A 53,131-nucleotide genomic window follows, 5' to 3' on the forward strand; every position below is an offset into this window, starting at 1 on the left:
CTGATACTCTCACATCATTCGGTGCTGATACCAGTCCGAGCTGAACTGTTGGGCCCGTCGAAGGGGTTCCCATGTCCGCCTCACCACCACCGGCCTGGCCGGATGAACGGCTCTGCGCCGGGGTCGCGCGCCTCGCCGCCAGCCACCGGGGCCACTTCTCCGTGGAGACCGTGCAGCAGCTACTGGCCGACTCCTACCGGCTGCTTGCTGAGCACGCCCGGGTGCGTACGCATCTGGTGGTACTGGCCGAGCGGCTGACCGCCGAGCGCCTCGACGCGCTCGCGCACACACAAACGCCAGGCCCCGGTGGCCGGGTGCGGGTGCTGTTCGTGTGCGGGCACAACGCCGGCCGTTCGCAGATGGCCGCAGCCCTCCTGGCCCACCGGGCGGGCGAGCGCGTGATCGTCTCCTCCGCCGGGACCGACCCGGCCGCGGCAGTCGAGCCGCATGTCGCGCAGGCCCTTCTGGAAGCGGGCGTGTCCGTCGCGGATCACTACCCCAAACCGCTGACCAGCGAGGTCGTCGAGGCCGCCGACTTCGTCATCACGATGGGCTGCGGCGATGCCTGCCCCGTGGTCCCGGGCCGGCACTACCTGGACTGGTCCGTCGCCGACCCCGACGGCGCTCCGATCGGCGTCGTCCGCACGATCCGCGACGACATCGACGCTCGTATCACCGATCTGCTGGCCGCCCTCCCGGGCGACTGACCCTCCGGCTTTCCGCCCCTCCTGCTGATCCACTTCACCAAGGGAACAACGATGTCCGACAAGCCCTCCGTCCTGTTCGTCTGCGTCCACAATGCCGGCCGCTCGCAGATGGCCGCCGCCTGGCTGACCCACCTGGCCGGGGACCGCGTCGAGGTCCGCTCCGCAGGTTCCAACCCGGGCGACGCCGTCAACCCGGCAGCCGTGGCGGCCATGGCCGAGGTCGGCATCGACATCTCCGCCGAGACCCCGAAGATCCTCACGATCGATGCCGTCCGCGAATCTGACGTGTGCATCACGATGGGCTGCGGCGACACCTGCCCCGTCTTCCCCGGCAAGCGATACCTGGACTGGGACCTCGATGACCCGGCCGGACAGGGCGTCGAAGCCGTCCGCCCGATCCGCGACGAGATCAAGATCCTCATCGAGGGCCTGATCAAGGAGATCGCCCCGGAGGCCACGGCGTGAGCGAGATACGTGACGTCGTCATCATCGGCTCCGGCCCGGCCGGATACACCGCTGCCCTTTATACGGCCCGTGCCCAGCTCAAGCCCGTGCTGTTCGGCAGCAGCATCTTCGTCGGCGGCTCCCTGACCACCACCACCGAGGTCGAGAACTTCCCTGGCTTCCCCGAGGGCGTCGACGGCCCCGACCTGATGGCCAAGATGCGGGCCCAGGCCGAGAAGTTCGGTGCCGAGATGATTGACGACGACATCGCAGACGTCGACCTCACCGGCCCCGTCAAGCTCCTCACCGATTCGACCGGCACCGTCCACCGCGCGAGAACAGTGATCGTCGCGACCGGCTCCGGCTACCGCAAACTTGGCATCCCCGGCGAGGAAGAACTCTCCGGACGCGGGGTGTCCTGGTGCGCCACCTGCGACGGCTTCTTCTTCCGTGACCGTGACATCGTCGTGGTCGGTGGCGGCGACACCGCAATGGAAGAAGCCACCTTCCTCACCCGCTTCGCCAAGTCCGTGACCGTCGTCCACCGCCGCTCCGCCCTGCGTGCCTCCAAGGTGATGCAGAACCGGGCCTTCGCCGACGACAAGATCTCCTTCGCATTCGACACCGAGGTCGCCGGGCTCAAGCAGGACGGTCCCATGCTCAGCGGCGTCGTACTGCGGGATGTTTTCACCGGCGCCACGCACGAACTCGCGGCCACCGGCCTGTTCATCGCGATCGGCCACGACCCGCGCACCGAGCTCTTCCGCGGCCAGCTTGACCTGGACGAATCCGGGTACCTAAAGGTCGCCTCACCCACCACCCGGACGAACATCCCCGGCGTCTTCGGCGCGGGCGACGTCGTCGACCATATCTACCGGCAGGCCGTCACGGCCGCTGGCAGCGGCGCCTCGGCAGGGCTTGACGCCGAGCGGTACCTCGCAGCACTCAACGCCGGTCAGCCGGCAGATGAGCCGGAAGCTGCTGTCGCGGTCTGAACCCGCAGATCACCCCTGTGGGGCTCGTCGCGACAGACGAGCCCCACACTGCGTTCCGGCCGCCGTGTGGCGGTCTGTGCCAGCGCAGAGGACGGACCATGCCGCCAGGCGACGGCTGTCTGGTAGGACTCAACGGCCTTGGGTTGGCGTTCCCGCGGTTACGACGAAGCCGAGCGGCCAGCCGATGGCGTTGCAAGCCGGTCTTGCTGATCAGGGTCCGGCTCACCGCTCACCCCCCTGCCACCCGAGGTGTGCGCTACCGAACGAGCGAGAGACGTGGTCGTTCGCGGTCTGCGGGGTCCGCGCTGGTTTGGCTGGTGCCGGTGCGCGCGGTGACGATGAGGCCGAAGACCCAGCTGCTGAGCTCTTCAGGGGAGACGTGCAGGTCGCGGGCGATGTCGTGGAGCCTGATGTCCTTGGCCTTCATTGCAGTGAAGACCTTGTCAAGCAACTGGGAGCTCTCACGGCTGGGCATGCCGGATGGTTCTGATCGGCGATAGCCCAGCTTGCCCAGGTCGATGCAGGCGCGGCGGTAGTGCCAGTCCGACAGCATGTCCAGGTCGTGAAGTCGGTAGGTGAGCGCGAGGGCGGCGACCTTCCAGATCTTCTTGCCGCGAAGGATCTGCTGGACCAGAGGTGCATTGGGCATGTGTTCCATGACGCTGCTTCGCGGCATGAGGAACGCGCTGGCGAAGGCGTTCGCTTCTTGCTCTGCCTGGGGGCCAGCCAGGGAGCGATCTTCCCCGTGCAGGACGAGGTGACCTAGCTCGTGGGCGGCATCGAAGCGGCCTCGCTCCGGCGTCTTCAGCGTGTTGAGGAAGACGAAGGGGGTGCCGTCGCGCCACATGGCGAAGGCGTCGACGTCCGCGTACTCGGGAGGCAGGGAGAAGACGCGTACGCCGTGAGATTCCAGGAGATGCACCATGTTGCTGATGGGCGCGGTGCCCAGGCCCCAGCGGGCGCGGACCATTTCGGCCGCGGTTTCTGGGTCCGGCCGACCCAGGGTGGGGATTCCGTTGGGGGGCAGACGGAAGCGGTCATCGATCCAGGTATGAAGTTCCAGCGCGAGGCGGCTGGCCCAGAGAGCGGCGTCGCGAGGGCCCGCTGCCAGCTTGCTGCGGGCGCGGAAGGACACCGCCTCCAGCGGAACTGGCTCCAGGTCGGGCTGGAAGAAGAAGGACTCGGGGAAGTCCAGGGCGGCAGCGAGCCGGGCGAGGGTGTCAGGGGTGGGCTCGGTGCGCCCTCGCTCGTAGTTCGAAAGGCTCTGGACGCTCACCCCGACGCGCGTGGAAAGCTCGGCGAGCGTGAGACCGCGTCGCTTCCGGGCAGTGGTGATGCGCGAGGATGTGATCATGTCTCCTCGTCATCCTTGATGTCTGGTGGGTCTTTCCGTCTACCGCTCTTCGACGGAAACGACGTGGTCACCGGTGGTTTCGACAGCGTAGTCCTTCACGCTCGGGAACTCGATGGCGGGCAAGAGGATCCGACGCTGGTAGCTGTCGACCCTCCCTCCTGGGCCTACCCGGTCGGGGAGAGACAACTCGCTGCGAACGGTTACGACTCCGGTTTTGCGAGCCTCGTGCCGGTGGGTCAACAGGTACCAGGTCACCATCTGCGCGTAGTCGTCGGCGTCCGGGTGTGACCCGTCCGGCGCAAGAAATTCAGGCTCCTCGAACGGGAGCTGGAGGTCCTGGTTGCGGGCGACGGCCCGTTCCTTGGTTACGCCGGCCGGTCGCTTACTGCGAGGGTGAGGGGAGCCGGGAAGGCCGGTGCGGTGGTCTCCGAGGAGGACGCCGATACCCACGGTCTTGTCCTTGTTGACGATGAGCGGCGCCTGCAGGGGATTGTGAGGGTGCCAGCGCAGCTGGGTGCGGAGGGCGTGCCGGAGCTCGCGGACGCGCGTGAAGTAGTCCTGAGAGCCGGGCGCGTTCTTGGCGTCGTCTTTGGTCGTGCCGTCCCGCCGCGACTGCTCGCTCATGCGGAGGATCTGGTCGAAGTACTTGAACTCCAGGCCCAGGGTTGCGAGCTGGGCCTCGTATCCCTCGGGCTCCCCAGCCGGCTGGAGGAGGATGTTGCTGATCATGGAACCTCCGCGCTCTTATAGGTTTCCCCCCTCAAACGAGGGAGGATTTCTTAAAGAGTAGCGGTAGGGACTGACATCGAGGGCCCACGCAGCGGTAGTTGACGAAGCGACCAGGTCAAGTGGCTCCTCTACACTGGTTGTCGGCGCGGGGGCGCTGCTGCTGGAGGACGACACCGTTATGGCCCGCCCGCTGCCCGACCCGCACACCCTCATCGGTCACCGCCGCGACGGCCGCCCGATCTTCCCGATCCTGGGCGCGGACCCGACCGACCCGTCCAACGACCTGCTCGGCGACCCCGTACAGCCGCCCGCCCAGACGGGGCAGACGCTGGACCAGGAGACGCTGACCAGGCTGCTGGCCCGCGAGAAGCAGCAGGGCGAACGTGCTGCGGTACGCAAGCTCGTGGAGCAGCTGGGGTTCGCCAAGACCGACGACCTGGCCGCGTTCGTCAAGGCCCAACAGGACGCGCAGGACGCGCAGCTGACAGAGGTGCAGCGCCGGGAGAAGGCCGCCGACGACGCTGCTGCCGCCGCTGCCGCCCGTGAGGCTTCTGCTGCCGCCCGCGAGAGGGCCGCGGTGCGCCGTGCCGCCCTCGTCGCACTCGGGGCCACGGGTGTGGACCTTGCCGACGCCGAACGTCTGCTGAGCGTTGATGACGACGCCGACGAGCAGGCCGTCACCGGTGCGGCCACCGCACTGAAGGAGCGCCGCCCGGAGTTGTTCGGCAAGACACTCACCCCGGCGGTCGCGCCCGGTGGTTCACCTGCAGGTGGGCCCCCGCAGCGCGGGAGCAACGTCCCCAAGCGGGGCGCGGCCGGTGCGGAGATGGCCCGCCGACGCGGCTACACCAGCAAGACCTGAGCTTCCCACCGGCGGGACAAGGCCGGACTGTGGGGACCACGCCCCTTTTCCGTGGACGACGCCACCACCTGGTGAGCGGACGATCATCCGCCTGATCGCGTCCACGGAGGACACATGACCGTACAGCCGGTCACCACGACTCAGAACCTGACCGCCGACCGGTCCTGGCTGGCGTCTCTGCACGGCACCGGACAGATCGACTCCATCACCCTCGACATGACGACGTTCGCTGCTGGCACGCACTTCTTCGCGTCGACGGACAGCACCGTGCCGTTCAGCCGGTTCCTGTCCGGCATCCCCGTCGGCAAGATCACCGCGAGCGGCCTCTACGGCCTGTACGCGACCGGTGCCTCCGACGGCCGGCAGAACCTTGCCGGGTTCGTCTTCGCCGAGGTGCTGTTCAGCCCCACCCAGACCAAGGTTCCGGCCGCGCTGCTGTGGCACGGCTCGGTGAAGACCGCGAAGCTCCCCGTCGTCGTCGCCCCGGTCGTGCCGTCCGCCACCTGCCAGATCCGCTTCGTGTAAGGAAGGAGGCCCAACCATGACTGTCTCGGACCTCATCAAGGGCGTCACCGTTCAGGACCTGACGACGTTCGCCCGCGAGATCCCCACCCCGGCCGACTTCCTGCTCACGCAGTCGATCTTCCCGAAGGTGGAGATCCATGACGTGATGTGGCGGATCAAGAACCAGGGCCGGTACGTCAACGCCGCGAAGTACCGCAGCTACGACTCCAGCGTCGTTCTGGCCGACCGCCAGGCGTGGACGACCAGCACCCAGGGCATGCTGCCCGCCCTGGGCCAGAAGCTCCTGGTCGGCGAAATCGAGATCCTGCTGCAGGAGGCGTCCCGTGGCGCGGACCAGGACCGCCTGATCGAGCTGCTGTACGACGACGTCGAGCGGCACGTGGAGGCCGTCAACTCGCGCCTGGAGCTCGCTGCCGGTGACGTTCTCACCGACGGGAAGTTCTCCCTGGCGGCGGAGAACGGCCTCACCACGGACGTCGACTTCGTGGTGCCGGCGGCGAACATGCCGACCGCACCCGTCCTGTGGTCCGACCCGACGTCGGATCCGATCAAGGACGAGCTGGGGTGGCTGGACTACCTCGACTCCATCGGCGCCCCGTTCCCCGAGCTCGTCGTCACCAGCCGCCGCGCCTTCTCCTACCTGGGGAGGAACAACGCCTACCGGGCCGCGTACTACGGGTCGGTGAACCCGTCGACCACGCCTACGGCGACCCTGACACCGCAGCAGGTCAACGTGGTGCGCGGCAACTACAGCCTGCCGCCGATCGAGCTGTACAAGGGGCAGGTCCGCGTGGATGGTGCCACGGTGCGCCCGCTGCCGGACGACCGGTGGGTGATGGTGCCGCCGGACCGCACCAAGTGGGGCCAGACCATGTACGGCACCACGGCGGAGTCCCTCGTCCTGTCCCGCGGCTCCAACCCGGAGATCATCCGTGAGGACGCTCCGGGCCTGATCATCACCAAGGGCTCGCAGGACGACCCGCCGCAGGTGTGGACCAAGGGCGCGGCCGTCGCCATGCCGGTGCTCCTTGCGCCGGACTGCCACATCGTCGCGAAGGTGCTCTGACATGGGGCGGCGACTGGCAACAGCGGTGCACCTGGAGCACCCCAAGACGCACGAGCTCCTGATCCTGCAGCCCGGTGACGAGCCGGACGAGGACGTGGCCGAGGCCATCACCAACCCCGACGCGTGGGAAGACGACGCGGAAGAGGACGGCGGCGACCAGGACCCGGACGCCGGCCGGACCCCCGACCCGGTACCGGACCCGGAGCCCGCACCTGAGCCCGAGCCGGAGCCCGAGGTCGAGCCGGAGGCCCCGGCCAAGCCGGCCGTCAAGGCCCGGGTCCGCAAGGCCACCGGAGAGCAGTAACCCAAAGCCAGGCCCGGCCCGGCACCCGCTGCGGGGTGCCGGGCCGGGTCTGCTACCCGGAAGGACACCACCCGTGGACCCCGCAGTCCTCGCCTGGCTCCAAGCGCAGCTCGGCACAGCCACCGACGCGGCCGACCTGCAGGCCCGGTACACCCGGCTCGGTGCGGCGAAGGCCGTCGCCCTGGAGGTGCTGGGCGAGCGGCGTGCCAGGCTGCTCGCCGACCCGCTGCAGCTGACCGTCAACGGCGTCGTCACCCTCGACCAGAGCAACAACCTCACCGGCCTGGAACGGCAGATCGCATCCGTTGAGGCAGCTACCGCCCCGGACGACACCACCGACGGCACCGAACTGGTCATCGCACCGCTGCGCCGCGCCCACCGCTGGCACCGGTAAGCCGTGGCCTACGAGTTCCCGCCACTGACACCCGGCGACGCGAAGACCGTCGCGGCCCGGGTCGCCGCCGTCCTGCAGGACGCCTGGCAGCGCCTCACCGACCAGCAGACCGCCGTCCTTGCCGCCCTGTCGGAGTCGGGCCGCGCCCCGCACATGGTCGCCCGCCTCGCGGAGTTCCAGGCTGCTATCGCCGACTTTCAGCAGCGCGTGGACGCTGAAGCCCGCGCGTTCGTCACCCGCCAGCTGCCGCTGCTGTACGAGCAGGGGGCGCAGCAGGCCGCGAAGACGGTGGGGGGCCGGTTCACGTGGACGCTGATCCACACCGAGGCCCTGCAGTCGCTCGCCGCCGACTCCTACGCCGACTTCCTGCGCCGCTCCCAGGAGGAGCAACGCATGGCGGCCGCGTTCTACCGGGCGGTGCGCGAGGCGGCACGCCGTGAGGTGCCGTTGCTGGCGGCAGGGAACACCACGGCGCTGCAGGCCGCCAGGGCGCTGGCAGACCGGCTCGCCGCCGAGCACCAGCTGCTGTACGTCATCTACCGGGGCGGCGCCCGGATGCCGGTGCAGGCGTGGGCGGAGTCGGCGGTCCTCGCCAAGTCGGCGGGGGCCTACAACGCGGGCACCCTGAACAGGGCGCGGGAGGCCGGCGTGCAGTACATGGAGGTCTTCGACGGCATCGGTTGCGGCTGGACCAGCCACAAGGACCCCGACAAGGCCACAGGGACGCTCAGGACGGTCGAGGATGCGGCCGCGTGGCCGATCTCCCACCCGCGGTGCGGGCGGGCGTTCGGGCCCAGACCCGACGCCACACGGGCAGGGTGAACGACGCGCAGTACGTCGGGCCGTGGCGCGACCTCGACAACTGCCCCCGGAACGACGGCGGCCCCCGGCCGTGATGGTCGGGGCCCGTTGTCGGTGCAGGCGTTATGCGGCTGGCTCGGGGTGGTGCCACGGGGCCGGGCCGGTCCGCGACGCCCAGCCGGCGAGTTCCTGCTCGCCGTACAGGCGGATCCCCTGCGCGGCCGCGTAGCCGGCGGCCTGCCGGGTGAAGGTGCTGGTGGTGACCATGACGGGGATGTGGGCGCGGTGCACGGAGTAGCAGGTGCCGCCGAACCGCTGCATATCCGGGGAGTTCACCTTGTTGGTGGGCCCGTACCGCTTGCACTGGATGACGATCCGCCGGCCGTCCGGGGCGGTCGCGGTGACGTCGGCGCCGAGGTCGCCGGCGCCGCCACTCACCACAACGTTGGTGCAGCCGTCGCGCTGGCACAGGTAGGCGATGGCGTGCTCGAACTCGGTGGGCCCGAGGGCGTGGTAGCGGGCGATCTCGCGTGACTGCACGTCGCGCAGCTGGGCCAGGCGGGCGGCCTCGAGGCGTCGCTGCTCGGCCTTGCGGACGCGGCGCACTACGTAGACGGCGACGCCGGCGAGCATGGCCAGGAGCAGCGGGATACCGAGGGCCGGGGCGTGCCTGACGAGAGCGGAGAGCACGGCGAGCGGGACGCCCACGCCCCATATGGCGACGAAGACGACGTACATGCAGGACGAACCGCGTCTGGTGCGGCGTGGTGGCATCGATGTCCCCCCAGGGGCTTCATTTGTGGCGGAAGCGTAGTCGTACTGCGGTGAAACGGTGGACAGTCAGAGATCGGCCCCCGGGATGACGACGGGCCCCGCCCGCGCGTCTTGCGCTCTGTCACCTGATCCGGCTTCTGCATGCTGGAGTTGAGGCAGCGGCCATGCTCGGCTGACATGCTGGGGGTCGATCACAGGGCGCGAGAGGGGCAGCATCATGCAGTGGCAGGTCCACGGTGAACGGCCGATCTACGAGAACCCGTGGGTCAGCCTCTGGCTGACGGATGTGCAGCAGCCGGATGGCCGCCGCTGGGAGCACCACGTTGTCAAGCTTCGGCACCTGGCTGTCGCCGTCGTGGTTGACGACCAAAAGCGGGTGCTGATGATGTGGCGGCACCGGTTCATTACCGACACGTGGGCATGGGAACTGCCCATGGGCCTGATCGAGGACGGGGCCGGGGAGACACCGGAGCAGGCCGCGATCCGCGAGGTGGAAGAGGAGACTGGCTGGCGGGTCAAGGCCGTGGAGCCACTGATCTACGGGCAGCCGGCGAACGGCATCACGGACTCCGAGCACTACGTGTTCCGCGCCGAGGCAGGCATTTATGGGGGCCCGCCGACGGAGGTCAATGAGACCGACCGGATCGAGTGGATCCCGATGGCGGAGATCCGGGGCATGATCGACCGGCGCGAGATCGTGTCCAGCGGCTCCCTGATCGGCCTGTTGTACTTCCTGCTGGACGAGGCGACCAGGGCCTAGGGGAACGCCTCACGCATCTTCGCTTCGAAGGCGATCACTGGGGCTTCCTGAGCGTGCGCGGCCAGGTGGGTGTGGAACTCCCGCACGTGACCGACGATGCGCGGGGAGTCCACGTTTGTCGCCAGGTCCAGGGCCAGCGAGGCAGTGGAACACGCCTGGTCCAAGGCGCCGTTGCGCAGCTGTGTGGAGGCCAGCCAGAAGGCGTGAAAGGCGCGGCCGCGCTGCTGGTCGCGGTGTTCGCGGCGCAGGCCCTCGGCGATCAACGGCTCGGCCTGCCGGTGCTCGCCGAGCTGCGCGAGAGCGATGCCGGTGTCCACGATCAGCTTGGTCTCGTCGAAGTACCGCACCCACTGCGGGGCGCTGGCGTGGTCGGCCCGTTCGAAGTGCGTGCGTGCTTTGGCGATGGATCGGTGGCAGTCGTTGCCGGCGTGCAGCGTGGCGTGGGCGAACGCCTCCCGCATGTGCAGCATGGCCATCACCAGGTCCGGGCTGTCGGTGCCGCGGGCGGTGTCCTGTGCCGCGCACGCCAGCGCGGCGGCGTCAGTGGCATCGCCCTCGTAGGTGGCCTGCAGGCTCATGCAGGAAAGGACGTTGGCGATGAACTGTCGGTCGCCGACGCTTTGGGCCATCGTCAGCGCCTGGGTGAAGTAGGTGCGAGCGGTGCTGAACTGGCGTGCGTCGAAGTACGCCCATCCGGCGAGCCGGGCAAGCTCGGCGGCGAGCGTGAGCAGGCCGTGCCGTAGTGGGCTTTCACGGGTGTGGTCGATCAGCTGTTGGGTGTGGCGCAGCTGGCCGACGACTGCGGGCCGCAGAGCGGCGGGCCCGTGCTGCTCGTCGCGGCGCCAGTAGTCCTGGATCGATGACTGGATGGCGGCGAGGGTCGAGCGGGTCACTTGAGCGGCGTCGACCAGGTTCAGGATGCTGTCCAGATCGGCGACCGGTGTGGCCGGTGGTGGCGGCGCCGGTTGCGGCTCGGGTTCGGTGAGCGTGGCTTGGGCCGGGATCTCCCAGGGGCGGTGCGCGAGGCCGAGCATGGCGCCAGGGATGCGCAGCCCGTCTGCCACGCGCTCGATGACGTCGATGTGTGCGAGCTTGCGTCGCCCGGCCGCGATCTCCCCGACACGGCTTGGGGTCATGCCGCATAAGGCGGCGATGCGCGAGGGGTAGATCCCGGCGCGGCGCCGCACAAGGGTGAAGACCGTGGCGAAGTCCCGTGTCCGGCAGGCCCGGATCATCTCGGGATCGGCAAGAAGCGCGGGTGGCAGCTCTCGTGGCCCTTCCGCCGCCGGCATCGGCGCCTCCTCGCCCGAGTCGCACACAGTGAGGGGAATCTAACGCCCCGCAAGCTTACCCACGTTGGGTAACCACATGGGCCTTCACGCAGATCCAACTGCAGCGGGACGCTCTCGGCACGCACCGCTTCGGCGGTGTGACCTCTTGGAAACCTCGACGGGGGCGACGCCCCCCACGTAGGGGGAGCACTGTGCCCACAATCACCACGCATGACGAGCCCACGGGCGACGGGTTGACCACGCTGAAATGGGGACTGTGGCTGACGCCGTTCCCGAAGACGGTGGGTGAGGCCCGCCGGCAGCTCCGCTCCATCCTGGCCTGCTGGCTGGTGCCCGAGGAGGCGGTGGACACCGCCGTCCTTATTGCCAGTGAGCTGGTCACCAACGCAATCCGGCACTGCAGCAACGACCACCTGGTGCACCTGCAGGTCTGTGACGACGGCGCGCAGCTGCTGTTGGAGGTGTCTGACCCGAGCCGCAACCCGCCGCGACCGGTGGTCGCGCCGCACCTCGCGGAGAGCGGGCGTGGGCTGTTCCTCGTACGTGCGGCCGCGTCCGGCTTCGGGGCCCGGCACCGGGACCCGGTCGGCAAGACCGTATGGGCGACCGTTCCCCGGTCAGCCGCGCTCCTATAAGCCCCGGCCCGGCAGCGTTGCTCCCCCGTGCGCCCTGCCGGGCCGGTTTCAACCCCCGCCCGTACCGCCGAGGCCGAGCGTCGGGGATCAGGCGTCGGGCGTGGGGAGCTTGGCCACGAAAGTGCCGATTCCCGGCTCCATGTACGCAAGCCCCGCCGTACGGAGCTCTTGCAGCACCCGGCGTGCCGTCACCGGGCTGATGCCAGTCTCCGCCTGCAGATCAAGCGCAGACGGAAGCCGCGTCCCTGGCGGGTACACCCCACTGTCGATGCGCTCCTCCAGCAGTGCGTACACCTGCCGCCACCGCGGGATCTCCGGCTGCCAGTCCATGATCCTGACGGTAGGTGCGCAAGGTCCGCTCGGCGAGACAGGAGGAATCAGATGGCCTATCGCACCTATCGCACCTATCGCACTGGGCATATGGTGTTCCGCACAGATAAGCCCCGCAACCGTGCCACCGGTCCGGGGAGTGGACGACGCACTGGAGGCGCGACGCCATGAAGAAGCCTATCCAGGCCCCAGACGCTCGCACAGAGCCCGGCCACGGCTGGTGCCACTGGCACAAAGGCCCGTCGGGGACAGCGGTCCTCGTCAACGTGATCCCGTCGTCCTCCGGCCCCGACTTTGGGCAGTACGCCTGCCAGCCGTGCCGTGAGCAGCACAACCTCGTACCGTTCGGGCAGGCGTGATGAGCCGGTTCGCGGGGCAGCGGGCGTATGTCGACGCCAGGGTGCAGGACGCCTACCGGGCGTACATCGGCCACCTCATGGCCTGCCCCGACTGCAAGCAACGTGTCAGCTGCGCCAACGGCGTCCGGGTCAAGAAGGAATACCGGGCCGAACGCGACGCCGCCGGCGCCCACTGAACTCCTGCCCGTATCCCCTGGCTGGCCGGTTGGACCAGCCCCTACGCCGCCCCGCTTCCCGGCCCCCCGTCCGGGAGGCGGGGCTCTTTCGCGGCTCCGGCCGATTGTCGGTGCCGCCGTTTACGATCCGGCCGTGGCCATCGACATCCCTGAAGAGCTCATCTCGCTGGAACGCACCGCCGTCGCCGAGCAGCGCAAGGCCCTCGCCGAGCCGTACACGCAGGAGGCGTGGGCTCCCTGGCGTGAGGCTGCTGCAGCGTTCCAGGCCGCGGTGACCGCGCATGCCGAGGCGGGCGGGGTGTCTCGGTACGAGCTGGAGATGGCCGTTAAGCGGGCCGTCCTGCATGCGGAGCCGGGGGGCGGCTGACGCAGCTCCGCCTCGCCCTTTGGCGCTGTCCTCGGGGCGAGGCGGGAAGCAATCACCCTATTTCGCGGGCAACTTGGCCCTGGGGATTGATGTAATGAGTCTACGAGGCCGGTATGACAACCCGGCCGGGCTCAGGCGGCGTTCCGTGGCGGCGGCTGGTCACGGCTGCCCCCCATAGAGCCGGTTCAGCTTGTCGTCCAGGACTTCGATGTCGGGGTGCATGGCGAGCATCACTGCGGTGTGGAACCTTTCGATGGCCGCCCAGAAGCTGGACGTATCCACGCTGTCCTCGGCCGTCAGCCGCTTCATCGGCTCCTGCGCGCTCTCGTCCATGCGCTCAAGCTAGTCGAACTGCAACCCAGTGCATCTACCCCGGAACGCACTAGTCCGGCGGCCCCTCTTGGAGTGGCGGGGGCGGTTTGCCACCAGGTCGCAGCCCCACTGGCCGAGGAAGCTGCGCCCGGGTGGCAGCAGAAGCTAAGCAGCTCGGACAGCGCCCGCCAAAACCCCTATCGGCCAGATGGGTGGACGAGCCCCGGACGCGCGAAACCGCCCCCTGTTCAGGTCGTGGCCGTGGCCAGGAACAGGGGGCGGAGTGTGCTCGGGGGCGAGTTCGAGTAGTGCTTGAGTCCGCCCCCCTCTGCCGAGTGTGGGGGGATTCGCCGTCCGACCGCAGCTGGTGTGGATTCGCGGACCGGACGACTCATCCACTCAACCAGCCCACATTCCCTGCCTCAACCCCAGTGGGCCATCCGGCGGTACGGCGAGGTGCGTGACCCCATCGGTGGCGGCCCAAGCCGCCGCCGGGAGACATCGGGACCACCACCAATATTCATCTTCCTCCCTGGCCGGGTCTTCCGCAGCTTGGCTGGCCTGCGCCGGACGTCACTCTGGGCCACTCTGGATGGATGAGTGCCCCGATAGTGGTTCACGGCCTTTCCCGCACCAGCGGTCGGGCGGTCACGATCAATAGTGAGATCGTCGGTCTCGTCTACGTCGACCACGGCCTGGTCGAACTTCTCCGGCGGGCCGGCGTCTACGACGCTGAGCAGTGCCTTGACGACCCGCGCTGGATCGAGTAGCGCGACGGCCGACCGCATCGATACGAACCAGCATGAGGAAGCCCCGTCGACGGGGGAGACGACGGGGCCGACGCAAGTGTGACAGAACAGCAGGGCGAGTTGCCGCCCGGCCAAGGGGGGAGCGGATGACAACGCGTCGACCGGACGGCAACGACAGCTAACCAGCGTGGACAGTCCACGCAAAAGCCGCTATCGGCTGGATGGGCGTACAACCCAGGACGCACGAAAGGACCCCCAGCCCCGGCCGTAGCCGGGGCGCGGTGCTGTGGGTCAGCGGTCCTGGTCAGGCCAGGCTTTGAGCACCCGCCCGCAGTCCGCTTCGTCGATGAGCGTGATCCGGGCGCCCTCCCTGCCGCCGCGCTCCCCGATCCATCTCAAGTACTTCCGTTCAGCCGTCGCCTGATCGGCCCACCACCCGCGCATGACGGGCCGGGCTCCGATCGACAGCGTCAGGTGATAGCGGTCCACGACGGCAGACTAGGACTTCCTCCATTCGGCCCGTAGTGGTTGCTGCGGTGTGGAGGCGGGGGTGAGCTGTCAGTGCGCCCAGCGATAGTCCCGGGCGCAAGGAGGGGCGCCCCCCGAACGAGCGGGGCCAGCCTCCCACCCGACTCACAGCGACTTGGAGAGCTCATGCCGTACAAGCAGGGACAGCGCGTGGAGTACCGGAATCAAGAAGGCCAGCAGGCGCAGGGCACGATCCAGGCGGCCGAGGGCAGCGGGCAGCAGACTCGCTACACCGTCAAGAACGAGAAGAACATGCAACAAGAGCAGGTCCCGGAATCCAAGATCGAGCGGCAGCTGTAGTAGCGCCCCTGCCGACGCGGCCGCCGTTGCACCGAACGAAGGTGCACCGGCGGTCGCTCGTGTTTCGCGCAGCTGGATCAGGGCCGCTACGGCTCGTCGGTCCTGACGGTCACGGTGGCGCCTGCTTCTCGGGCTGCCTCCCGCAGAACGGCCAGCGTGTCCGTGAGCGGTGCGCGGGGACCACCGCGTGGGGTGGTGGCGATGAGGCAGGGCATGCACCGGTCCAACCAGCGGCGGCCGGATCCGGGCACGGTGACGACCCCGGTTGCTCTCGCGGGCTGGCCGCAGCCCACGCACGGATGGTTGCCGTCGAGCCGCGCGGCTCCGGCGCTCAGGCATGGGGCCCATGGTGGGGCGGGGTCCAGCTGTGACGGGTCGACGCCGAGGGATCGCAGCAGGTCAGCGTCGGTCATGCGGGTCCCTTCTGTCGGCGTCTGCGACGATACGCCGCCGATGGTGGGTGGCGGACATGGCAGGCGCATCCGCCCTCTCGCTGTCTCTCACGCAACGCGACATGCCCTGAGGTGTCCTAGCTTGAGAGGGCAAGGATTCGCGCACGTGAGGAGCCGTTATGACGCGGCGGGGTGGCAAGGACAAATTCCCAGGCAAGGCGGGGGAAGCGACAGGAAAGGTGAGAGGCGACCGGCAGAAGGAAGCCGAGGGGACGGCCAAGCGGCTCGAGGATGAGATCAAGAAGCGGCGCAGCACCGAAGATCGACCCCTGCCGGATGAGCCGCCCGACTAGCCAAGAATGAGCGCATTGCGTCCCGGAGCCCCTGCCCGAGCGGCGGGGGCTCGACCATGCCGACAGCCCTACAATCGAATGCATGTACGACCTCCCGTCCGATCTGCCTCGGCTCCGTACCCTGCGGACCTGGTATGCGATGTGGGTGGACCGCATCGACGAGGCGATCGCGGCGGCCGAGCAGCGAGAGAGGGAGCGGCAGCAGAGCGAGCGGCGGCGGCCGCCGACGCCGGACTGGGTGGTCGAGCTCAGCATCGGTGCGGGCGCACGATCCATCGAGGTCCACGTGGGCGGGTGCCGCGCGGCGGGGAAACGCCAGCGAGCCGTCACCCGGGAGCAAACTCTCGCCGCGCTCGCCGACGGGATGCGGGCCTGCATCCACTGCCGACCTGACATTGAGCTTGGGGTGCTCGGGTAGGTCCGGCGGCGGTCCAGTCGAAGGGACATCTGAGCCACCACCGGTACAAGGATCCTCACGCCGGGCCGAGACCTGTGCACCTGGGTCAGCCCTACGGGTCCGCTGTTTCGTCGAGCCGGGGAGCTGTCCGTGCACCGTCCTACGCTCGAACATATGAGCACTCCTCCGCCCTCTGAGGGGCTTTCGCTTGCCGCCGTCGCCCCCATCGTCGAGACGCGCATCCTCGTGGACACTGTCGAGATCTTCCGTGCCGGGGAGCCGGTCCTTGACCCGGATTCCGGCGAGTACCACCCCGGCCCGGATCAGATCCTCTACACGGGGGCCGGTGCGATCTTCTCCGCCGGAGGTCCCGGCCTGGTCCTGTCTCTGGAAGGACAGGCGTACGCCGACGACACCCGCAACCGCTACCGCCTCCTGACTCCCCTGGACGTCCCGCTCGCGTCGCGCGAGGACCGCGTGCGCGTCACCGTGGCCACGCAGGACCCGGGCCTGATCAACAGGGTGTGGCGGGTCCTGGACATCTCCGATGCCAACTCGCTCGCCGTGGTCCGCACCACGTGGCTGGACGAGTCCACCCAGACCACCGGGGCGTGAGCCGGTGCCGCTGGATCTTTCGCAGGCCAGGGCTGACCTGGAGGCGCAGCTGACCGACACGGTGCGGATCTCCCGTACCGCCGGCCAGCCTGTCCTGGACCCGGTGACCGGGGAGCCCGGCCAGACCCCGACCACCGTGGTGTACGACGGTCCGGGGGCGGTGCTGTCCACGCACGGGCAGATCGTCCTGGGCCAGGTCCTCGGCCAGGACTGGCTGTCCGAGGGCTCCGCCTGGTACCGGCTGGTGACGCCCGTGTCGGCGCCGGTGGCGCTGATCGGCGACCTGGTGGAGGTCGTCACCGAGACGGGCGGCCTGGCCGGCCGCATCTGGCTTGCCGATGACGTCACCGAGGCGTCCACGGTGGAGATCTGCCGCTCCACCAGGTTGATGGAACGCATCACTACGGCGTCCAGCGCCATCTGACCCCTTGGCCTCTTGGCGGCCTCGCGCACCGTGCGCGGGGCCGTAGTGCTGTCCGCGCCCCTTCGTAGGCTGAGCAGCATGGATGATCAGGCGCACTGGGTGCGGATAACCGCCAACCACACCATGGGATCCGTGGCACTCGACGGCCGCGACATCTCCTCGAAGGTCTCCGGGTACGAGCTCCGCCAGAGCGCGGGTCAGCCGGCGCAGCTGGTGCTGTTCCTGTCGCCGAAGGTGACGGACGAGTTCGACGGTCTGGCGCGTGTGGCCGTCGGTGTCGACCCGGACCCGGGACCGGCCGCCGCGGCGTTCTTGTCGGCGATCGATGCGGGCGAGCTGGAGCGCAACGCCCTGGCCCGGTACGACCTTTTGGACGGCCAGCCGCACGAGATGACCCGGGCGATGCTGGCGCTGCTGCAGGACTGGGCGTCCGGACGGTGGCAGCCGGAGGTGAGCGGATAGTGGCTATCCCTGGCCCCCGCCCTGGCGGCGGCGCGTTCAGCAACGCGCCCGAGATCGCCGCCCAGCTGCAGGCCCGCGCCGCACGGATGCTGCCGTCGGCGGTGTCCGTCGTACGGCACTACGCGATGCTGCTGGAGACGCAGATCAAGGCCAACGCGTCGGGCAGGCCCGGCCCGAACGCGCCGACCGGCGACTACCGGCGGTCCTGGACGCACGAGGTGCACGTCAGTGGCGAAGCGGCGACGGCGATCGTCGGCACCGCCAAACCGCAAGGGCGGCGCCTGGAGTACGGGTACGTCGGCCCCGACAGCCTCGGCCGCGTCTTCGACCAGCCGCCGTACGCCCACGTCGGCCCGGCTGTGGAGACGATCAGTCCCCTGTTCACGGCTGCCATCGGGCGGATCGCCGACGGGAACCCGGAGTGAGCACCCCGATGGAGGAGCTGCACAAGGCTGTCGCCGATGTGATGGCGGCGCACGGCTACGGCATGGTGTCGCGGCTGGCGTTCGTCGTCGAGCTCGTCGACGAGGAGACCGGCGACCTGGGGCTGCTGCGGGGGACGAGCCCGTCCGACATGCCGGTGTGGTCCGAACTCGGGCTGCACACCTTCGCTATCGCGGACATTCAAGCCGTCGTCACCGCAGACCGGATGACGAACACCGACGAGGAGGACTAGATGAGTGTGTCGGGGCGCCAAGTGGCGCTCGCAGTGCAGACCATGCTGCAGACGGCGACAGGCCGCTCCTGCGGGTACGGGACCGCGCCCACGGCGGCATCCGTGCCGACGGGCAACACGATCCCGTACTGCGTGCTGTACGAGCTGGGGCAAGTTGCCGGCCTGGGACCGGTCTTCGGGGACAGTGACGCCGATGCCCGGGTGCTGCTGCAGGTGTCGTCGGTGGGCCAGACCGCCGAGCAGGCGTCCTTGCAGGCCGACAAGGCCCGGCAGGCGTTCCTGGCCCGGGTGCTGGGCAGCGCCCAGTACCTCAACGCGATCACCGTGACCGGGGCGACCGTGATCGGCCGGGAGCTGGACCGGGAGGAAGGGACCGGTGTCGTGAGCTCCACCTACACTTACGTGCAGCGATTCGTCCTGACGGTTTCAACCCCGAACAGCTGACGCCTGATCGCACCTCACCGCGGAGGCCCCCGCGCGGACGCCCGGCCACACCGGTACGGGCTGCACCCCTGGTTCGCAGTCCTGCGACCTGTTGGGGACGGGCCTCCATTGCCGGAGGCCGGGGTCCCCGGAGAGTGAGCACCCCCCTTGGGTACCACCCAGCAGCGGTTCATGCGCCGCGGCGTCACCAAGATCTACTTCCTGCCGGAGATCGCCGCGGCGACGAACGTCCCGACCCGCGCGGAGCTGACCGGCGGCACCGAGCTGTCCGGCGCGATCTCCGACATCGCGGGCTGGTCGCTCGGCAACAGCCCGATCGACACCCCCGACATGGGCTCGACGCTCACCACGTCGATCCCCGGTGAGGACAAGGCCGACGCCTCGACCCTGACCTTCTACGAGGACAAGGCCGGCGACACCATCGAAACCCTCCTCAGCAAGGGCGAGGAAGGGTACGTCGTCATCCTGCGCAAGGGCGACGTTCCGGCGTCGAAGTCCATGGACATCTTCCCCACCCGTGTCGCCTCGCGCGCCCCGGCCTACTCCGCAGGCAGCGACCCGGCGAAGTTCACCGTGACCTTCGCGGTGTCCGACGACCCGACGCTCGACGCCGCCGTCCCGGCCACTACCTGATCCGGGGGGATCCGCATGTCCACGAACACCACTGCCCAGCCGCCGGCCGCCGCGGTTGCCAAGGACGCGCACTGGTCGGCGAAGATGGCCCGCCTGCGGGCCCGGAAGCTGCCTGAGCGCACCCTGTCGATCTGCGACGACCAGGACGCCAAGACCGCTGTGACAGAGGCGGCCCTGAACCTGGCCAAGGCCCGCGCCGGGGCGCTGGCCGAATGCACTGAGCAGGGCATCCGTGAGGAGCAGCGCGACGCCTGGGTGGCGTCGAACCCGCAAGTCCTGGCTGCCGATACGGGCCTGACGCGGGCACAGGACGCCCTCGCGGACGCCACGCTGACCCTCACTTTCCGGGCCGTACCGCGGCCGGTGTGGGAGCAGCTGCTGCGCGACCACGCCCCCACTGAGGCGCAGGCCGACCAGGGCATGGAGTACAACGTCGACACGTTCCCCGCGGCGCTGATCTCCGCCTGCCACGTCGAGCGTGACGCCGGCGGGGCGGAGGTCGAGGGGATGAGCGCGGCCGACGCGCAGGAGCTCCTGGACACCTGGGCGGACGCCGAGGCGAAGGCACTTTTCACGGCCGCTCTCGTCATCAACCAGACGTTGCGGGCGGACCTGGGAAAAGGCTGATCTCTGACCCGGCTTTCCGGGCGGAGATGGAGCTATGCCACACCTATGGAATGCCGCACAGCCGGTTCACGGGGGCCGGTGACGGCCGCTGGTCGGCACTGGACCGGGCCAAAGCTCTTGCGTGGCTGGCGTACAGCCGGGCGGTGTGTTCGGGCTGCGGCACCAGGGCGGATGAGTGGAAGCCGGATCTGGGCGGGGACCGGTTCGCGTACGTGGCCGATGCGAGCACCTGTCCGGGGTGCGAGCTGCTGGAGATGGAGCGGGAGCAGGTACCGGACGGACCGGATGGGCGCGGGGTCAAGATCGGGCTCACGCCCAGACGGGAGCAGTAGGTGGCAGGCAGTGCCTACAACCTGTACGTCAACCTGCAGGCGACGACCGCCGGACTGACCAACGGTCTGCGATCCGGTGCCGGGCAGCTGCGCCAGTTCGACGGGCACCTGCAGCAGGTCAACCGCAGCCTGATGGAAACCTCGACGGCCACACAACGCCTGGCCCGCCTGCAGGCGTCCGCGTCCGTTGACGCGGTCCTCGGGCAGACCCGTGTCACCGCCGCCGTGCAACGCAGCCAGGCCGCACAGAATGCTGCCGCTGCGGCAGCCGAACGCAACGGCCGTGCGCAGGTCCTCGCGGCGAACCTGGCCGCGCGGGCGGAGACCGAACGGGCGGCAGCGGTGATGGCCGGCGAGCGTGCACTGCGCGCCCAGGCCGTCGCCCAAACCATGGCCGCCCGTGCCCAGGCCACCACCGGCCGGGGTGCGGCCGCGGCACAGGCCACGGCGACGGCCGCCGCCCGGGCGGCCACGCAGGCCGCGCAGGCGCAGACGCTGCAGGAGGGTCGGGCCGCTGCCGCGCAGGCTGCGGCCGCTCGTGGTGCGGCCCTGTCCACCCGGACGTTGCAGGCACGGCAGGCCGCCGACGCCACCGCCCTGACGGCGGTTACCGCACGGTCGGAGGCAGAGGCGGCAGCGGCGCAGCGTGCGGCGGCGAACGCGGCCGCCGTGCGTCAGGCGCAGGCCGCTGCGGATGCTGAGGCCAGGGCTGCTACACAGGCCCGCGTCAACGGCTACCTGAAGACCGGTCTGGTGCTGACGGCGGTCCTCGGCGCCGGTGTCGCGCAGGCCATCGCGCTGGAGAAGCGCATGGCCAACGTCATGACGATCTCCCAGCAGATCAACCAGTCGACGGTCGGGTCGTTCACCGACCAGATCGTCGACCTGTCGAAGGACCTGACGCAGTCGTCGAACCAGCTCGCCGACGGCCTGTACCAGATCGTCTCCACGGGCTTCGACGGCGCCGACGCCATGACGATCCTCGGAGTGGCAGCGAAGGGCGCCAGCGCGGGCCTGACGACCACCGAGGCGTCCTCGCGGGCCCTGCTGGGTGTCCTGAAGGCGTACGGCTTGGGCGCGGGTGACGCCGCCAACGTCATGGACATCATGTTCCAGACCGTCAACAAGGGCGTCATCTCCTTCGAGGAGCTGGCACAGAACCTTGGCGACGTGGTGCCGATGGCAGCCGCCGCCGGCGTCGAGTTCGACGACCTGTCGGCGGCGTACGCCGCGATCACCCTCACCGGTATCCCCGCGGCGGAGGCCGCGACGGCGCTGAACGGGATGATGACGCGGATGATGGCGCCCACCCGCGACCTGAGTAACGCGATGCGGGAACTCGGGTACGACTCGGCGGCTTCCGCAGTGCAGCAGGACGGCCTGTACGTGGTCGTCAACAAGCTGGCGAAGGCCACGGGCGGCTCGTCCGAGGCCATTACCAAGCTGTTCGTCGACGTGCGGGCCACCCGCGCGGTGCTGGCGCTGGCCGCCAACGACGGCAAGAACTACGCCGACACCTATCAGGGAATCGCGTCCGCGGTGGAGCGGGCCGGGGCCACCCAGCGGGCGTTCCAGATGCAGATGGACACCACGGCCGGGCAGTGGCAGCTGTTCGTCAACCGCAGCAAGGCGCTGGGCATGGACCTGGGCCGGGCGCTGCTGCCGGTCCTGCAGGCCGTCGGCGAAGCCGTGTCGGTGTTCGCCGGGGCTCTCGCGGACGCTCCCGGCCCGCTCAAGGAGATCGGTGCGGGACTGCTCGCGGTGACCGCCGGGGGCATGCTGGCCCTCGTCGCGGTCACCAAACTGACCACTCAGTGGCGCGAGTTCCGCATCGCGCTGGCCGCCGCACAGGCCGGCCAGTCGGCCATGCCGGCGGTCCTGAAGGGCGCGGGCCTGGCCGTGTCGGGCCTCACGGCGCTCCTCGCGATCGGCGTCATCGCGTACTCGGCGTACTCGGCGTCGAAGCAGAAAGCCAAGATGGCCACCGACGACCTGGTGGAGGCCCTGCGCGCGGAGAACGAGCAGGGCGACGAGGGTGCGGGCCTGCGGGCCCTGACCGAGTCGCTGACCAAGTCCGACGATGCGGCCAAGCTCAAGAAGGTCGGCCTCGACATGACCGACGCTCTGGACGCCATCACGAGCGGCGGCCAGAAGCTCGCGGACCTCAAGGCCAAGGTGTGGGAAAACGCTTCGTTCGCCTCGGTGGACCAGTCCGGGCAGGTCAGCTCGACGCTGTCAGTCGCGGGCAACGATGCGATGGAAGTCCTGGACAAGCAGCACAGCATCTGGTCGAACGCGGTGAAGAAGCAGGCCGAGCTCGCCGCGAACATGGACATCGTCAACGCCAAGGTCAACCAGGCCAGGATCAACGCGTCGAAGACCTGGTCCCTGGAATTCCTGGTGCCGCCCGGCCAGGACGGGCTGCCGCAGTACACCGATGAGATGAAGGCCATGGCGCAGGCCCTGGGCGGCATCGTCGACCCGGCCAGGGCGTGGTCCGACGCGCAGGACAAGGTCGCCAAGTCCAACAAGAACGCGAAGGCGACGCTCAAGGACTACATGGACCAGCTGCAGAAGCAGCTGAAGTCGCAGCGGGACTTCCAGAGGAACCTGTCGGCGCTCGCCATGTCCGGGTACACGGGCCTGACCGACCATTTCGCGAAGCTCGGGGTGAGTTCCGCCCCGATCCTGGACGAGCTGGTCACGCAGCTGTCCAAGGGCAAGACGAAGGTTGCCGACGAGCTGGAAGGCATCATCTCCGAGTCGTCGTCCCGGTCTTCGGAAGCGTTCCGTGCGGGCCTGGACCAACTGCCCGCGATCGCCGCCCGCTACGGCAAGAAGACCGCGCAGAAGTTCGCCGACGCCGCAGAGACCAACGATCCGGGCAAGTTCGCGAAAGTCCTGCAGGAGATGGCCGTCACCGACATGGCCCGGGCGGTGAAGAAGGGCAGCGCGGCCGCCAAGGTCCAGATGCAGCGCGGCATGGGTCTGCTGGCGCAGGTCGCCCAGGAGAAGGGCGCGGACGCGGCGAACAACCTGCAGCAGGCCCTTCTGTCCGGTGACGTGAAGGGCGCCATGAGCCAGCTGCAGGCGATCTGGGGTGCGGACCTGCCGATCAGTGAGAAGGACCTGAAGGGCGTCGTCGGCGCGTTCAAGACCGCGGGCAAGCAGTCCCTCACAGAGTGGACGGGCATGCTGACGCTGATCCAACAGGTCGCCAAGACCAAGGGCAACGCGGCCGCGATGGCCCTGACGTCGGCGCTGCTGTCCGGCGACATGGGGGCCGTGCAGACGCAGCTGGACCTGATCGGTGCGAGTGTGCGGCAGATCCCCGGTACCAAACAGATCTCCGTTTCGGTGAGCGCCCCGAAGTCAGTGACCATCCCCGTGTACCTGTCCCGCAAGCCCACGTCCTGGGACAAGGACGCCAACGGTGTCCCCGACAGTGTCCAGGCCCAGGCGCGCGGCTCGGTCCTCGACTTCTACGCGGACGGCGGCGTACGCCGCCCCGAGCAGCACGTCGCGCAGATCGCACCGGCGGGGAGCTACCGCATCTGGGGTGAGCGGGAGACCGGCGGGGAGAGCTACATCCCTTTGTCGCCCACAAAGCGCACCCGCTCGCGGGCCATCGCCGAGGAGACGGTTCGCCGCCTGGGCGGCAAGGACATCCGCTGGTACGCCGACGGCGGCCTGTCTGGGTGGTCGTACGAGCCGGCCGGGGGCTCCGGGGGTCTGTTCTCCCTGTCGTCGATCGGCTCGGACTCCATGAACAAGAAGGGCACCGCCCTGGACCTGGGCAAGTTCGGGAAGAACCTCGACAAGGCGGTGTGGCAGGCGCAGCGGTGGCGCAGGGACCTGGCGACGGTGGCCCGCCGTGCCGGTAAGGACGTCGCCGATGCACTGGAGGCGATGGGCGCCGACGGCATCGACCTGACGCACAAGATGGCCACGGGCAGCTCGAAGTACATGAAGGCCATGGCCAAGGACCTGGAGAAGCTGGCCGCGACCGCGAAGGCGTCACTGTCGGAGTACACCAGCCAGCTCGGCGGTGCGGCCAAGCAGACAGCCACGTTCCAGCAGAACCTGGCGACGCTCGCAGCCTCCGGCTACGGGGACCTGGCTTCGCGGCTCGCGGAGCAGGGCGACCAGGCTGCGATCGACCTGGCCGCGCAGGCCGTCAAGAGCAAGTCGGCCGCGTCGAAGGCGAACTCGGCGTCGAAGTCGGCGTCGGCGACGCTGTCCGATCAGGACCTGGCGGACCTGCTGACGATCATCTCGGCGATCAAGTCGAGCAAGACCGGTCTCCACCAGGTCGCCGACGACACCGAGCTCGGCGAGGACCGCATCATCGAGGTCGCCAACGCGGGCCTGTCCCGGCTGAAGAAGGCGCTTGGGAAGCGGGCCACGAAGTTCGTCGCCGACCTGGGGCGGGCCAACAAGGGCCTGTCGTACGCGCAGGGCGGTGTCCTGACGCCCGGCCTGTACGCGACGAGCAACGGGCTGGTGCGGTTCGCGGAGCCCAGCACGGGCGGTGAGGCGTACATCCCGCTCGGGCAGTCCAAGCGGTCGAACGCGACGGCGGTCCTCGAGGACGTCGCCCAACGGTTCGGCTACACCCTCACCGCCCAGGGGGTGACCGGTCCGATGCGGATGGACGCCCGGCCGGCCGGTGGCGTGCAGGTCGTCGTCGTGAAGGAGCAGGCCGGGCCGCTGATCGGCCAGATCCCGGTGACCGTCACGTCCGGCGGTGGCGGCCGCGGGGCTGCGCAGGAGATCGGCGCGGAGGTGATGCGGCGCCTTCGTGCCGCGCAGCGAGGAGGCAAGCTCTGATGGCAACCCTTGGGGACTACCAGTTCGACGTCGGTGGCGGCCTGGTGATCGGCAGAGGCACTCTGCTGCCGGTCGGCGAGGTCAGCGGCCTGGCCGCGCCGGAGCTGCGTACGGCCGATGTGGACAACCCGAGCGATGACGGCGGCTTCCCGGGCGTCGACCTGTACGGGACGCGCACCGTGTCGATCGAGGCCGGTATCCGCACCCCCGACGACCCGGCGGCCGCCCTCGACCTGCTGGCCCGCCTGCAGCAGGTCACCGGCACAGACGCCACCCGCAAGACGCCGGGCGCGCTGGCGGTGCTGAGGGTGAAGTGGCCCGGGCGGGACGTCAAGCGCCTGTACGGCAGGTGGCGGCGGGTGGAGACCGCGACGATGGCGCAGGCCGTCTACGGCTGGATTCCGTTCATGCTGGACTTCGCCGCGACGGACCCGCGTTGGCATGCGGACGACTCGCAGTCGCTGACGCTGCCGCTGGATATCTCCGACGACTCGCAGGGTTTCACCGCGCCGATGGTCGCCCCGATCACCACGGGGGTGTCGCACCCGGACGAGCGCCCCGGGTGGGTCCTCAACGAAGGGGATCTGGCGGCGTGGCCGACGGTCCGCATCGACGGGCCGGTCACCAACCCGAAGGTGTGGGTGGTGGAGACCGGCCGCTACCTGCAGCTGCAGATCACCCTCGGGGCCGGGGAGCACATCGACATCGACACCCGGCCGGGCACCCGGTGGGTGCTGCGCAACGGGTCCGGCAACGCGGCCCCGGCGCTGACGGCGGGCAGCCGCATGGACCTGTTCCAGATCCCGCCCGGCAAGAGCGAGATCCGCTGGACCGCCACCGACTACACGAACACCTGCCGCCTGACCCTGTCGTGGCGCGACGCCTACACCGCCCTGTGAGGACTTCCGAATGACGCTGATCCAACCCCCGATGATGGTCACCGGCGGCACCCACCCCGCCCGCACCATGCGCATGATGATCCGCGACCTGTCCCGCGGGTCGCAGGGCGTGACCGAGTACAACGACCTGAAGGTCACCCCGCTGACGACGCCCGGCGCGGGCGTGCAGGTCGCCGACGGCTCCGGTGTGGTGCGGGGAGCCGCCTGGGGCCAGGGCTCCTACACCCAGTACAACGTGGGCTCGGCGACGGTGAACATCGCCCCGACCGGGGCGACGGGCCGCACCGACATGGTTGTGCTGCGGGTGCTGGACCCCGAGTACGAAGGCACCCTCAACCCGGCCTCCGACGACATCGGTTACTTCTACGTCGTCTCCAACGTCAGCGCCACCGCGACGCAGCCGCCGGCGGGGATGACCGCGATCCCGCTCGCCAGGATCACCCAGGGCCCGAACTCCGCCACGATCACCACCGCGATGATCACCGACCTGCGGACCATCGCCAACCCCCGCCGTGACCGGCAGATCTACACCGCGTCCCCGTCCGCCGACCAGAACTGGGGCGGCAACGCCAAGGGCACGTACGTGTCGTATCCGACTGCGGCCCGCTGGAACATAGCCGTGCCCGTGTGGGCGGTGCGGGCCCGCATCATCTTCACCGTCGCCGCAACGCAGGTCATGAACGGCAGCCTGTGGGGGCACGCCGCGTTCAAGCTCGGCACCGTCCAGGGCCAGGGCATCAACTTCGATACGGGCCCGTTCACCACCGGTGACCGCTCCCAGCGCGTGAACCTGGTCTCCGCCGACACCATCACCGTGCCCTCGGCGATGCGCGGCACCACGCAGCTGCTGCAGTCCATGGTCGCCATGGACAACGCGGCCGCCGGAACGCTGCAGGTAGACGTGGCCACGACCGCTATCGCGGACGTGGAGTTCGAGGAGGGCGTGTTCTAAGCGTGCACTCCTACCGCTATCTGACGTGCAGCGCGCTGACGGGGCAGGTCCTGGCATGGGACCTGCCGCTGTCGGATGTCTCCTACGGCCCGGAGCTGAACGGTCCGGGGAGCCTGACGGCGACGCTGGAACCGCACCTGGCGCATGTGCTGGGCTCCATGGTCGACCCCGGCAACACGATGCTGTTCGCCGAGCGGGACTCCAAGCTCATGTGGGGAGGCGTGATCTGGCGGGCCGAACCGGAGGCCGGCCGGTACCCGATCGAGGCCGCCGGGTTCACCTCGTACCTGGGACGCCGCCACGACCTCCACGGCAACCTCAACGCGCGCGGCCCGTACACATACGGCGACCCGTGCAAGCTGATGCGGGACGTGTGGGCGTACTGCCAGGAGCAGCCCGACGGGGACCTGCAGGTCCTCGTCGACGCCACCACCTCCAAGGCGAAGATCGGCACCCCGGAGGAGCCGTACGCCTCCGGCTGGTGGGAGACCCGCACCCTCGCGGACCTGATCGTCGACGCGGTCGGCGCCGACGGCGGCCCGGAGTGGACCGAGCAGGTCGAGTGGTCGGGCGACGTGCCGCGGCGCAGGTTCCGTATCGGCTGGCCGCGCCTTGGTACCCGCCGTACGGACGTGTCGTTCACGACCGGCGTGAACATCGCCGTTCCTGAGCCGGTCATCTACGACGGCGACACCTACGCGCAGGTCGTCGTCGCCCTCGGCTCGGGTGAGGGCCGGGCGCGGCTGCGAGCGATCGACGCCGTCCGTGACGGGCGGCTGCGCCTCGAGGAAGTCATGGACCTGCCCGCGGTGAAGGGCCAGGACCAGCTGTCGGCGAGGGCCCGCACCGAGCGGATCGCCCGCCAGATACGCGGCGACATCCCGGAGGTCGACCTCATCGACCACCCCGCCGCCCGCTTCGGCTCCTTCGCGGTGGGCGACGACGTGTGGGTGCAGGTCCACGACCAGTGGACCGACTACGACGGATGGGCGCGGGTGACCGGATGGACGCTCACGCCGGCGCAGGGGGACCAGCAAGAACGGATGACGGTGCGCCTGGCGCGCGCCGACTCCTTCACTTACGGAGGCTGACCCTTGGCTGACACCCTCGCCGTTCTGGCGGGCAGGATCGCCACACTGGAACGGCTGGTGCGGGACCTGTCCCGTACCAGCCGCCTGGCGAACTCCTCGATCGAGAACGGCGCCATCGCCGTCTACGACGACTTCGGGACGATACGCGGCAGCATCGGCCTGCAGCACGACGGCACCCTTGCGGTCGCGGCCGTCAACGGCCCCCCGCCGCCTGTGCCGGGGACGCCCACGATCACCTCGGTCCTCGGCGGTGTCGCCGTGGTCTGGGACGGCTCCTTCGCCGGTGGCGCCCAGGCCCCGGCAGACTTCGCGTACGTGGAGGTGCACTCCTCGACCGACCCGGAGTTCCCCGACGGCGGGTCCCTGTTCTCCGCGTTCTACTCGGCGCAGGGCGGCACGATGACCGTGCCGGCGGGAGGCCCGGTGTGGGTGCGGCTGGTGTGCGTCTCGACATCCGGTGTCGTCTCCGACCCGTCGCCGGTTGCGGGACCGGCCGGGCCGACGCCTGTCGTCGCCCAGGCCGTCCTGGACGGCATCATCAGCGAACTCGCGCTCGCCGACGACGCCGTCACCCGCGCGAAGATCGCAGCGGCAGCGGTCGGCAAGACCGAGATCGCCGACGGCTCGATCACCACACCGAAGCTGGTCGTCGGGGAGCTCAACGGCGACCGCCTCGCGGTGGGGACCATGGCCGCCGAGGTCCTGATCGCCGCCAGTATCACCGCCGCCCAGATCAAGGCCCTGAGCCTGACCGGCGACCTGATGGCGGTGAACACCCTCACCGCCGACAAGTTCGTGGCGGGCACCATCACGGCCGCGTCCGGCGTGATCTCCTCCCTCGACGCCAGCAAGATCGTCGTCGGGACGTTCGACGCGTCCAAGGCGACCATCAAGAACCTCGACGCGTCCGCGATCAACGCCGGGACGATCAACGTCGACCGGCTGTCGGTCGGGCTGCAGGGGCAGGTCGGCCAGAAGTTCTACGACTTCGGCGACCAGGCCTCCAAGTGGAGTGAATCCGGGGCCGGTTCCATGACCACCGTGGCGGTCGCCGACGCCCAGTCCGGCAGCAGCGTGATGCGGTGCGTCGGCTACATCGCGGCCGGCTACCGGCCCGACGTCAAGATCCCGTTCGATCCGGGCGTCACCTACCGGGTGAGCGCCCGGGTCCGCCAGACCGTCGCGAACAGCACGCCCGGCACCAACCAGAAGTTCTACGCGGGTGTGGCGGGAATCGCGGCCGACGGCGTGACCTGGGTGAACGCCACGGGTGCGAACTCGACCTCCACCCAGTTCTTCGTCGCAGCCAGCGCCCAGGACCTGACGGCCGGCGCCGGGTGGGTGACGTACACCGGCTACATCAAGGGCACTTCAGCTACCCCCACCGGCGGCGCCAGGCCGAATGCCAACGCACCCGGCCAGCTGCACGCCAACGTCCGGTACATCACCCCCATCGTGTTCGTGAACTACACGGGTGGCGGCGGCACGGCCGAGATCGACATGTTCGCGATCGAGGTCGTGGAGATGGGGGCGCTCACGGCGAGCAACATTGTGGCGGGGGCGATCGACGGGCAGGTCATCACCGGTGCCACGGTCCAGACCGCCAAGTCGGGCGCGCGGCTCGCGCTGTTGGGCAACCGCTTCTTCGCCACGGACGCCACCGGCAAGGTCCTCGCCGAGATCGTGCCCGACGACGGCAACGGGCGCAGCGCCTACTTCACCTACGACAGCAGGTTCGGCGTCGACTACTACGGCGCGTTGACGGCCGGTGACGTTCGTTTCGGCGTCTCGGGTCAGACCTCCCTGCAGGAAGAGGCGGGGGTCCTGTACTCCTTCCTGGGCGGGGGCCTGTACGAACTCCTGCTGTCGAGCGGAAGCGACCTGGGCAACTCGGCGGCGGAGATCAACCTGTACTCCGAGACGGGGCCGGTCGCAGCCGACTCCGAGATCGTCCTGAGCGCGGACAAGATCACCGCACCGGGGCGCCTGACCGCAGGGAACATGGCCTTCGGGTCCGTGAACATCACTCCGAGCGCGATCAACGCCCCGACGAGCTTCACAGTGAGCGGCCTGCACGTGGCCGGGAGCACCTTCCGCGCGTTCGTCACCGCGAACACCACCGTGCCGGGAACCAGCGTGACCGGTGTGGCTGCGACCAGCGTCACCGCAACTGGTCTGACGGTGTGGCTCACCCGTTCGACTGCGGTCACTACGACGGTCTTCTGGATGGTGGTCGGATCATGAGCGATCTCGTTTTCGAGCCGGGCAAGTACTACGCCGCAGTGGTCCAGTGCGTCACCGAGACGTGTGAAAACTACGGCCAGCCGCCTTTCGACGTGGCCGAGTTGTACTCCAACGCCGGGACGCCCAGCGTCCAGTGCGGTCTGTGCCAGCAGGCCATGGAGATCGTGTCGGCGATCCTCATCGATCCGCAGCCCGAGATGGCCTGACCCCGCTGTGGTGTCGCCCCGTGCCCGTAAGATCGGATGCGGCGCGGGGCACGCCAACCAAGGGAGTGCGCGGTGACGCAGCCGCCGAACGCCGATCCCACCTTGTGGGAGCTGCACCGCACGCTCCAGCAGCTTCGCGAAGACCAGAGCGACGGCATCAAGCAGCTTCGTGACGACCTGCGCGGTGATCTCGCCGCGATGAGCCAGCGGTTCGAGCAGATGGTCACCAAGGACGTCTACCAGGCCGACCAGCGTCTGGTGAACCAGCGGATCCAGGCGGTTGAGGATGCGCAGGAGGCCGCGGTCCGCCAGCGCGAGAGCGACCAGCAGCAGGCCGCCAACACCCGCAAGTGGCTGGTGGCGGTGTTCGTCGCCCCGTTACTGCTGGGCCTGGTGCAGCTGTGGTTCACCAGCAGGATCGGCGCAGGCCCGTAGCAGGGTCTGCGCCGCTGCAGCACCATCCGTCCGGCGCGGGGGAGAAGCACCGGGCAACAACATGATCAAGGCCATCGACATCAGTTCGCTGCAGCCACACCCGGACCTGACGGGTGTGGACGTCGTCATCATCAAGGCGTCCGAGGGCCGCACCTACGCCAACCCCTTGCGGGTGGCGCAGGCCGCGGCCGCCCGCAAGGCGGGCAAGCCGGTCGGCTGGTACCACTTCCTGTGGCCGGGCAACGTCCAGGCGCAGGCCGAGTACTTCATCCACTGTGCCCAGCCCAAGGCGGGCGACATCCTCGCGTGCGACTGGGAGACCACCACGTCGGGGACCGTGCCGTCGTGCGCCGACAAGGACGCGTTCCTGGCGGCCGTGAACAAGCTGCGGCCGCACCTGCGGGTGGTGCTGTACTGCAACCTCGACTACTGGAAGAACCGCGACACCACCAGCAAGTGCGGCGACGGCCTGTGGATCGCCGACCCGGGCGCGGCCGCCGGCCACCCGCGCGTCACGCACTCGTGGGTGGTCCACCAGTACGGCATCCGCAACCACACCGACGTCAACGTGTGCAACTTCGCCACGGTCGAGGACTGGAAGAAGTGGGCGGGCGCGCCCGCCACCCCCAAGCCGCCGACGCCCAAGCCGCCGACGGCGAAGCCCTACGCGCCGCCGAAGTTCCCCGCGGGCCTGGCGCCGGGCAAGTCCCGCCCGTCGGCGAAGGAGCTGCAGAAGGCGCTGCGCAAGGCCAAGTTCCTGACCATCAGCGACCGGGACCTGTCCGACACGTACGGGCCGCGCACGCAGGCCGGGGTGGGCAAGTTCTTCGCCGCGCACCCGCAGTTCCGGGAGAAGGGCAAGCCGCACGACGTGGCTATCGGGCCGCGCGGCTGGGCCTACCTGTTCACCCTCGCCTACGGCCGGAAGTGAGGGACGGATGGACGCCGAAGAGATCATCCGCCGGTTCACGTTCCACCCGGCCGACACCGCCGCGCGCCGCCAGGCGCACGAGGACGTCCGCACGGTGTGCCTGGACCTCGCGCTGACGCTGAACGCCGAGCTGCCGGCCGGGGCGGAGAAGCAGGCCGCCCTGTTCCGGCTCGAAGAAGTCATGTTCTGGGCGAACGCTGCGGTCGCCCGCCAACCCAAGGAGTGAGAATGCTCTTCAACTACCTTCTGTCGCTGGTGCGGACCCTCGCGCCGATCCTCGCCGGATGGCTGATCACCCAGGCTCTGCGCCTCGGCATCGACCTGGACAGCACCGTGTTGGTGTCGCTGGAGACGTCGGCGTTCGCGGGCGCCTACTACCTGGTGTTCCGCTGGGCCGAGCTGCACATCAGCCCGCGTTTTGGCTGGCTGCTGGGGTACGCGGCGCCGCCGCAGTACCAGGAGTCGCAGCCGACGCCGCTTGGCTGACCCAGGTCGGGAAAGACCAAAGCCCCCACCGCACGCGGTGGGGGCCTCGACCTCTTGGAGCATTCACCCTAGCAGCCGGTGATCTCGAACACCGGGGCGAGCCTAGCTGTATTCTAGATACAACGTCAGTGGGAGAAGAGGGGGTCGGCAATGCCGAAGAAGCCGTTCCTGGCCGGCAGGCAGGAGTTCGCAGCCGTGTACGGGGTGCCGGGGACGCTGATCACGCAGTGGTTGGGCCGGGGGATCCTGAACTACGACCGTGCGGTGATCATTTCGGGGTCGCCGTACTGGCTGATGTCGTTCGTGCGGGACTTCGAGAAGATCGCGCCGCGGCGCAAGGAGATGGACCGCAGGGTGCTGCAGCAGTTCGTCGCCGAGCAGGAGCCCGGTGCGTGGACGGAGAGCGTGGACGAGGTGCCGCCGCTGCTGGGTCTGCAGGAGACGACACAGCTGTTCGGCCTGTCCAGCCAGCAGAGCATGTCGTCGGCGGTCCGCAAGGGCGGGTTCGTGGCGCCGGACTACTCGCTGTCGGGGTCGCCGATATGGCTGCTGGACACCTTGACCAATGTGGCGGCGCCGATGATGCAGGCGAAGGCCCGCACCGTGCCGTGGGCGGTCAACCCGCAGGTGGAGGCGGCGTTCCGGCAGAGGCGGTACACCGGCCCCGGCTCCGTGATCGTCCCGCGCGGACTCGCCGCAAAGCGCCCCTGACCTGCACAAACAGCTAGACACCCTTCCCAAGTTTGATAGAATAAGGCCAGCGTCGCAAAGGGCGACGCTGGCCTTGCTCTTGGGAGGAATGCATGTACGCCACCACGCGCGTGGCCCGATCGCCGACCCGCCGGCGCGGGCCCGGGGGTACCTCGCCGGTTGATCACGTGACTCCTATCGGTAAAGATGTGCCACACCATTCAAGTGTGAGCGCACTTTCGGGGGTTTCGTGCCCTACCAGCAGACGCAACTGCCCGGCCTGGACGGCAGCCAGCCCGTCCAGCAGTTGGCCAGCTACCCCGGCCTGGCCATCCAGCAGCAGCTGCCCGGCCTGGATGACATCCAGCCCGTCCAGCAGCCCGACATCCACCCCGGCCAGTCCATCCAGCAGCGGTTCGAGGCGTTCCACGCCCTCAACCCGTGGGTGCTGCGGCACCTGGAGGCACTGACCACCGACTGCGTCGCCAAGGGCTTCAAACGCGTCGGCATCGGGATGCTCTTCGAGCTCCTGCGCTGGCGCTACGGCGAAGCCACCAGCGGCGATGTCTTCCGGCTCAACAACAACTTCCGCAGCCGGTACGTGCGGCTCCTCATCGAACGCAACGCCCAGTGGGCGCCGCTGTTCGAGACCCGGGCCCTGCGCGCCGCATGAGACCAACGACCTCTTGGAGCAGTCCCGATGGGCATCAAGCTCAAAACCCGCAAACCCACGGGCATCGTGCCGTGGCCCCTGATCCTCCTCGAAGGAGACGAGGGCGCCGGAAAGACGTACTCCGCCGCCGAGTTCTCCGCCTCCGAGCTCGTCGGCCAGATGTACTGGATCGACCTCGCCGAAGGCAGCGCCGACGAGTACGCGGCGATCCCCGGCGCCCGCTACCTGATCATCGAGCACGACGGCACCTACCGGGACATCCTGGAGCAGATCCGGGCCGTGTTCCTCGAGGCCCGCCGGGCGGCGGCCGCCGGCGAACCGCCCGTGGTGCTGTCCGTCGACTCGGGCACCGCGCTGTGGCGGATGCTCAAGACCTGGACCAACGAGCGGGCCCGGCGCAGCAGGAACAACGCGCAGCTCCTGCAGGAGAACCCGGACGCCTCGATCGACGTCGGCATGAACCTGTGGAACGACGCCACCGACCGCTGGCTGGAAGTCATCCACCTGCTGCAGACCTTCCCGGGCATCGCCATCATCACCGCCCGGGGCAAGCAGATCACCGCCATCGACGAGGGCGGCAAGCCGGTCAAGGACAACCGCGGCCGCGTGCTGAGGGAGTGGAAGGTCCAGGCCCAGAAGGACTTGGCGTTCGACTGCTCGGTGTGGGTGCGCATGCGCCGGGGCAAGCACCCGCAGGTCATCAAGGCCCGCTCGCTGCAGCTGCGGGTCGAGGACGGCAAGCCGCTCGTCCTGGAGAACTTCACCGTCGAGGACCTGGTGTTCAACCGGCTGGGCTGCTCGATGGACTCCCAGCCCCGCCAGATGCCCGCTCTGGTCGGCGACCGCGTGCAGGCGTGGCTGGAGGACAACGACGTCGAGGAGCTGCAGGACGTCGAGAAGCTGCGAAAGCTGTGGTGGGACGCCGCCGAGCCCGACACCGGCCTGACCCGCGCCGAGGTCGTCTCGATCCGTGGGGCGATCGAGCGGAAGGTCGCCGTCCTCGAGAACCCGCCCACCGAGATGGGCCAGGGCCCGGCAAGCGACGCCGACCGGCTGCGCGCCGCAGCGGAGCGCAAGGCCGCCGAGGAGCCCGACGTCGACCCCGACGACGTGACCGTGCCGGAGCCGACACGCCGGCCTGCGCGCAAGCGCACTCCCGCCAAGACCACGGCCTCCAAGGTCCCCGTCCGGCGTTGAGCCGCCCTACTTCCAGGAGTACCTGATGACCGCACAACCTATGGAAAGCGTGTCCCTGTGGGCAGCCGCTCACGACGTCGACGCGAGACGGCCGCGATCCCTGCAGCGCCAGCTCGGCGCCTCGGACACGGTGTGTGAGCGCCGCGCCGCCTACGTCCTGTTCGGGGTCACCCCCTCCGACTGGTCCGAGAAGCGTGCCGCGATCTTGGGGACCTACATCCACGAGGGCCTGCTCGGTGCCGCCCGCACCGAGTACGGGTGGCTGGTGGAGCGGGCGGTGGCCGACGACACGATCCGGGGCCACATCGACGCCGTGCAGCTCGACCAGGCCACCGCTGAGCGTGTCCCGGCCCGGCACCGGCCCAAGGTGGCCGCCGAGCACGGGGTGACCGTGGAGGACGTCAAGACGAAGTCGACGTACCTGTGGGAGAAGGTGCGCCGCTACGGGCCCTCGGCGGCCGAGCTGCGCCAGGTGTACCTGTACGCGGACCTGCTGCGCACCACCGGGTTCGAGGACGTGCGCGGCCAGCGGTACCTGGCCAAGCTCGGGCCGCTGGAGGTTGCCCGGATCCGCTTCCGCTTCGTCAACCGCGACAACGGCGAAGAGCACATTGAGGAGTTCGACTTCGACCCGAACGAGGCCACCCGCGCCCGCTGGTGGGTCCAGCGTGTGCGGGAGCTGAAGTCGCCCGAGGAGGGGCGCCGCGACTTCGACGGGCCGGGCCTGGATGCCATCTGCGACCACTGCCCGTTCATGACGGCCTGCTGGGGCCTGCCTCAGCAGCCGGGCACCGCGGTGCAGACCGTGCTCATCCACGACGACGCCGACCGGACCAAGGCCCTGGCGGAGTACGTGCAAGGCCACGAGCTGGCCCTCCAGGGCACCCGCATGAAGGCCCTGGCCCGCAAGAAGGTCGACCTCTCGCCGGCGGGCGTGTACGGCGCGAACGAGCTGGTGTGGACCGGTGGGAACGACGTCTGGTCCGGCGACCTGCAGGCCATGGTCGACCTCCACGAGTCGGCGGGCCTGACGGTGCCGATGGTGCCCGACGAGAAGCGGATGGTCGCCAACTTGAAGGAGGCGGGCCTCGCGGTCCCCGAGAGGAAGACCGCGCAGAAGACGCCCAAGACCATCAACGTGCGGGCCTACAAGGCCTGATCGGACCGCTGCCGCCCGCCCGCGACCCGGGCGGGCGGCAGCGTGCCCGCAGAAGGGGAAGTTCAGTTGTCCATTCACCTGATGCTCGTCGCCGCATACCTGCCCAACGACGTGGTCACCCAGGGCCAGAAGCTGGCCCTGATGAAGATCTGCGACTCGGCCGACGACGAGACCCGCCTGTCCAAGCCGGGCATGAAGCGTGTTCGCGCGTGGGCTGGCGTCGGGGAGAAGCGGTGCACGACCATCGTCACCGAGCTGGTCGCCAAGGGCCTGATCGAGCGCGTGGAGGTCGGCATGCTCGGGCGCCGGGCGGTGTACCGGGTCTTCCCGCTGGGAGTGCCCCCGATCCCGTCCAACGACGACCTGGACGCCCGGTTCCAGGCCGCCGACGCCGCGCCGAAGAACCCGAACAAAGCCCGCTCGGGCATCACTCGCGCGGCACCGTCCAAGCCCGCGATGACGCACGAGGACATCGATGCGAGGACGCGCGAGGACCTCGACGTGCAGGAGCTGGCCGCCGGCGAAGGCGTGAGGCGAGAGCCAGGGTTCCACGGGTGGAACCCTGATGATGACGAGCCCAGGGTTCCACCGGTGGAACCCCAAGGGTTCCACGGGGGGAACCCCAAGGGTTCCACCGGTGGAACCCCTTCTTTTCCTTCTTCTACTGCTGTTCTTCCTTTCCCCCCTACCCCCGCGGCTGACGCCGCAGGGGAGCCGCACGGTTGCCCCAAGCACGCGACTCCGGCTGCCAGTTGTCGTGGCTGCAAAACCAACCCGCGCTCCGCGCGCGCGGCCCGCGACCGGGAGCGGGCGGAGACGGAGCGGCAGTCGCAGCGGGAGTTCATGGACAACTGGCATGCGGACCTCGCCCAGGCGCGGCAGGTGGTCCAAGAACGCCCGCAGGACGTGGAGGCGGCCCGGCAGCTGGCCCGCCAGGCGCATCGGGCGGCGCGGGAAGGGCCTGGTGACGCCCGCTCACCCAAAAAATGAAACTGGACCCCCACCCCAAAGGCGATAGAATAAGGGCAGCGGTGGGGGGGAACGGCCCCCGCCCACCAGCCCGAAAGGCAGACACCGTGAACCGTCCGATCGCCACCAACGACGACGCCGAGCGCGCCGCCGAGGACGCCACCCCGCCCGTCCACCGCTTCGATGACACCTCCGAGGCGTACGACGCCACCCAGTGCCGCGACGACATCCGCGACGGCGACGTCCTGGTCGTCGAGTCGGAGAAGGTCGTCGGCTTCCTCGTCGAGGCCTGGCCCATCGCCATCACCGAGGTCAGCGGCGAGTTCCACGGCCTGACCGCGCCCGTCGGGGAGTTCAGGGACGGCCGCTACCTCGCGAACACCGAGCGCGCCATCGCCCTCGCCGGTGAGCTCGGCTTTCCCGTGCGGCAGTCCGCTCAGACCGCCTGACCCCCCGGCCCGGACGGCGGACAACATCCGCCGTCTGGGCCCGCATATGCCACACCACTCGACCGAGCACACTCACCTCTTGGAGATCCGCATGTGCCAGCTGCCCACCCTGCGCCGCGACCACCCGGACCGGATGGTCCTGGACGCCTCCGCACACGCCGCCACGGTCCTGATCGGCCTCGCCCGCGCGTGGAGCGCCCGCCCTCAGATCGTCGACGGACTGTTCGCCGAGCTCGCCAAGCTCGACGAGTGCGTCCGCGACGGGATCCAGCTCGAGGACGTCGGCAGCGCCGAGCACGCCCGCGACCTGGTCGCCCGGCAGCTCCTCGCCGAGGCCGGCGGCGCCGAGTTCCACCTCAGCCCCAAGCGCGACCGCGACGCCGCCCACCAGGCCCGGCAGATCGCCGAGGAGGCCCGCCGCATGGCGACCGCCCTCGACGCCCACGCCAACGCCCTCGACGTCGAGGCCGACGCCGCCGAGCGCAAGCACATCGCCCGCCAGAGGGCCGAACTGAAGCGCCTGCAGGGCCGGATCGCCAACCTGGCCCCCGAGCCCGCCCTGGCCGCCGTGCTGACCCTCCAGCCCCCCATCGGCGACTGACCCACCCCGGTCCGGGCGGCGGGCAATCCGCCGCCCGATTCACAGATGTGCCACAACTCTGTACTGTGTCGACCGCTCACCTCTTGGAGATCATGATGACCCTCGCTTCCTTGCCCGACCACGGCGGCTTGAACGACTCGCAGTGGCAGGCCCTTTGGGCGCAGTACGACGCCGTCACCACCCCGCTGCGCGCGGCCGGACTGGTCTGCGACATCGACACCGCCGGTGGCCAGAACGTCATCTACGTCAACCTCCCCGACGGCACGCACCTGGTCATCGCTGACGAGCACGAGCTGCCCACCCGCCTCGACGACGTCACCGGCTGGCGGATCGTGCGCAGCCACAAGGACAACCCGAACTTCGACGCCCTGGTCTACGACTCCACCCCCGAGGGCGAACACAGCAAGCACGCCGCCGACATCAAGACGATGCTCGCCGCGATCGCGATCTACCTGCACAGCCTGGGCGACGGCGACACCAAGACCGCCGGGCAGGTCCTCGGCGAGTCCGTGTCGGACCGCACGCAGCTGTACGGGGTCGGCGTCCTCGGCGTCAGCCCCGAGCACACCGCAGTCGGACGGGTCGTCTCCGACCCCTTCGACACCCACCTGCAGGCGGTCAACGAGTACGGCCTCTACACCCACCAGCTTGACCAGGACGGCTGGACGCAGGTCCACGAGCAGGGCGGCACCGAGTGGCCGCTGACCGTCTGGCACCGCCACCAGGTCGTGCGGACGGTCTTCGTCACCCCGATCGGCGCCTGACCCCCACCCGACCCGCTCGGCCCCGCACCGACGTGTGCGGGGCCGCGCCGTACCCCTTGGAGACACCACCCGTGGACACCGTCCCCCAAGCCCCCGAGCCGCAGGCGGCGCCCGCCCCGGCCCGCCAGTGCTGGTGCGTCATCAACCACCCCGTCACCGCCGCGCAGCGCGCCGAGCTGGGTGAGGCCATCGACTACGCCCGCCGCATCGGCGACGCCGCGGCCCTGCCGCTGCTGATTGCCCGCCTTACCGGCCCCTGCCCCGCCCGCACCTGACCCGCTTCGGCCCCGCCCCATCGGCGGGGCCGACCCGCACCTCTTGGAGAACACCGTGTTGACCACTCTTCCCCGCGACGTCGAGTTGACGTTCAACGACCTGCTCGCCGGGGCCGGCGGTTCCTCCTCCGGCCTGGTGGAGTCCGGATGGCAGGGCAAGCTCGCCATGAACCACTGGCAGACCGCGATGGACTCGCACGCCGCGAACCACCCGACCATCGAGCACCTGACCGCCGACGTCAGCGGCTACCCGATGCGGTTCCTGCCCCGCGCCCTGCTTTTGTGGGCGTCGATCATATGCACCGAGGTCAGCCCGGCCGGCGGCCGCGTTCACCAGACCGATCAGCTCGACCTGTTCGAGGTCCTGGACCGGCTCGGTGACGACGACGACGCCGAGTCGTGGAAGGCCCTGACGCCGGACGCGTTCGAGCGGACCCGGGCCACCGCCTGGTGCGTGGTGCGGGCGTGCGAGGCGAAGCGGTTCCCGTACGTCGTGATCGAGAACGTCGTCGAGTTCGCCCTGTGTTGGGTTCTTTTCAAGACCTGGGTCAAGGCCATGACGGAGCTCGGCTACGAGGCCCCGCAGATCCTGTGCGCCACCTCCGCGCACGTCGGCGACGACACCAACCTGCGTGCCCCGCAGTGGCGGGACCGCATCTACATCTGCTTCCGCCTCAAGGGGATGCCGAAGCCGGACCTGGAGCCCCGCCCGCTGGCGTTCTGCTTCGAGTGCGGCAAGGACGTCCACGCGAGGAAGGCGTGGTTCGAGCGCGGGGTCCGCATCGGCAAGTACCGGCGGGACTACAGCTACCGGTGCCCCAACACGCGCTGCCGTCACGCCGAGGTCGAGCCGTACGTGCGCCCGGCCGCCTCCGTCATCAACTGGGACGACCTCGGCCAGCGCATCGGCGATCGCAAGAAGCCTCTGGCCGATACGACGACGGAGCGCATCCGCGCGGGCCTGGTCAAGTTCCCTCACCAGCCGTCCTCGATCACCCTCAACCACGGCAAGGACGGCACCGACCGGGCCTACGCGGTGGCGGAGCGGCCGTTCACCACGCGCACCATCAAGCAGGGCGAGGCGCTGCTCGTGCCGACCGGCGGCAGTTGGAACACCGCGTGCAGCGACGTCGCGGACCCGATGCGTACCCGGATGACCCGCGAGAGCGAGGCCTTGGTCTCGGTCGACCCGGAGCCGTTCGTGATCACTTACCGGCAGAACGCCAACCCGGCTCTGGCCACCGAGCCGATCACCGCCGTCACCGCGCAGGGCATCCATCACGGCCTCGTCGTCCCCGGCGGCGCGGTCCCGCCCGAGCTGCGCAACGCCCTGGTCATCCCCTACCGCAAGGCCGCCGTCAAGACGGCCGCCGAGCCCGTCCACACGATGACGACGCACGACTCGGCCGCGCTGCTGAACACGGCCCCGGCCGTGGAGGACTGCTTCTTCCGGATGCTCAAGCCCCGCGAGCAGCTGGACGCCCAGCGGTTCCCCCACCGGTACATCGTGCTGGGCACCCAGGCCGAGCAGACCATGCAGGGCGGTAACGCGGTGTCGGTGAACGTCGCCCGGCACATCGGCGAGCGCATCAAGGCCGTCCTGTAGCCCCGCGGCGGGCCAAGCCCCGACCGGCCTGGCCCGCCGCCCCCCCATCACCCCTGAAACCGATCTCTTGGAGACCCCTGTGACCACCGAGGAGCAGATGTGACCGGCGCGTGGACCCTTCGCGCACCCTGCAGCGGCTTGGACGGCTTCGTGCCCAACCAGGACGCCTGGAAGACCGTACGCGACCTCAAGCGCCTGTTCGGGGCCCGGTTGGGCTACTGCAAGGCGTGCCCGTTCCGCGCCGAGTGCATCGCCGTCGTCAAGCCCTCCCAGGCCATGTTCGACGGGATTGCCGGTGGCCGCCTGTGGTGCAACGGCCTCGTCATCGACGCCCTCGACGACGTGAGCGACGACGAGCTGGCGGAGCCGAAGCTGCGCCCCTCCTGCGGCACCGAAGCCGGAGCGAAGAGCCACAGCCGCAACGACGAACGCATCTGTCCCTCGTGCCGGCAGGCGGCCCGCGAGATGGATGCGCGCCGCCAGGCGGAGAAGCCCAAGCAGCAAGAACAGCTGCAGCTCGACTTCGCCGGTACCACCTGACCCGTCCCCCGCCTGCCTCCGGCGAAAGGGGGGCGGGCGGCAGGCCCGACCCCCTTTTGGAGACCACGATGCTCCACCCCGCCACCGACCCGCGCGCCGACACCGGCGGCCCCCAGTGATCCGCACCAAGAACCGTGCCTGCACCGGCAAGCGCCGTCACGACACCGAGGAGCAGGCCGAGGAGCACCGCGACCGGCTCATCGCCAAAGGCGCCGTACGCCTGGCCGCCTACCCGTGCCGCCGCCGCGCCTGTGGCGGCTGGCACGTCGGTCACACGCCCAAGCCCCGCACCACTCGCTGACCCCAACACCTCTTGGAGAACCCGTGAACCACGACACGACCGACCTCGCCACCCGCCTTGCAGAGCGCGCCGCCGGAGCGTGGCAGGAGGAAGCCGCCGTGTGGCTGCTCGCCGCCGATGGCCACTGGCTGCCCGAACTGGAGCGGACCGCCCTGATCCACGACGACGGCGACGGCCACTCCCGCATCGCCTGGCGTCAGGTCGCCGTCGCGTGCCTGTCCGCCGGCGACGGTCCCCTGATCGGAACGCTCGCAGAGTGGCAGGTCCTGCGCCTGGCCTGCCTCCTGACCGGACGTCACGCCCTGTCCCTGGCGAACCTGAGCCTGCTGGACGAGACCAATAAGCGCCTGGCCCTGCACGCCGTGGCGTGGGCGTCCGGCGGCCGCGCATGGGCCGACAGCCTCGCCCTCCTCACCGCCTGACCCCACCCCCGATCCGGGCCGCGCCCGCGGTGCCCACCCCCGCGGGCGCGGCCCACCCAACCACCCAGACAAAGGAACCGAGCATCGTGAACCCCTCCCTGCGCGCCAAGCTGGTCATGGACGCCATCCACCGCGCCGTTTCGTGCGACTTCCAGATCGCTTCGAACCTGATGGGCGAGATCCTCCGGAACAGCAACGGCCAGCAGATGTACGGCGTGTGCTGCGGCCTGGCGGACGCCGCCCGCCAGACCCTCGTGCGCCTCCACGGACACCAGGGCCCCGAGACGCAGTGGGCGCTGGCCGCACAGGAACCGGACGAGGAGCCCCGCCACCCCGCGCACACCTTCTCCCTGCGCTTCATCACCGCCTTCGCCAACGGCGACATGGAGACCTGCAAGGCCCTGTACCTGGCCGCGGCCAACGCCACCGCGGACGACTACGCCCACTCGGTGATCGCGTTGCTCGGCGACGTCGCCCGCCTGGCCCGCCGCGCGCTGCTGGAGCTCGCCGAGGGCGGCGAGGGGCCCGCGGCCCACCCGCATTGACCTCCGGACACGCTCAGTCGGGCCCTGGGCGCGGTGCAGTGACCCGAGCAGGTACCGAGCCAGCAGCCGCCTGACCTGCGGAGATGCGGAATAAAAATCTTGACGGGCCCACGGATGACGGTAGAATAAGGGGAGTGGTGCGAGGGGACCCCCCCCGCCCTGACGAGGAGTTCACAACTGCAGAGGGAGGCGACGATGAGTCGTTACAGCGTCGGCGACACCGTTACACACGGCCGGACCGCGGACAGCGGGACGGTCCGCGAGGTGAAGGCCAACTGGAAGCGCCAGGCCGGCGGGAACACCACCGTCATCCACAAGTTCGTTGTCGATTGGGACAACGGGCCGCAGGGCCAGCTGTGCGGGGTTCGGACCTTCGCGAAGTAGGGAGCTCGACCGGCCGCCTACTCGTAGGTGGATGACCGAACCGAAGTGTGCCACACCGTTCAAGCGTTACCCCGGCCCGGCCGCCCACCCCACCAGGTGGGCGGCCGGGCCCGCCCGTGCACGACCAACGGCCTCTTGGAGGAAGCCATGCCCGTCACCGCAACAACCGATCGCCTCGCCGCCCCGTACGCGCTCGCCACCGGCCACACGGCCGACCGGCTCGCCGACATCCTCGCCGGGGGCCTGCACCTGCAGGCCCTGCTCGTCGAGCGGTTCGGTCTCACCGTCGCCGCCGCCGGCGAGGTCGCGATCGCCGTCGACCAGGTCCTGACCGTCACCCACCGGACGACCAGCTACGGCCAGGACTACCGCACGTGGATCGCCTGCATGCCCGAGGTGTTCCTGAAGTGCCTGGTGGAGATGGCCGCCTGCGCCGAGGCCGACGAATTCACCGTCGGTCACGCGGTGCACGTCGGCCGCCAGCTGATCACCGAACTCGCCCTGGCCCTTCGCCCGTTCTGACTCACCCCTGGGGGCCGCCGCCCTGGCGGCCCCCCCTTCACCGACTCGGAGACAACCATGAGCCCCATTCGCGCCATCCGCCTCGACGTCGACGGCACCCTCACCGACCTGGAACTTCCCGCCGGCGGGGGCCTGTCGGCAGCCCTGCGCCCGGTCGTCGAGGGCTGGGTCGAGATCGCTCACTACGCCCGCCCCGACGGCACCCACCGCCTGTCCGTGGCTGTGAACGAAGAGGGCATCGCCCTGGGGCTGCCGGAGAACCTGTACGCGACGTCGCTGGTCAACGCCATCCGTCTCGACCGGCTGGGGTACTGCCTGCGGGGGCCCGTCGTGCTGCTGGGCGCCCTGGACGGGGCGCGCCTGCACACCGACGTGCCCGAGGTGCTGCGCGGCGGCCTGCCGCCGATCATCGACGCCCTCAAGCCCCGCTACACCCGAGTCACTTCCTGACCTACCGCGGGCGGCCGGGCCCCGCACGGGGCCCGGCCACCCACCTCGACCACGAACGGAGCACCCGCATGAGCACCGACCGCTTCGACCAGTTCGCCGCCACCGGCACCGGCTGGCAGCCCGCCCGGATCCGCCTCGCCGACGGCCACATGATGAGCGTCCAGGCCGGGCCCGGAGCCGGCTGCCTGCCCAGGCCCACCAGCTCCTGGCCGGGCACTGTGCCGACCGACTACCCCAGCCCGTACACCCACCTCGAGGTTTTCCTGTGGCCCGGCCTCGAAGGCCCGGACGACTGCGACTGGGACGAGGACCCGGTCGACTGCGACAGCGCCGACGCCTCCCTGTACCTGGAGGTGCCAGTCGAGGAGATCCGCGCCTTCGTCCTGGCCCACGGCGGCGAGCACGCCGATCAGGACGCCGACCAGCCCGCCAACTGAGCCCGCACACCCCGACCGAGGAGGAAGCATGCCCCGACAGATCCAGGCCCTGTACGTCCAGCCCAACGGCCACACCGAGCCCTTCTACCTGCACGACGAGCCCAAGCGCCAGCAGTCCGACATCGCCGACGAGCTCGACGGCCCCGTCACCGCCTGGCGCCTCGGCCGCCACATGACCGCCCACACCAGCGCCCCCGGCTTCGAGCGCACCCGCAACAAACCGCTGCGCTGTGCCTGGCGCGACCTCGCCGGCGCCGACGCCCCGGACCTTCGCGGCCCCATCATCGTCACCGGCCCCGAAAGCCGCGACGGCCTGCTGCAGCCGCTGCCGCCGCAGGCCGCCGAGCGCGTCGACCGCTGGGCACGCCTGCTGGGCGCGGCGACCATCCGGCGCCGCCCGCAGATGTCCGCCGCCCAGGCGGTCGGCACCCGCGACCTGCAGTGCGACACGCACGCCGTGCACCATGACCGTGTCAGCGGCCGCTGGGCGTTCGTCGTCCTGGACGGCGTCGGCGACGAGGAGGACATCCAGGAGTACGTGCGGACCTGGGCGCCCGCGCTGGCCCGGGCCGCCGCCCGTTCGGGCGACCCCATCTCCGCGATCGCCCACATCCGCGCCCAGATCCTGACCCGACTCGGACGGCGCTGGGGCCACATGGACCCGGGCGCGGCCGCGGTCGTGGCCGTCCACCACCCCACCAACCCGCTGCTGCGCCTTGCCTTGGTCCGGCGACGCCCGCGCCTACCGGTTCTCCGACTTCGGCAACCTCGTGCCGCTGACGAAGGACCACAACTTCGCGCAGGAGCTGCGCGACGCCGGCCGCCAGCCCAAGGCGTGGGACCACATGTCGCTGATGGCGGGCCTCGAAGACGGCGACATCGGCTACGAGGAGGTGCTGTTGGAGATGGTCGCGAAGCTCGCCCTGTGCTCGGACGGGGTGCATCACCCGCTGGAGACCTACGAGCCAGGCCTGATGGAGGACGTCATGCTGATGGCCCTGGACCCGAAGGAAGGCGCGGGCTCCCTCGTGGCCGAGGCCCTGGCCCAGGGCCGGTTGCGTGAGGCGAGCTGCGACAACGCGACCGCGCTCGTGGTCAGGTTCCCGCGCCCCGGCGCCTGAAAAATCTGGCCCGTACCTGAGATTTTCCGGCATAGGGGGACACATAACCCCAAAAGCTGTAGAATAAGGACAGCGCGAGGGGGTAGCCGCCCCCTCCCCACCACGACCTCTTGGAGAACAACATGACCACCGCATCCACGCTCATGCCGATGCCCCCCTACCCCGGGCTGAACATCCTCGAGACCGTCGAGCGTCACGACGTCGACGGCGCCGACGTCCGCAACGCCGCCGACCTCGTCAACCGGGCCATCGACATGGCCTTCGAGGCCGGCGAGTTCTTCCTGCCCAAGGACCGCGAGCACGGCCTGACCCGCGAGCAGTTCACGCAGGTCGCCTGCCACTTCTACCGCTCGCTCTTCGAGACCGCTCTGATCGTCAAGAGCCTGTGGCTGGTGGCCGGCGACGTGCACGTCTACATCGGCCAGATCAGCCGCTGACAATCGCCTCATATATGCCGCAACTCTCGTATGTCCATCGACCTCTTGGAGACCCGCATGTCCATCAGCCTTCAAAGACCGCTCCGCAGCTGGCTCGTCGTCTTCCACGACGACCCCTACGCGATGCGCATCGTCGCCGTCCACCCGGCCCCCGGCGACGACGACAACGACGAGCTGCGCACCGAGCTGTACGTCGCGAACCTGGCCTCGTTCTACGTCGACGCGCCGTCCGCCGGCCAGGCCCGGCTCACCGCCCGGCAGCTGCACGACGTCGAGCGCATCCGCACCGCCTGCGCCCGCCTGCGCGCCGACCGGTCGCAGGGCCGCACGGCCGCGCCGCGCACCTGCAACGCGCCCCGCGGCCACCAGGCTCTCGCCCGCGCCTCCCGCGACGTCGCCCTGACCCGGGCTGCCGCAAAGCGCGCCGACGAGATCGTCACGACCGCGCTGCGCGCCGGATACCGGCACCGGCCTCTGCGTCAGCGCCACCTGACGTACGAACAGTTCGTCGACCACCTGACGGCCAACGCCGCAGCTGCCCTCTACCGGCACGCCGCACTGGTGGCCGCAGGCCGCACCGAGGAGGCCGTGGCCATCCTCGTCAACGCACTGGGCCACGCCGCCACCACCCACTGACCCGCCCTCAACCCACCCCTGGGCCGGGCCCCGCAGCTGCGGGAGCCCGGCCCCTTCCATGCCCGGAGGAACACACCGTGACCGACACCGACCAGCCGCAGCAGCCCGCCGACACCGCATCCCGCCTGATCGACACCCGGGTGTGCATCGACGACATGCTCGGCCCCTACGACGCCAAGCTGAACCCCAACAACCGTTGGAACGGCTGGCTCTTCCCGAACTTCACCCTCGACACAGTCCGCAAGATCGCCGCCGTCACGCAGGGCGCGGCCGACGAGTACGGCCACGACGTCACCGACACCATCCACGTCATCGACGGCGGCATCGACCATGAGGGCGAGCCGCGCGCGGTCGTCCTGCACGTCAGCTGGCAGTGGTTCGACGAGGGCTCCCAGACGACCGCCTCGATCATTCAGCCCAACGACGAGGGCCTGTACAGCGTCGGCGGCGGGGCGTGGACCTGGCACTTCGCGACCTGGACGTGCACCTGCGGTGGCGAAGAGGAATGGCACGTGACCCACTGCGAATGCGGCCTGCCCCGCCCCGAAGACGCCGCCGTCGACGAGGCCGCCCCCGACACCGCGACCATCACAAACGCCTGACTTCACCTCACCCACTGGGCCGGGCCCCGCACCTGCGGGCGCCCGGCCCCTTCCACACCCGGAGTACCCCATGGGAACCAGAGCAGTTGTCGCCCGCCCCACGCCGCAGGGCTTCACCGGACGCATCTTCCTCAACGACGGAGTGCCCAGCACCGCCGTGTGTGTGCTGCGCGGCTTCGTCCTGAACGTCCAGGAGGGCGACGTCTAGGCCGCAGCCCGCGTGCGCATCGACGCCCACCCCGGCGGCTGGATCGACATCCCGGACCCGGACCACCGCGGCCGGTGCCTGTGCCACGACGCCCCGCCCATCAACGGTCGCCATCCGTGCCGACGACCTGTTGCCGGCCGGCGGAACTTACCGCCAACTCTCCCTGGACCGAGGTGACGCCCGAGCCGACGCTGTCGAAGCCGCCGCAGACCGGGCCCGCCAGCGATTCGGGGTGGAGGTCGTACGCCCAGCCGCCCGGGCTACTGCAACCGCAGTCAGAATCTGATCCCGGCGAGGGGCTGATCTCGCCAGGAGATTCTTCGTGTGCTGGTGGTACACGATCCGCACCGCTGTTGACCATCGAAAACGGCTACCTTGGTGATCTCGGCCCGGCAATGGGCAGGATCTTGGGGCAACTGAGGGTTCGGTGTCGGTTGCAACCCAGCCAAGGTAGGGACCGCATGGCCTGCTCGCCGAAGTATCTCCAGGCGTGCATCGTCGGGGATGTTCCGGTGCGGGCGTTCGCCCCAAGCGGGCGGGAAGTGCGCGTAGGTGCTGACAACGACCCGTGTCCGTCAGAGGCGGCCGCAACACCTCAGGCCGACGGTCAGTGGGCGCCGTGCCGTCGGTGGTGGTGCAGGCGCTGTTTCTGGTCAACCGTCTTCTGGCCGACGGAGGCTGGGCTGTCGGCTTCAGCTGGGGGGCGCAGTCCGGCCAGAGTGACCGTGACGAGCCTTAGGGTCGCGGCCTCGGAGGGCAGGCTGCCGGCTGCGCCGAGGGCGTGGAGGCAGTAGTCGGCGAGTTCGTCGGGCGCGACATCGTCCCGCAGGTCGCCGGCCTTGACGCCCTCGGCCAGCAAGTCGCTGATGAGTTCTCTGAGTTGCTGGTGCGCCCGGGCGACGTGCTTGCCTTGATGCAGGAGTGCCGCGACCTCGGTGCCGTGGTGTCCGTGCCGCCCGTGGGTCATGAGCGCGTATGCCGTCAGCACGGCTTCGAGCCTCTCGCCCTCACTGTCGGATTGGTCTCTCACGGCGGTGAGGTGTTCGAGGTGTCCGGCGATCTGACGTTCGTGCCAGGCGGTCAGGATGGATTCGACGTCCGGGAAGTACTTGTACAGCGTCGCCCGTCCGATGCCGGTCTCCTGGGCGATTCGCGACATCGTCACGGAGAGCAGACCGTGCTCGGCCACCAGCGCCGCGGCGGCGTCCAGGGTCGCTTCGCGCACTGTGTGGCGGTGTGCCTCGATCGTCTCGCTCCAGAGCTTCGGCATCCCCCAAATATACGCGACGACGGTTCCATGACAGTACGGCTTGACAGAGACAGTCTGTTTCGCAAAAGGTGACCGTCATGAAGGGCTCGGTAACCACGCGCGACAGCGGAGGACACACCAATGGCTGACTTTTCCCCTGCTCCCCATTCAGGCGACGGGACGGACGCGGGGAGGCCGGGTCCCACCCCGGCCACGGGTAGGCCGCGATGGGTGATCGTGTTCGCCGTCGTCGCTGTCGCCTTGGTCCTAGCGTTCGTGATCATGCACGTGGCCGGCGGTGGTATGGGGGGCCATCACTGATGGCCATGACGCCGCGCCCGCGCAAGGTCGCGCTCACCGCGCACATCACGGCCTCGGTGGGCTGGCTCGGTGCGGTCGCCGTCTTTCTGGCGCTCGCCGTCGCGGGCCTGACCAGCCAGGATGCCCAGACGGCACGGTCCGCGTATGTCGCGATGGACCTGACCGGCTGGTTCGTCATCGTCCCGCTGTGCTTCGCTTCGCTGCTGACCGGGGTTGTCTCGTCCCTGGGTACTACCTGGGGCCTGGTCCGCTACTACTGGGTCGTGGTGAAACTCGTGATCACAGCCCTGTCCACCATCGTCCTTTTGGTCCACATGCAGCCGGTCAGTTACATCGCCGGTATAGCGGCGGGAGCGGACTGGCCCAGTGGTGAACTCGACGGTTTGAGGACCCAGCTCGTGATCCAGTCCGGTGCTGCTGTACTGGTGCTCCTCGTTGCGACGGCACTGTCGGTGTACAAGCCGCAGGGTCGGACCCGCTACGGGCAGCGCAAGCAGTACGAGCAGCGCACCTCGTCACAGGCCACGGACGCAACCGCGCCCACCCGGGCCCCGGCCCCGGGCAACGCAACCGCGGCCTGATCTCTTGGTGTCCGGAGGGCGGAACGCCCGACTCCGCCAGGGCAACGTCGTTGCCCTGGCGGAGCCTTTCGCTTGTGTGGATCAGTGGCTGTCGCCGGCGGCGACCGTGAACCGCTTGGTGAAGGTCTTGCCGCCGTTCCGCGACTCGTACACGCCGTTCTGGGTGGCGGCCAGGATGTGCTCGGCGTCCACCGCCGTGAGCGCCTGGGCCTGTCCGCCGGGCACCGTGCCCGCCTTCTGCCAGGTGGCGCCACCGTCGGTGCTCCGGTTGAGCCCGCCCGAGTCGTCGATTCCGTACAGCGTGCCGGGCTTTGGCCACGAGAGGAAGGCCATCGCCGGCTGCTGGCCTGCGGCGAAGGTTCTTCCGCCGTCGGTGCTCTTCGCGATGCCGTCGGCGGTGGTGGCCAACATGGTGTCCGGGCCGTCGGGGCTGACGGCGATGTCCAGTGCCTGGAGGTGGGCCCGGTCGTCCCAGGCGGCTCCGTCCTTGCTGACGCGCAGCAGGGCGTTGGTGCTGTCGTAGCCGTAAATGGTGTTGTGAACGTAGCTGAGGGCGTGGAAGTCGGCCTCGCCGGCCAGCGAGCGGGTCTTCCAGGTCTTCCCCGAATCGGTGCTCTCGATCAGCCCACGGTCGCTGGGGCCGGTGCCGAGGGCGGGTTGTCCGCTGGCCAGGAACGTCTTGGCCTTGACCACGGTGAAGCCTATGAAATCGTCCTTGCTCCTGCCGACCCGCACGGCTTCGCCACCCTTGCCCGTGGTGAAGATCCCGTCGTGGGCGGCTACGTACAACTGCTGATCGGCTGGGTCGAGGCCGAGCCCATGCACATGCCTGATCGCGGCGGGGGACGTCTCCGGCGCGGCGGCGGAGGAGTCCGCGCTGTTGTCGCCGCAGGCGGCGAGCAGCAGGGCGTTGGCCGCAATGGCTCCCACCACCGCCACGCGGCGGTGCAGCGGCCGGTTGAGGGCATGCTTGAAGGCGGTCATGTCTGTGCACCTCGTGCGATCGATTCTGAATGAGCAGATGGGCAGGCGTCTGGCGGGCAGCCCTGAAGGGCGCACCCTGCGCAGGAAGACCGGCCTAGATCCGCAGAATCGACAGTTGTGCGAGATCGGGCCCCCTGGGCGGCGGAGGGTTCGGACTTACGGCTGCGAGAACTCCGGTGACGAGCTTGGCGAACCAGTCGCGTCGACCCACGAAGACTGCGCGCAGCAGCGCGGCCAGAGCCCACGTGCCGAGGACCGCCAGGCACAGCGAGGCCATGTCCATGGCCGTACCGGGCTCATCCGACGATACGGCGGCGCTGGTCAGCGCCGGGCCGCCATACGGGTTCGTGGCTGGCAGGTCATGGAGCGGGCCCGTATCCGTGCCAGCATCCGCCTGACGTCCGTGCCCGGACATTTCGCCCAAGCCGACCATGTGCGTGGAGGAGGACGTCCCCGCGCCGGAGCCCTCGGCGGGGTGACCGACGGTGTGCATGATGAACACGCCGAGTGCCAGCATCGCGACAAACAAGAGGCGTGCTGCCACGCCCACTACTCGTGCGTACTGCTGCATCGCGCTTACCTCCGCCGCCGACCATAACCGAGAGGTAAGGGCCTATGCCCTGGGGGCTGATCGGCTCCTGGCTGCGGCCGTCGCCGTGTCTGGTCGACGGCCGCCCCCTCTCGTACGGACATCCCTTCGAACGCCGTCCGAGTCGCACTCTTCGCACCATCACCGCGATCACCAAGGAATCATTGATGCATGATAAGGAAAACCCTGGCCGAGGACGGTAAGGCGAACGACTACGCGACAACGGACGTCCGCGGGGGCGTGCGTGCGTGGTTGCGGGGGCCGGAGGTGTTCTGACGGCGGTGCCGCAGCAGCATCCGCGGCAGACGATGACGGTGGGCCGGGCTCTCCTGAACACTGATCCGTCCCCGAATGCCACCATCAGATTACGGCGAGGCCGACTCGCCATAATGTGACTTTGAGTGCCCACGACGATACTTTGTGTGCATGATCAGCATGGCGCCGCTCTCCCCGGCTCATCGTCGCCTCAGGGACTGCGGCGTGCTCGTCGTGCTGGTCTGGGTGTCCTTCCACCTCCTGGGCTGCATGCACAGCCACGGTCCGGCGTTCGAGAGCCAACACCATCAGCTGACCACGCTGTCCATGGGTGCCGCTGCGGTGGCCGCGCCTGACAGCGGGGCCACGGCCTCCTCTCCGGAACACGTGCCGTGCTGCCCCGAGACGGGCGACCACACGATGGACCGGATCCGTCCCGACGCCCCGTCCCCACCGGCACTCGGCGGCGCCCTCTCGGTGGGCGCCCGGCCCGACGCGCCCGCCGCCGCACTGGCCGGTGCCGGGGCCGCCCGGGCCCCGGACCAGGGTGCCCTGGGCGGACGCTGCATTCTCACAACCCTGTGTGTGGCGCGGACCTGACCGGTCCCGCACAGCCGCCTTCCGTCACGCTGTCCGGCGACGCCGGACGGGTCCTGGGCGCCTGTGTGTCCGCGCCCTGATCCGCCAATGCCCCGAGCTTGCTGATTCCGGCCGGGGCGAGGAGCCGTGACACCTTCATGAACCCCCTTGCGTACAACCCTGCCCCCACCTCGGCCCACGGCCCGTCTGGCCTGGTTGGCCACACCCCGGTCCTGTGGATCGCAGAACCCTTCGCCAGCGCCGACCACGGTTTCTGGGCCAAGCTCGAAGGCGCCAACCCCGGCGGCATCAAGGACCGCCCCGGCCTGCACATGGTGGCCAGGGCCCGAGCCCGGGGCGACCTGGCCGACACTGCGCCGATCATCGAATCCTCCAGCGGCACTCTCGGGCTGGGCCTGGCCCTGGCTGGCATCACCTTCGGACACCTGGTGACCGTGGTCACCGATCCCGGCCTCGAACCCTCGATCCGCCGGGCCTTGACCGCCTACGGCGCCCGCGTGGAACTTGTCACCGCAGCCCACCCCGTCGGAGGCTGGCAGCAGGCCCGGCGCGAGAAGGTGGCCGAACTGATGGCCCAACAGCCGGGCGCGTGGTGTCCGGACCAGTACAACAACCCTGACAACGCCGCCGCCTACGCCCCACTGGCCGCCGAACTCATCGCCCAGCTGGGCCGCATCGATGTCCTGGTCGCCTCCGTCGGCACCGGCGGTCACTCGGCGGGAATCTCAGCCGCGCTGCGGCGGACGTTCCCCGACCTGGCCCTGATCGGGGTGGATGCGACCGGCTCGACGATCTTCGGACAGCCCGCGCGGCAGCGCCTCATGCGGGGACTCGGCTCCAGCATCCACCCGGGCAACGTCGCCTACGACGCATTCGCCGAGGTCCACTGGGTCGCACCCGCCGAAGCGGTGTGGGCATGCCGTGCCCTGGCACGCCGCCACTACGCCTCGGGCGGCTGGAGCGTGGGAGCGGTCGCACTGGTCGCCGGATGGGCTGCCCGCACCTGGCCGCCCGGAACCCGAATCGCCGCGATCTTCCCCGACGGACCCCACCGCTACCTCGACACGATCTACAACGACGGCTGGTGCCGCGGACACAACCTGCTCGGCACACCGCCCCCCATCGAGCCGGAGGAGATCAAAGAGCCCGGCGAGCGGGCGGTGACGTCCTGGACGCGCTGCACCACGGTTACCGACCCGGCCCCGGCCGCCGCCCGAGCCGTCCTGGCAGGTGCCCGGTGAGGCGGCTGCGCTCCCAGGTGCGCTCCTTCGATCCCAGTATCCGCCTGCTGATGGTCAACCAGTTCGGCATCAACCTCGGCTTCTACATGCTCATGCCCTACCTCGCCGACCACCTCGCCCACGGCCTCGGC

74 protein-coding genes (1 of these 74 only partly in view) are annotated in these 53,131 nt (G+C 69.6%); 63 read left to right on the forward strand and 11 right to left on the reverse strand.

Going from position 1 to position 53,131, the window contains the following annotated elements; genetic code table 11:
* The first annotated feature begins 71 nt into the window (after window positions 1-71).
* The 3 genes from ABZV38_RS08390 to trxB are packed head-to-tail and all read left to right on the forward strand — an operon-like array spanning window position 72 to window position 2,146.
* Entirely contained in the window at window positions 72-707 is a 636-nt protein-coding gene (locus tag ABZV38_RS08390) for an arsenate reductase ArsC (RefSeq protein ID WP_356325879.1), read from the forward strand.
* 51 nt (window positions 708-758) lie between these two features.
* On the forward strand, window positions 759-1,172 hold the full coding sequence (locus ABZV38_RS08395; RefSeq protein WP_356325881.1) for an arsenate reductase ArsC: 414 nt from the start codon (window positions 759-761) through the stop codon (window positions 1,170-1,172).
* Window positions 1,169-2,146: a thioredoxin-disulfide reductase gene (gene trxB, locus ABZV38_RS08400; protein ID WP_356325883.1), complete on the forward strand. Its 978-nt coding sequence runs from the start codon at window positions 1,169-1,171 to the stop codon at window positions 2,144-2,146. Before ABZV38_RS08395 ends, trxB begins: the two co-directional genes overlap by 4 nt.
* A gap of 256 nt (window positions 2,147-2,402) precedes the next feature.
* On the opposite strand, the gene ABZV38_RS08405 is transcribed toward trxB, so the two are convergent.
* Both ABZV38_RS08405 and ABZV38_RS08410 read right to left on the reverse strand, forming a co-directional pair.
* Window positions 2,403-3,500 (reverse strand): XRE family transcriptional regulator, encoded by a 1,098-nt coding sequence (locus ABZV38_RS08405; protein WP_356325884.1) that lies wholly within the window; start codon window positions 3,498-3,500, stop codon window positions 2,403-2,405.
* 39 nt (window positions 3,501-3,539) lie between these two features.
* Window positions 3,540-4,229, reverse strand: coding sequence for a hypothetical protein (locus ABZV38_RS08410; RefSeq protein ID WP_356325886.1), 690 nt, complete (start codon window positions 4,227-4,229; stop codon window positions 3,540-3,542).
* A gap of 178 nt (window positions 4,230-4,407) precedes the next feature.
* On the opposite strand from ABZV38_RS08410, the gene ABZV38_RS08415 reads away from it, so the two are divergent.
* The 6 genes from ABZV38_RS08415 (at window position 4,408) to ABZV38_RS08440 (ending at window position 8,202) form a co-directional block, all read left to right on the forward strand.
* The gene (locus ABZV38_RS08415) at window positions 4,408-5,091 is read left to right on the forward strand and encodes a hypothetical protein (protein WP_356325888.1); all 684 of its coding nucleotides are present in this window, start codon (window positions 4,408-4,410) and stop codon (window positions 5,089-5,091) included.
* A gap of 114 nt (window positions 5,092-5,205) precedes the next feature.
* A complete protein-coding gene (locus ABZV38_RS08420; RefSeq protein ID WP_356325890.1) occupies window positions 5,206-5,616 on the forward strand; it encodes a head decoration protein in 411 nt (136 codons plus the stop codon).
* Between the two features lie 16 nt (window positions 5,617-5,632).
* The gene (locus ABZV38_RS08425) at window positions 5,633-6,682 is read left to right on the forward strand and encodes a major capsid protein (protein ID WP_356325892.1); all 1,050 of its coding nucleotides are present in this window, start codon (window positions 5,633-5,635) and stop codon (window positions 6,680-6,682) included.
* A 1-nt stretch (window position 6,683) separates the two neighbouring features.
* Entirely contained in the window at window positions 6,684-6,986 is a 303-nt protein-coding gene (locus ABZV38_RS08430; RefSeq protein WP_356325894.1) for a hypothetical protein, read from the forward strand.
* 73 nt (window positions 6,987-7,059) lie between these two features.
* Window positions 7,060-7,380, forward strand: a complete 321-nt coding sequence (locus tag ABZV38_RS08435) for a hypothetical protein (RefSeq protein WP_356325896.1) — start codon at window positions 7,060-7,062, stop codon at window positions 7,378-7,380.
* Between the two features lie 3 nt (window positions 7,381-7,383).
* A complete protein-coding gene (locus ABZV38_RS08440) occupies window positions 7,384-8,202 on the forward strand; it encodes a hypothetical protein (protein WP_356325898.1) in 819 nt (272 codons plus the stop codon).
* A gap of 102 nt (window positions 8,203-8,304) precedes the next feature.
* Here ABZV38_RS08440 and ABZV38_RS08445 read toward each other — a convergent pair whose 3' ends face one another.
* Window positions 8,305-8,955, reverse strand: a complete 651-nt coding sequence (locus tag ABZV38_RS08445) for a restriction endonuclease (protein WP_356325900.1) — start codon at window positions 8,953-8,955, stop codon at window positions 8,305-8,307.
* Window positions 8,956-9,172: 217 nt separating this feature from the next.
* On the opposite strand from ABZV38_RS08445, the gene ABZV38_RS08450 reads away from it, so the two are divergent.
* The gene (locus tag ABZV38_RS08450) at window positions 9,173-9,715 is read left to right on the forward strand and encodes an NUDIX hydrolase (RefSeq protein WP_356325902.1); all 543 of its coding nucleotides are present in this window, start codon (window positions 9,173-9,175) and stop codon (window positions 9,713-9,715) included.
* On the opposite strand, the gene ABZV38_RS08455 is transcribed toward ABZV38_RS08450, so the two are convergent.
* The gene (locus tag ABZV38_RS08455; RefSeq protein ID WP_356325904.1) at window positions 9,712-11,007 is read right to left on the reverse strand and encodes a helix-turn-helix transcriptional regulator; all 1,296 of its coding nucleotides are present in this window, start codon (window positions 11,005-11,007) and stop codon (window positions 9,712-9,714) included. The two genes, ABZV38_RS08450 and ABZV38_RS08455, sit on opposite strands and share 4 nt — an antisense overlap.
* 191 nt (window positions 11,008-11,198) lie before the next feature.
* Here ABZV38_RS08455 and ABZV38_RS08460 point away from each other — a divergent pair, with 191 nt between their 5' ends.
* Window positions 11,199-11,642: an ATP-binding protein gene (locus ABZV38_RS08460; protein WP_356325906.1), complete on the forward strand. Its 444-nt coding sequence runs from the start codon at window positions 11,199-11,201 to the stop codon at window positions 11,640-11,642.
* A gap of 87 nt (window positions 11,643-11,729) precedes the next feature.
* Here ABZV38_RS08460 and ABZV38_RS08465 read toward each other — a convergent pair whose 3' ends face one another.
* The gene (locus tag ABZV38_RS08465; protein ID WP_326604241.1) at window positions 11,730-11,972 is read right to left on the reverse strand and encodes a winged helix-turn-helix domain-containing protein; all 243 of its coding nucleotides are present in this window, start codon (window positions 11,970-11,972) and stop codon (window positions 11,730-11,732) included.
* A 358-nt stretch (window positions 11,973-12,330) separates the two neighbouring features.
* Here ABZV38_RS08465 and ABZV38_RS08470 point away from each other — a divergent pair, with 358 nt between their 5' ends.
* Together ABZV38_RS08470 and ABZV38_RS08475 are read left to right on the forward strand one after the other, a co-directional pair.
* A complete protein-coding gene (locus ABZV38_RS08470) occupies window positions 12,331-12,507 on the forward strand; it encodes a hypothetical protein (protein WP_356325908.1) in 177 nt (58 codons plus the stop codon).
* Window positions 12,508-12,640: 133 nt separating this feature from the next.
* Window positions 12,641-12,874 carry a hypothetical protein gene (locus ABZV38_RS08475; RefSeq protein WP_356325910.1) on the forward strand — a complete coding sequence of 78 codons (234 nt, stop codon included), beginning with the start codon at window positions 12,641-12,643 and terminating at the stop codon, window positions 12,872-12,874.
* 159 nt (window positions 12,875-13,033) lie between these two features.
* On the opposite strand, the gene ABZV38_RS08480 is transcribed toward ABZV38_RS08475, so the two are convergent.
* Complete coding sequence (locus tag ABZV38_RS08480) at window positions 13,034-13,207, reverse strand: hypothetical protein (RefSeq protein ID WP_356325912.1); 174 nt, start codon at window positions 13,205-13,207, stop codon at window positions 13,034-13,036.
* Between the two features lie 575 nt (window positions 13,208-13,782).
* Here ABZV38_RS08480 and ABZV38_RS08485 point away from each other — a divergent pair.
* Entirely contained in the window at window positions 13,783-13,956 is a 174-nt protein-coding gene (locus ABZV38_RS08485; RefSeq protein WP_356325914.1) for a hypothetical protein, read from the forward strand.
* Window positions 13,957-14,226: 270 nt separating this feature from the next.
* Here ABZV38_RS08485 and ABZV38_RS08490 read toward each other — a convergent pair whose 3' ends face one another.
* Window positions 14,227-14,424 (reverse strand): hypothetical protein, encoded by a 198-nt coding sequence (locus ABZV38_RS08490; RefSeq protein ID WP_356325916.1) that lies wholly within the window; start codon window positions 14,422-14,424, stop codon window positions 14,227-14,229.
* A gap of 165 nt (window positions 14,425-14,589) precedes the next feature.
* Between ABZV38_RS08490 and ABZV38_RS08495 the strand changes: the two genes are divergently transcribed.
* Window positions 14,590-14,763 carry a hypothetical protein gene (locus tag ABZV38_RS08495; protein ID WP_354387681.1) on the forward strand — a complete coding sequence of 58 codons (174 nt, stop codon included), beginning with the start codon at window positions 14,590-14,592 and terminating at the stop codon, window positions 14,761-14,763.
* Window positions 14,764-14,849: 86 nt separating this feature from the next.
* Here the strand turns inward: ABZV38_RS08495 and ABZV38_RS08500 are convergent, their stop codons facing one another.
* Window positions 14,850-15,176, reverse strand: coding sequence for a hypothetical protein (locus ABZV38_RS08500; protein ID WP_356325918.1), 327 nt, complete (start codon window positions 15,174-15,176; stop codon window positions 14,850-14,852).
* A gap of 158 nt (window positions 15,177-15,334) precedes the next feature.
* Between ABZV38_RS08500 and ABZV38_RS08505 the strand changes: the two genes are divergently transcribed.
* The 44 genes from ABZV38_RS08505 (at window position 15,335) to ABZV38_RS08720 (ending at window position 47,180) form a co-directional block, all read left to right on the forward strand.
* Window positions 15,335-15,508, forward strand: a complete 174-nt coding sequence (locus ABZV38_RS08505; protein WP_356325920.1) for a CsbD family protein — start codon at window positions 15,335-15,337, stop codon at window positions 15,506-15,508.
* Between the two features lie 82 nt (window positions 15,509-15,590).
* Window positions 15,591-15,926 carry a DUF6233 domain-containing protein gene (locus tag ABZV38_RS08510; RefSeq protein WP_356325922.1) on the forward strand — a complete coding sequence of 112 codons (336 nt, stop codon included), beginning with the start codon at window positions 15,591-15,593 and terminating at the stop codon, window positions 15,924-15,926.
* A 153-nt stretch (window positions 15,927-16,079) separates the two neighbouring features.
* Window positions 16,080-16,520: a DUF6093 family protein gene (locus ABZV38_RS08515; RefSeq protein ID WP_356325924.1), complete on the forward strand. Its 441-nt coding sequence runs from the start codon at window positions 16,080-16,082 to the stop codon at window positions 16,518-16,520.
* A gap of 4 nt (window positions 16,521-16,524) precedes the next feature.
* Window positions 16,525-16,944, forward strand: a complete 420-nt coding sequence (locus ABZV38_RS08520; RefSeq protein WP_356325926.1) for a DUF6093 family protein — start codon at window positions 16,525-16,527, stop codon at window positions 16,942-16,944.
* A 78-nt stretch (window positions 16,945-17,022) separates the two neighbouring features.
* Window positions 17,023-17,406 (forward strand): hypothetical protein, encoded by a 384-nt coding sequence (locus tag ABZV38_RS08525; protein ID WP_356325928.1) that lies wholly within the window; start codon window positions 17,023-17,025, stop codon window positions 17,404-17,406.
* Window positions 17,406-17,831: an HK97 gp10 family phage protein gene (locus ABZV38_RS08530; protein WP_356325930.1), complete on the forward strand. Its 426-nt coding sequence runs from the start codon at window positions 17,406-17,408 to the stop codon at window positions 17,829-17,831. The genes ABZV38_RS08525 and ABZV38_RS08530 overlap by 1 nt, the downstream gene beginning before the upstream one ends.
* Complete coding sequence (locus ABZV38_RS08535; protein WP_356325932.1) at window positions 17,828-18,082, forward strand: hypothetical protein; 255 nt, start codon at window positions 17,828-17,830, stop codon at window positions 18,080-18,082. The genes ABZV38_RS08530 and ABZV38_RS08535 overlap by 4 nt, the downstream gene beginning before the upstream one ends.
* Window positions 18,083-18,526, forward strand: a complete 444-nt coding sequence (locus ABZV38_RS08540; RefSeq protein ID WP_356325935.1) for a hypothetical protein — start codon at window positions 18,083-18,085, stop codon at window positions 18,524-18,526.
* Window positions 18,527-18,673: 147 nt separating this feature from the next.
* A complete protein-coding gene (locus ABZV38_RS08545; protein ID WP_356325937.1) occupies window positions 18,674-19,159 on the forward strand; it encodes a hypothetical protein in 486 nt (161 codons plus the stop codon).
* Between the two features lie 15 nt (window positions 19,160-19,174).
* The gene (locus tag ABZV38_RS08550) at window positions 19,175-19,786 is read left to right on the forward strand and encodes a hypothetical protein (protein WP_356325939.1); all 612 of its coding nucleotides are present in this window, start codon (window positions 19,175-19,177) and stop codon (window positions 19,784-19,786) included.
* Between the two features lie 50 nt (window positions 19,787-19,836).
* Window positions 19,837-20,118: a hypothetical protein gene (locus tag ABZV38_RS08555; protein ID WP_356325941.1), complete on the forward strand. Its 282-nt coding sequence runs from the start codon at window positions 19,837-19,839 to the stop codon at window positions 20,116-20,118.
* Window positions 20,119-24,948 carry a phage tail tape measure protein gene (locus ABZV38_RS08560; protein WP_356325943.1) on the forward strand — a complete coding sequence of 1,610 codons (4,830 nt, stop codon included), beginning with the start codon at window positions 20,119-20,121 and terminating at the stop codon, window positions 24,946-24,948.
* Window positions 24,948-25,847 carry a hypothetical protein gene (locus ABZV38_RS08565; RefSeq protein ID WP_356325945.1) on the forward strand — a complete coding sequence of 300 codons (900 nt, stop codon included), beginning with the start codon at window positions 24,948-24,950 and terminating at the stop codon, window positions 25,845-25,847. Before ABZV38_RS08560 ends, ABZV38_RS08565 begins: the two co-directional genes overlap by 1 nt.
* A gap of 10 nt (window positions 25,848-25,857) precedes the next feature.
* On the forward strand, window positions 25,858-26,799 hold the full coding sequence (locus ABZV38_RS08570; RefSeq protein ID WP_356325947.1) for a hypothetical protein: 942 nt from the start codon (window positions 25,858-25,860) through the stop codon (window positions 26,797-26,799).
* Window positions 26,800-26,801: 2 nt separating this feature from the next.
* A complete protein-coding gene (locus ABZV38_RS08575; protein WP_356325949.1) occupies window positions 26,802-27,890 on the forward strand; it encodes a hypothetical protein in 1,089 nt (362 codons plus the stop codon).
* Between the two features lie 3 nt (window positions 27,891-27,893).
* Window positions 27,894-30,134 (forward strand): hypothetical protein, encoded by a 2,241-nt coding sequence (locus ABZV38_RS08580; protein ID WP_356325951.1) that lies wholly within the window; start codon window positions 27,894-27,896, stop codon window positions 30,132-30,134.
* Window positions 30,131-30,340, forward strand: coding sequence for a hypothetical protein (locus tag ABZV38_RS08585; RefSeq protein WP_356325953.1), 210 nt, complete (start codon window positions 30,131-30,133; stop codon window positions 30,338-30,340). The genes ABZV38_RS08580 and ABZV38_RS08585 overlap by 4 nt, the downstream gene beginning before the upstream one ends.
* A gap of 72 nt (window positions 30,341-30,412) precedes the next feature.
* A complete protein-coding gene (locus tag ABZV38_RS08590) occupies window positions 30,413-30,775 on the forward strand; it encodes a hypothetical protein (protein WP_326604269.1) in 363 nt (120 codons plus the stop codon).
* 61 nt (window positions 30,776-30,836) lie between these two features.
* A complete protein-coding gene (locus tag ABZV38_RS08595; protein WP_356325955.1) occupies window positions 30,837-31,706 on the forward strand; it encodes a GH25 family lysozyme in 870 nt (289 codons plus the stop codon).
* A gap of 7 nt (window positions 31,707-31,713) precedes the next feature.
* Window positions 31,714-31,932, forward strand: a complete 219-nt coding sequence (locus tag ABZV38_RS08600) for a hypothetical protein (RefSeq protein WP_356325957.1) — start codon at window positions 31,714-31,716, stop codon at window positions 31,930-31,932.
* Between the two features lie 2 nt (window positions 31,933-31,934).
* The gene (locus ABZV38_RS08605; RefSeq protein ID WP_356325959.1) at window positions 31,935-32,192 is read left to right on the forward strand and encodes a hypothetical protein; all 258 of its coding nucleotides are present in this window, start codon (window positions 31,935-31,937) and stop codon (window positions 32,190-32,192) included.
* Between the two features lie 150 nt (window positions 32,193-32,342).
* The gene (locus tag ABZV38_RS08610; RefSeq protein ID WP_356325961.1) at window positions 32,343-32,903 is read left to right on the forward strand and encodes a hypothetical protein; all 561 of its coding nucleotides are present in this window, start codon (window positions 32,343-32,345) and stop codon (window positions 32,901-32,903) included.
* A 229-nt stretch (window positions 32,904-33,132) separates the two neighbouring features.
* Window positions 33,133-33,555: a hypothetical protein gene (locus ABZV38_RS08615; RefSeq protein WP_356325963.1), complete on the forward strand. Its 423-nt coding sequence runs from the start codon at window positions 33,133-33,135 to the stop codon at window positions 33,553-33,555.
* Between the two features lie 27 nt (window positions 33,556-33,582).
* Window positions 33,583-34,752, forward strand: a complete 1,170-nt coding sequence (locus tag ABZV38_RS08620; protein WP_356325965.1) for an AAA family ATPase — start codon at window positions 33,583-33,585, stop codon at window positions 34,750-34,752.
* Window positions 34,753-34,777: 25 nt separating this feature from the next.
* Window positions 34,778-35,911 (forward strand): PD-(D/E)XK nuclease family protein, encoded by a 1,134-nt coding sequence (locus tag ABZV38_RS08625; RefSeq protein WP_356325967.1) that lies wholly within the window; start codon window positions 34,778-34,780, stop codon window positions 35,909-35,911.
* A gap of 66 nt (window positions 35,912-35,977) precedes the next feature.
* The gene (locus ABZV38_RS08630) at window positions 35,978-36,901 is read left to right on the forward strand and encodes a hypothetical protein (RefSeq protein WP_356325969.1); all 924 of its coding nucleotides are present in this window, start codon (window positions 35,978-35,980) and stop codon (window positions 36,899-36,901) included.
* Between the two features lie 86 nt (window positions 36,902-36,987).
* Window positions 36,988-37,329, forward strand: coding sequence for a hypothetical protein (locus tag ABZV38_RS08635; RefSeq protein ID WP_356325970.1), 342 nt, complete (start codon window positions 36,988-36,990; stop codon window positions 37,327-37,329).
* Between the two features lie 79 nt (window positions 37,330-37,408).
* Entirely contained in the window at window positions 37,409-37,930 is a 522-nt protein-coding gene (locus ABZV38_RS08640; RefSeq protein WP_356325972.1) for a hypothetical protein, read from the forward strand.
* Window positions 37,931-38,022: 92 nt separating this feature from the next.
* Complete coding sequence (locus ABZV38_RS08645) at window positions 38,023-38,694, forward strand: hypothetical protein (protein WP_356325973.1); 672 nt, start codon at window positions 38,023-38,025, stop codon at window positions 38,692-38,694.
* Window positions 38,695-38,765: 71 nt separating this feature from the next.
* Window positions 38,766-38,969, forward strand: a complete 204-nt coding sequence (locus ABZV38_RS08650; RefSeq protein WP_356325975.1) for a hypothetical protein — start codon at window positions 38,766-38,768, stop codon at window positions 38,967-38,969.
* 55 nt (window positions 38,970-39,024) lie between these two features.
* A complete protein-coding gene (locus ABZV38_RS08655; RefSeq protein ID WP_356325977.1) occupies window positions 39,025-40,575 on the forward strand; it encodes a DNA cytosine methyltransferase in 1,551 nt (516 codons plus the stop codon).
* A gap of 138 nt (window positions 40,576-40,713) precedes the next feature.
* Window positions 40,714-41,115: a hypothetical protein gene (locus ABZV38_RS08660; RefSeq protein WP_356325979.1), complete on the forward strand. Its 402-nt coding sequence runs from the start codon at window positions 40,714-40,716 to the stop codon at window positions 41,113-41,115.
* A gap of 115 nt (window positions 41,116-41,230) precedes the next feature.
* On the forward strand, window positions 41,231-41,416 hold the full coding sequence (locus tag ABZV38_RS08665) for a hypothetical protein (RefSeq protein ID WP_356325981.1): 186 nt from the start codon (window positions 41,231-41,233) through the stop codon (window positions 41,414-41,416).
* Window positions 41,417-41,439: 23 nt separating this feature from the next.
* Window positions 41,440-41,838: a hypothetical protein gene (locus tag ABZV38_RS08670; RefSeq protein ID WP_356325983.1), complete on the forward strand. Its 399-nt coding sequence runs from the start codon at window positions 41,440-41,442 to the stop codon at window positions 41,836-41,838.
* 86 nt (window positions 41,839-41,924) lie between these two features.
* Entirely contained in the window at window positions 41,925-42,383 is a 459-nt protein-coding gene (locus tag ABZV38_RS08675; protein ID WP_356325985.1) for a hypothetical protein, read from the forward strand.
* Window positions 42,384-42,578: 195 nt separating this feature from the next.
* Window positions 42,579-42,767 carry a hypothetical protein gene (locus ABZV38_RS08680; RefSeq protein ID WP_356325987.1) on the forward strand — a complete coding sequence of 63 codons (189 nt, stop codon included), beginning with the start codon at window positions 42,579-42,581 and terminating at the stop codon, window positions 42,765-42,767.
* A gap of 147 nt (window positions 42,768-42,914) precedes the next feature.
* Window positions 42,915-43,289, forward strand: coding sequence for a hypothetical protein (locus ABZV38_RS08685; protein WP_356325989.1), 375 nt, complete (start codon window positions 42,915-42,917; stop codon window positions 43,287-43,289).
* Between the two features lie 57 nt (window positions 43,290-43,346).
* Window positions 43,347-43,739 (forward strand): hypothetical protein, encoded by a 393-nt coding sequence (locus tag ABZV38_RS08690; protein WP_356325990.1) that lies wholly within the window; start codon window positions 43,347-43,349, stop codon window positions 43,737-43,739.
* Between the two features lie 68 nt (window positions 43,740-43,807).
* Window positions 43,808-44,176, forward strand: coding sequence for a hypothetical protein (locus ABZV38_RS08695; protein ID WP_356325992.1), 369 nt, complete (start codon window positions 43,808-43,810; stop codon window positions 44,174-44,176).
* Window positions 44,177-44,892: 716 nt separating this feature from the next.
* Window positions 44,893-45,297, forward strand: a complete 405-nt coding sequence (locus ABZV38_RS08700; RefSeq protein ID WP_356325994.1) for a hypothetical protein — start codon at window positions 44,893-44,895, stop codon at window positions 45,295-45,297.
* A gap of 122 nt (window positions 45,298-45,419) precedes the next feature.
* Window positions 45,420-45,734, forward strand: coding sequence for a hypothetical protein (locus ABZV38_RS08705; RefSeq protein ID WP_356325995.1), 315 nt, complete (start codon window positions 45,420-45,422; stop codon window positions 45,732-45,734).
* A 57-nt stretch (window positions 45,735-45,791) separates the two neighbouring features.
* Window positions 45,792-46,370: a hypothetical protein gene (locus ABZV38_RS08710; protein ID WP_356325997.1), complete on the forward strand. Its 579-nt coding sequence runs from the start codon at window positions 45,792-45,794 to the stop codon at window positions 46,368-46,370.
* Window positions 46,371-46,447: 77 nt separating this feature from the next.
* Window positions 46,448-46,972, forward strand: a complete 525-nt coding sequence (locus tag ABZV38_RS08715) for a hypothetical protein (protein WP_356325999.1) — start codon at window positions 46,448-46,450, stop codon at window positions 46,970-46,972.
* Window positions 46,973-47,042: 70 nt separating this feature from the next.
* Window positions 47,043-47,180, forward strand: coding sequence for a hypothetical protein (locus tag ABZV38_RS08720; protein ID WP_356326001.1), 138 nt, complete (start codon window positions 47,043-47,045; stop codon window positions 47,178-47,180).
* A 607-nt stretch (window positions 47,181-47,787) separates the two neighbouring features.
* Here the strand turns inward: ABZV38_RS08720 and ABZV38_RS08725 are convergent.
* Window positions 47,788-48,450, reverse strand: a complete 663-nt coding sequence (locus tag ABZV38_RS08725; protein WP_356326003.1) for a TetR/AcrR family transcriptional regulator — start codon at window positions 48,448-48,450, stop codon at window positions 47,788-47,790.
* 305 nt (window positions 48,451-48,755) lie between these two features.
* Between ABZV38_RS08725 and ABZV38_RS08730 the strand changes: the two genes are divergently transcribed.
* Window positions 48,756-49,331 (forward strand): hypothetical protein, encoded by a 576-nt coding sequence (locus ABZV38_RS08730; protein ID WP_356326005.1) that lies wholly within the window; start codon window positions 48,756-48,758, stop codon window positions 49,329-49,331.
* Window positions 49,332-49,412: 81 nt separating this feature from the next.
* Here the strand turns inward: ABZV38_RS08730 and ABZV38_RS08735 are convergent, their stop codons facing one another.
* Both ABZV38_RS08735 and ABZV38_RS08740 read right to left on the reverse strand, forming a co-directional pair.
* A complete protein-coding gene (locus tag ABZV38_RS08735; RefSeq protein ID WP_356326007.1) occupies window positions 49,413-50,315 on the reverse strand; it encodes a F510_1955 family glycosylhydrolase in 903 nt (300 codons plus the stop codon).
* A gap of 94 nt (window positions 50,316-50,409) precedes the next feature.
* Window positions 50,410-50,886, reverse strand: coding sequence for a hypothetical protein (locus ABZV38_RS08740; RefSeq protein ID WP_356326008.1), 477 nt, complete (start codon window positions 50,884-50,886; stop codon window positions 50,410-50,412).
* Window positions 50,887-51,330: 444 nt separating this feature from the next.
* Between ABZV38_RS08740 and ABZV38_RS08745 the strand changes: the two genes are divergently transcribed.
* The 3 genes from ABZV38_RS08745 to ABZV38_RS08755 form a co-directional block, all read left to right on the forward strand.
* Window positions 51,331-51,759 (forward strand): hypothetical protein, encoded by a 429-nt coding sequence (locus tag ABZV38_RS08745; RefSeq protein WP_356326010.1) that lies wholly within the window; start codon window positions 51,331-51,333, stop codon window positions 51,757-51,759.
* Between the two features lie 137 nt (window positions 51,760-51,896).
* Complete coding sequence (locus ABZV38_RS08750) at window positions 51,897-53,000, forward strand: PLP-dependent cysteine synthase family protein (RefSeq protein ID WP_356326013.1); 1,104 nt, start codon at window positions 51,897-51,899, stop codon at window positions 52,998-53,000.
* On the forward strand, window positions 52,997-53,131 hold the beginning of the coding sequence (locus ABZV38_RS08755; protein ID WP_356326015.1) for an MFS transporter. It continues 1,149 nt past the right edge of the window; 135 of the gene's 1,284 nt are visible here — the first part of the coding sequence; the start codon lies at window positions 52,997-52,999; its stop codon lies off the right edge, out of view. Before ABZV38_RS08750 ends, ABZV38_RS08755 begins: the two co-directional genes overlap by 4 nt.

It is taken from the genome of Streptomyces sp. NPDC005181, from assembly GCF_040608395.1.
GTDB lineage: Bacteria > Actinomycetota > Actinomycetes > Streptomycetales > Streptomycetaceae > Streptomyces.

Bases quoted from the DNA above. Each gene is read 5' to 3' on its own strand.
- ABZV38_RS08415 (WP_356325888.1), top strand. From the start codon at position 4,408: ATGGCCCGCCCGCTGCCCGACCCGCACACCCTCATCGGTCACCGCCGC.
- ABZV38_RS08595 (WP_356325955.1), top strand. From the start codon at position 30,837: ATGATCAAGGCCATCGACATCAGTTCGCTGCAGCCACACCCGGACCTG.
- ABZV38_RS08500 (WP_356325918.1), bottom strand. From the start codon at position 15,176: ATGACCGACGCTGACCTGCTGCGATCCCTCGGCGTCGACCCGTCACAG.
- ABZV38_RS08550 (WP_356325939.1), top strand. From the start codon at position 19,175: ATGTCCACGAACACCACTGCCCAGCCGCCGGCCGCCGCGGTTGCCAAG.
- ABZV38_RS08540 (WP_356325935.1), top strand. From the start codon at position 18,083: ATGAGTGTGTCGGGGCGCCAAGTGGCGCTCGCAGTGCAGACCATGCTG.
- ABZV38_RS08735 (WP_356326007.1), bottom strand. From the start codon at position 50,315: ATGACCGCCTTCAAGCATGCCCTCAACCGGCCGCTGCACCGCCGCGTG.
- ABZV38_RS08685 (WP_356325989.1), top strand. From the start codon at position 42,915: ATGCCCGTCACCGCAACAACCGATCGCCTCGCCGCCCCGTACGCGCTC.
- ABZV38_RS08455 (WP_356325904.1), bottom strand. From the start codon at position 11,007: ATGCCGGCGGCGGAAGGGCCACGAGAGCTGCCACCCGCGCTTCTTGCC.
- ABZV38_RS08405 (WP_356325884.1), bottom strand. From the start codon at position 3,500: ATGATCACATCCTCGCGCATCACCACTGCCCGGAAGCGACGCGGTCTC.
- ABZV38_RS08690 (WP_356325990.1), top strand. From the start codon at position 43,347: ATGAGCCCCATTCGCGCCATCCGCCTCGACGTCGACGGCACCCTCACC.
- ABZV38_RS08645 (WP_356325973.1), top strand. From the start codon at position 38,023: ATGATGACCCTCGCTTCCTTGCCCGACCACGGCGGCTTGAACGACTCG.
- ABZV38_RS08720 (WP_356326001.1), top strand. From the start codon at position 47,043: ATGGGAACCAGAGCAGTTGTCGCCCGCCCCACGCCGCAGGGCTTCACC.
- ABZV38_RS08525 (WP_356325928.1), top strand. From the start codon at position 17,023: ATGGATGATCAGGCGCACTGGGTGCGGATAACCGCCAACCACACCATG.
- ABZV38_RS08570 (WP_356325947.1), top strand. From the start codon at position 25,858: ATGACGCTGATCCAACCCCCGATGATGGTCACCGGCGGCACCCACCCC.
- ABZV38_RS08420 (WP_356325890.1), top strand. From the start codon at position 5,206: ATGACCGTACAGCCGGTCACCACGACTCAGAACCTGACCGCCGACCGG.
- ABZV38_RS08480 (WP_356325912.1), bottom strand. From the start codon at position 13,207: ATGGACGAGAGCGCGCAGGAGCCGATGAAGCGGCTGACGGCCGAGGAC.
- ABZV38_RS08510 (WP_356325922.1), top strand. From the start codon at position 15,591: ATGTACGACCTCCCGTCCGATCTGCCTCGGCTCCGTACCCTGCGGACC.
- ABZV38_RS08750 (WP_356326013.1), top strand. From the start codon at position 51,897: ATGAACCCCCTTGCGTACAACCCTGCCCCCACCTCGGCCCACGGCCCG.
- ABZV38_RS08710 (WP_356325997.1), top strand. From the start codon at position 45,792: ATGTCCATCAGCCTTCAAAGACCGCTCCGCAGCTGGCTCGTCGTCTTC.
- ABZV38_RS08505 (WP_356325920.1), top strand. From the start codon at position 15,335: ATGACGCGGCGGGGTGGCAAGGACAAATTCCCAGGCAAGGCGGGGGAA.
- ABZV38_RS08515 (WP_356325924.1), top strand. From the start codon at position 16,080: ATGAGCACTCCTCCGCCCTCTGAGGGGCTTTCGCTTGCCGCCGTCGCC.
- ABZV38_RS08430 (WP_356325894.1), top strand. From the start codon at position 6,684: ATGGGGCGGCGACTGGCAACAGCGGTGCACCTGGAGCACCCCAAGACG.
- ABZV38_RS08465 (WP_326604241.1), bottom strand. From the start codon at position 11,972: ATGGACTGGCAGCCGGAGATCCCGCGGTGGCGGCAGGTGTACGCACTG.
- ABZV38_RS08485 (WP_356325914.1), top strand. From the start codon at position 13,783: ATGAGTGCCCCGATAGTGGTTCACGGCCTTTCCCGCACCAGCGGTCGG.
- ABZV38_RS08625 (WP_356325967.1), top strand. From the start codon at position 34,778: ATGACCGCACAACCTATGGAAAGCGTGTCCCTGTGGGCAGCCGCTCAC.
- ABZV38_RS08450 (WP_356325902.1), top strand. From the start codon at position 9,173: ATGCAGTGGCAGGTCCACGGTGAACGGCCGATCTACGAGAACCCGTGG.
- ABZV38_RS08730 (WP_356326005.1), top strand. From the start codon at position 48,756: ATGACGCCGCGCCCGCGCAAGGTCGCGCTCACCGCGCACATCACGGCC.
- ABZV38_RS08740 (WP_356326008.1), bottom strand. From the start codon at position 50,886: ATGCAGCAGTACGCACGAGTAGTGGGCGTGGCAGCACGCCTCTTGTTT.
- ABZV38_RS08565 (WP_356325945.1), top strand. From the start codon at position 24,948: ATGGCAACCCTTGGGGACTACCAGTTCGACGTCGGTGGCGGCCTGGTG.
- ABZV38_RS08555 (WP_356325941.1), top strand. From the start codon at position 19,837: ATGCCGCACAGCCGGTTCACGGGGGCCGGTGACGGCCGCTGGTCGGCA.
- ABZV38_RS08745 (WP_356326010.1), top strand. From the start codon at position 51,331: ATGATCAGCATGGCGCCGCTCTCCCCGGCTCATCGTCGCCTCAGGGAC.
- ABZV38_RS08705 (WP_356325995.1), top strand. From the start codon at position 45,420: ATGACCACCGCATCCACGCTCATGCCGATGCCCCCCTACCCCGGGCTG.
- ABZV38_RS08395 (WP_356325881.1), top strand. From the start codon at position 759: ATGTCCGACAAGCCCTCCGTCCTGTTCGTCTGCGTCCACAATGCCGGC.
- ABZV38_RS08610 (WP_356325961.1), top strand. From the start codon at position 32,343: ATGCCGAAGAAGCCGTTCCTGGCCGGCAGGCAGGAGTTCGCAGCCGTG.
- ABZV38_RS08495 (WP_354387681.1), top strand. From the start codon at position 14,590: ATGCCGTACAAGCAGGGACAGCGCGTGGAGTACCGGAATCAAGAAGGC.
- ABZV38_RS08585 (WP_356325953.1), top strand. From the start codon at position 30,131: ATGAGCGATCTCGTTTTCGAGCCGGGCAAGTACTACGCCGCAGTGGTC.
- ABZV38_RS08470 (WP_356325908.1), top strand. From the start codon at position 12,331: ATGAGCCGGTTCGCGGGGCAGCGGGCGTATGTCGACGCCAGGGTGCAG.
- ABZV38_RS08390 (WP_356325879.1), top strand. From the start codon at position 72: ATGTCCGCCTCACCACCACCGGCCTGGCCGGATGAACGGCTCTGCGCC.
- ABZV38_RS08445 (WP_356325900.1), bottom strand. From the start codon at position 8,955: ATGCCACCACGCCGCACCAGACGCGGTTCGTCCTGCATGTACGTCGTC.
- ABZV38_RS08680 (WP_356325987.1), top strand. From the start codon at position 42,579: ATGAGTCGTTACAGCGTCGGCGACACCGTTACACACGGCCGGACCGCG.
- ABZV38_RS08410 (WP_356325886.1), bottom strand. From the start codon at position 4,229: ATGATCAGCAACATCCTCCTCCAGCCGGCTGGGGAGCCCGAGGGATAC.
- ABZV38_RS08695 (WP_356325992.1), top strand. From the start codon at position 43,808: ATGAGCACCGACCGCTTCGACCAGTTCGCCGCCACCGGCACCGGCTGG.
- ABZV38_RS08605 (WP_356325959.1), top strand. From the start codon at position 31,935: ATGCTCTTCAACTACCTTCTGTCGCTGGTGCGGACCCTCGCGCCGATC.
- ABZV38_RS08725 (WP_356326003.1), bottom strand. From the start codon at position 48,450: ATGCCGAAGCTCTGGAGCGAGACGATCGAGGCACACCGCCACACAGTG.
- ABZV38_RS08600 (WP_356325957.1), top strand. From the start codon at position 31,714: ATGGACGCCGAAGAGATCATCCGCCGGTTCACGTTCCACCCGGCCGAC.
- ABZV38_RS08425 (WP_356325892.1), top strand. From the start codon at position 5,633: ATGACTGTCTCGGACCTCATCAAGGGCGTCACCGTTCAGGACCTGACG.
- ABZV38_RS08620 (WP_356325965.1), top strand. From the start codon at position 33,583: ATGGGCATCAAGCTCAAAACCCGCAAACCCACGGGCATCGTGCCGTGG.